At 63.6% G+C, this 56,245-nt stretch carries 59 protein-coding genes and 1 pseudogene (1 of these 60 cut by a window edge); 32 read left to right on the forward strand and 28 right to left on the reverse strand.

From position 1 onward, the window contains the following. Window positions 1-154: 154 nt before the first annotated feature. Entirely contained in the window at window positions 155-385 is a 231-nt protein-coding gene (locus CH285_RS28675) for a heavy-metal-associated domain-containing protein (protein WP_032371915.1), read from the reverse strand. Window positions 386-600: 215 nt separating this feature from the next. Further along, a complete protein-coding gene (locus tag CH285_RS09850; RefSeq protein WP_032371916.1) occupies window positions 601-1,443 on the reverse strand; it encodes an NmrA family NAD(P)-binding protein in 843 nt (280 codons plus the stop codon). Window positions 1,444-1,506: 63 nt separating this feature from the next. Between CH285_RS09850 and CH285_RS09855 the strand changes: the two genes are divergently transcribed. After that, complete coding sequence (locus tag CH285_RS09855; RefSeq protein WP_094643454.1) at window positions 1,507-1,848, forward strand: winged helix-turn-helix transcriptional regulator; 342 nt, start codon at window positions 1,507-1,509, stop codon at window positions 1,846-1,848. A gap of 17 nt (window positions 1,849-1,865) precedes the next feature. Here CH285_RS09855 and CH285_RS09860 read toward each other — a convergent pair whose 3' ends face one another. Further along, complete coding sequence (locus tag CH285_RS09860; RefSeq protein ID WP_032389148.1) at window positions 1,866-2,441, reverse strand: sigma-70 family RNA polymerase sigma factor; 576 nt, start codon at window positions 2,439-2,441, stop codon at window positions 1,866-1,868. 74 nt (window positions 2,442-2,515) lie between these two features. On the opposite strand from CH285_RS09860, the gene CH285_RS09865 reads away from it, so the two are divergent. Together CH285_RS09865 and CH285_RS09870 are read left to right on the forward strand one after the other, a co-directional pair. Next, window positions 2,516-3,259 carry a zf-HC2 domain-containing protein gene (locus CH285_RS09865; protein ID WP_179271312.1) on the forward strand — a complete coding sequence of 248 codons (744 nt, stop codon included), beginning with the start codon at window positions 2,516-2,518 and terminating at the stop codon, window positions 3,257-3,259. A gap of 156 nt (window positions 3,260-3,415) precedes the next feature. Next, entirely contained in the window at window positions 3,416-5,605 is a 2,190-nt protein-coding gene (locus tag CH285_RS09870; RefSeq protein WP_255032516.1) for a heavy metal translocating P-type ATPase, read from the forward strand. 313 nt (window positions 5,606-5,918) lie between these two features. Here CH285_RS09870 and CH285_RS09875 read toward each other — a convergent pair whose 3' ends face one another. The 7 genes from CH285_RS09875 to CH285_RS09905 all read right to left on the reverse strand — a co-directional run bounded on the left by CH285_RS09875 (window position 5,919) and on the right by CH285_RS09905 (window position 13,315). Then, window positions 5,919-7,766 carry a cytochrome c oxidase assembly protein gene (locus CH285_RS09875; RefSeq protein ID WP_094643457.1) on the reverse strand — a complete coding sequence of 616 codons (1,848 nt, stop codon included), beginning with the start codon at window positions 7,764-7,766 and terminating at the stop codon, window positions 5,919-5,921. A 208-nt stretch (window positions 7,767-7,974) separates the two neighbouring features. Continuing rightward, the gene (locus tag CH285_RS09880) at window positions 7,975-8,670 is read right to left on the reverse strand and encodes a DUF5134 domain-containing protein (protein ID WP_052053225.1); all 696 of its coding nucleotides are present in this window, start codon (window positions 8,668-8,670) and stop codon (window positions 7,975-7,977) included. After that, on the reverse strand, window positions 8,667-10,034 hold the full coding sequence (locus CH285_RS09885) for a PepSY-associated TM helix domain-containing protein (RefSeq protein WP_094643532.1): 1,368 nt from the start codon (window positions 10,032-10,034) through the stop codon (window positions 8,667-8,669). The genes CH285_RS09880 and CH285_RS09885 overlap by 4 nt, the downstream gene beginning before the upstream one ends. Before the next feature lie 194 nt (window positions 10,035-10,228). Further along, window positions 10,229-10,759, reverse strand: a complete 531-nt coding sequence (locus CH285_RS09890) for a vitamin K epoxide reductase family protein (protein ID WP_080729424.1) — start codon at window positions 10,757-10,759, stop codon at window positions 10,229-10,231. Window positions 10,760-10,824: 65 nt separating this feature from the next. Then, on the reverse strand, window positions 10,825-11,586 hold the full coding sequence (locus tag CH285_RS09895; protein ID WP_080729425.1) for a DsbA family protein: 762 nt from the start codon (window positions 11,584-11,586) through the stop codon (window positions 10,825-10,827). Then, window positions 11,561-12,067: an Rv2732c family membrane protein gene (locus CH285_RS28800; RefSeq protein ID WP_441347012.1), complete on the reverse strand. Its 507-nt coding sequence runs from the start codon at window positions 12,065-12,067 to the stop codon at window positions 11,561-11,563. The genes CH285_RS09895 and CH285_RS28800 overlap by 26 nt, the downstream gene beginning before the upstream one ends. Before the next feature lie 324 nt (window positions 12,068-12,391). Beyond that, complete coding sequence (locus tag CH285_RS09905) at window positions 12,392-13,315, reverse strand: AEC family transporter (protein ID WP_032371922.1); 924 nt, start codon at window positions 13,313-13,315, stop codon at window positions 12,392-12,394. Between the two features lie 362 nt (window positions 13,316-13,677). On the opposite strand from CH285_RS09905, the gene CH285_RS28350 reads away from it, so the two are divergent. Both CH285_RS28350 and CH285_RS09915 read left to right on the forward strand, forming a co-directional pair. After that, window positions 13,678-13,869, forward strand: coding sequence for a CGNR zinc finger domain-containing protein (locus CH285_RS28350; RefSeq protein WP_255032522.1), 192 nt, complete (start codon window positions 13,678-13,680; stop codon window positions 13,867-13,869). A gap of 678 nt (window positions 13,870-14,547) precedes the next feature. After that, window positions 14,548-15,072 carry a YqhA family protein gene (locus CH285_RS09915; RefSeq protein ID WP_032371923.1) on the forward strand — a complete coding sequence of 175 codons (525 nt, stop codon included), beginning with the start codon at window positions 14,548-14,550 and terminating at the stop codon, window positions 15,070-15,072. A gap of 122 nt (window positions 15,073-15,194) precedes the next feature. Here CH285_RS09915 and CH285_RS09920 read toward each other — a convergent pair whose 3' ends face one another. From CH285_RS09920 to CH285_RS09930, 3 genes are read right to left on the reverse strand one after another with little or no spacing between them, the layout of a single operon-like run. After that, window positions 15,195-16,613, reverse strand: coding sequence for a HAMP domain-containing sensor histidine kinase (locus tag CH285_RS09920; RefSeq protein ID WP_052066545.1), 1,419 nt, complete (start codon window positions 16,611-16,613; stop codon window positions 15,195-15,197). Beyond that, window positions 16,613-17,278: a response regulator transcription factor gene (locus CH285_RS09925; protein ID WP_032389153.1), complete on the reverse strand. Its 666-nt coding sequence runs from the start codon at window positions 17,276-17,278 to the stop codon at window positions 16,613-16,615. The genes CH285_RS09920 and CH285_RS09925 overlap by 1 nt, the downstream gene beginning before the upstream one ends. 43 nt (window positions 17,279-17,321) lie before the next feature. Continuing rightward, a complete protein-coding gene (locus CH285_RS09930; RefSeq protein WP_080729427.1) occupies window positions 17,322-17,855 on the reverse strand; it encodes a DUF4440 domain-containing protein in 534 nt (177 codons plus the stop codon). Between the two features lie 891 nt (window positions 17,856-18,746). Here CH285_RS09930 and CH285_RS09940 point away from each other — a divergent pair. Then, window positions 18,747-18,947 carry a hypothetical protein gene (locus CH285_RS09940; protein ID WP_141214490.1) on the forward strand — a complete coding sequence of 67 codons (201 nt, stop codon included), beginning with the start codon at window positions 18,747-18,749 and terminating at the stop codon, window positions 18,945-18,947. On the opposite strand, the gene CH285_RS09945 is transcribed toward CH285_RS09940, so the two are convergent. Continuing rightward, complete coding sequence (locus tag CH285_RS09945; protein ID WP_176458453.1) at window positions 18,928-21,576, reverse strand: excinuclease ABC subunit UvrA; 2,649 nt, start codon at window positions 21,574-21,576, stop codon at window positions 18,928-18,930. The genes CH285_RS09940 and CH285_RS09945 overlap by 20 nt on opposite strands. Window positions 21,577-21,745: 169 nt before the next feature. Between CH285_RS09945 and CH285_RS09950 the strand changes: the two genes are divergently transcribed. The 6 genes from CH285_RS09950 (at window position 21,746) to CH285_RS09975 (ending at window position 25,186) form a co-directional block, all read left to right on the forward strand. Further along, window positions 21,746-22,132, forward strand: coding sequence for a VOC family protein (locus CH285_RS09950; RefSeq protein WP_032371927.1), 387 nt, complete (start codon window positions 21,746-21,748; stop codon window positions 22,130-22,132). Window positions 22,133-22,184: 52 nt separating this feature from the next. After that, the gene (locus CH285_RS09955) at window positions 22,185-22,577 is read left to right on the forward strand and encodes a nuclear transport factor 2 family protein (RefSeq protein WP_032371928.1); all 393 of its coding nucleotides are present in this window, start codon (window positions 22,185-22,187) and stop codon (window positions 22,575-22,577) included. 66 nt (window positions 22,578-22,643) lie between these two features. Further along, window positions 22,644-23,060, forward strand: coding sequence for a PPOX class F420-dependent oxidoreductase (locus CH285_RS09960; protein WP_217900713.1), 417 nt, complete (start codon window positions 22,644-22,646; stop codon window positions 23,058-23,060). 58 nt (window positions 23,061-23,118) lie between these two features. Then, entirely contained in the window at window positions 23,119-23,568 is a 450-nt protein-coding gene (locus CH285_RS09965) for a MarR family winged helix-turn-helix transcriptional regulator (protein WP_032389154.1), read from the forward strand. Between the two features lie 70 nt (window positions 23,569-23,638). Next, a complete protein-coding gene (locus CH285_RS09970; protein ID WP_222081602.1) occupies window positions 23,639-23,965 on the forward strand; it encodes a carboxymuconolactone decarboxylase family protein in 327 nt (108 codons plus the stop codon). A 345-nt stretch (window positions 23,966-24,310) separates the two neighbouring features. Further along, a complete protein-coding gene (locus CH285_RS09975; protein ID WP_032369218.1) occupies window positions 24,311-25,186 on the forward strand; it encodes an arginase family protein in 876 nt (291 codons plus the stop codon). 223 nt (window positions 25,187-25,409) lie between these two features. Here the strand turns inward: CH285_RS09975 and CH285_RS09980 are convergent, their stop codons facing one another. Beyond that, window positions 25,410-26,156, reverse strand: a complete 747-nt coding sequence (locus tag CH285_RS09980) for a helix-turn-helix domain-containing protein (protein ID WP_052066553.1) — start codon at window positions 26,154-26,156, stop codon at window positions 25,410-25,412. A 203-nt stretch (window positions 26,157-26,359) separates the two neighbouring features. Here CH285_RS09980 and CH285_RS09985 point away from each other — a divergent pair, with 203 nt between their 5' ends. The 5 genes and pseudogenes from CH285_RS09985 (at window position 26,360) to CH285_RS27500 (ending at window position 28,981) form a co-directional block, all read left to right on the forward strand. Then, complete coding sequence (locus CH285_RS09985) at window positions 26,360-26,731, forward strand: hypothetical protein (RefSeq protein WP_032369219.1); 372 nt, start codon at window positions 26,360-26,362, stop codon at window positions 26,729-26,731. Then, complete coding sequence (gene cynS, locus CH285_RS09990; protein WP_052066555.1) at window positions 26,728-27,171, forward strand: cyanase; 444 nt, start codon at window positions 26,728-26,730, stop codon at window positions 27,169-27,171. The genes CH285_RS09985 and cynS overlap by 4 nt, the downstream gene beginning before the upstream one ends. 352 nt (window positions 27,172-27,523) lie before the next feature. Continuing rightward, complete coding sequence (locus CH285_RS28355; protein WP_052066558.1) at window positions 27,524-27,703, forward strand: hypothetical protein; 180 nt, start codon at window positions 27,524-27,526, stop codon at window positions 27,701-27,703. Between the two features lie 51 nt (window positions 27,704-27,754). After that, window positions 27,755-28,474: pseudogene (locus tag CH285_RS09995) on the forward strand (amidase family protein); the annotation flags it as partial. Window positions 28,475-28,603: 129 nt separating this feature from the next. Beyond that, window positions 28,604-28,981, forward strand: a complete 378-nt coding sequence (locus tag CH285_RS27500) for a rhodanese-like domain-containing protein (protein ID WP_255032523.1) — start codon at window positions 28,604-28,606, stop codon at window positions 28,979-28,981. Between the two features lie 132 nt (window positions 28,982-29,113). Here the strand turns inward: CH285_RS27500 and CH285_RS10000 are convergent, their stop codons facing one another. After that, entirely contained in the window at window positions 29,114-29,380 is a 267-nt protein-coding gene (locus tag CH285_RS10000) for a carboxymuconolactone decarboxylase family protein (protein WP_052066551.1), read from the reverse strand. Between the two features lie 963 nt (window positions 29,381-30,343). On the opposite strand from CH285_RS10000, the gene CH285_RS10015 reads away from it, so the two are divergent. The 3 genes from CH285_RS10015 (at window position 30,344) to CH285_RS28680 (ending at window position 31,835) form a co-directional block, all read left to right on the forward strand. Continuing rightward, complete coding sequence (locus CH285_RS10015) at window positions 30,344-30,862, forward strand: hypothetical protein (protein ID WP_032369216.1); 519 nt, start codon at window positions 30,344-30,346, stop codon at window positions 30,860-30,862. 27 nt (window positions 30,863-30,889) lie between these two features. Continuing rightward, window positions 30,890-31,252 carry a hypothetical protein gene (locus tag CH285_RS10020; RefSeq protein ID WP_032389161.1) on the forward strand — a complete coding sequence of 121 codons (363 nt, stop codon included), beginning with the start codon at window positions 30,890-30,892 and terminating at the stop codon, window positions 31,250-31,252. 109 nt (window positions 31,253-31,361) lie between these two features. After that, window positions 31,362-31,835 carry a class I SAM-dependent methyltransferase gene (locus tag CH285_RS28680; protein ID WP_369597616.1) on the forward strand — a complete coding sequence of 158 codons (474 nt, stop codon included), beginning with the start codon at window positions 31,362-31,364 and terminating at the stop codon, window positions 31,833-31,835. Between the two features lie 605 nt (window positions 31,836-32,440). On the opposite strand, the gene CH285_RS10030 is transcribed toward CH285_RS28680, so the two are convergent. Next, on the reverse strand, window positions 32,441-32,791 hold the full coding sequence (locus CH285_RS10030) for a hypothetical protein (protein ID WP_141214931.1): 351 nt from the start codon (window positions 32,789-32,791) through the stop codon (window positions 32,441-32,443). 205 nt (window positions 32,792-32,996) lie between these two features. Here CH285_RS10030 and CH285_RS10035 point away from each other — a divergent pair, with 205 nt between their 5' ends. The 3 genes from CH285_RS10035 to CH285_RS10045 all read left to right on the forward strand — a co-directional run bounded on the left by CH285_RS10035 (window position 32,997) and on the right by CH285_RS10045 (window position 35,033). Next, window positions 32,997-33,293: a PLD nuclease N-terminal domain-containing protein gene (locus tag CH285_RS10035; protein ID WP_052066548.1), complete on the forward strand. Its 297-nt coding sequence runs from the start codon at window positions 32,997-32,999 to the stop codon at window positions 33,291-33,293. A 33-nt stretch (window positions 33,294-33,326) separates the two neighbouring features. Beyond that, complete coding sequence (locus CH285_RS10040; protein ID WP_032369214.1) at window positions 33,327-33,782, forward strand: hypothetical protein; 456 nt, start codon at window positions 33,327-33,329, stop codon at window positions 33,780-33,782. 201 nt (window positions 33,783-33,983) lie between these two features. Continuing rightward, window positions 33,984-35,033, forward strand: a complete 1,050-nt coding sequence (locus CH285_RS10045) for an alcohol dehydrogenase catalytic domain-containing protein (RefSeq protein ID WP_032369262.1) — start codon at window positions 33,984-33,986, stop codon at window positions 35,031-35,033. Between the two features lie 44 nt (window positions 35,034-35,077). Here CH285_RS10045 and CH285_RS10050 read toward each other — a convergent pair whose 3' ends face one another. Beyond that, on the reverse strand, window positions 35,078-36,514 hold the full coding sequence (locus tag CH285_RS10050; protein WP_032389157.1) for a helix-turn-helix domain-containing protein: 1,437 nt from the start codon (window positions 36,512-36,514) through the stop codon (window positions 35,078-35,080). Between the two features lie 1,110 nt (window positions 36,515-37,624). Further along, a complete protein-coding gene (locus tag CH285_RS10060) occupies window positions 37,625-38,566 on the reverse strand; it encodes a GlxA family transcriptional regulator (RefSeq protein WP_027504856.1) in 942 nt (313 codons plus the stop codon). Window positions 38,567-38,673: 107 nt separating this feature from the next. Here CH285_RS10060 and CH285_RS10065 point away from each other — a divergent pair, with 107 nt between their 5' ends. Both CH285_RS10065 and CH285_RS10070 read left to right on the forward strand, forming a co-directional pair. Continuing rightward, window positions 38,674-38,985: a putative quinol monooxygenase gene (locus tag CH285_RS10065; protein WP_006247389.1), complete on the forward strand. Its 312-nt coding sequence runs from the start codon at window positions 38,674-38,676 to the stop codon at window positions 38,983-38,985. Between the two features lie 938 nt (window positions 38,986-39,923). Continuing rightward, window positions 39,924-41,249, forward strand: a complete 1,326-nt coding sequence (locus CH285_RS10070) for an ISL3-like element ISPfr2 family transposase (RefSeq protein WP_032389135.1) — start codon at window positions 39,924-39,926, stop codon at window positions 41,247-41,249. A 1,069-nt stretch (window positions 41,250-42,318) separates the two neighbouring features. Here the strand turns inward: CH285_RS10070 and CH285_RS10075 are convergent. The 4 genes from CH285_RS10075 to CH285_RS10090 all read right to left on the reverse strand — a co-directional run bounded on the left by CH285_RS10075 (window position 42,319) and on the right by CH285_RS10090 (window position 45,703). Further along, window positions 42,319-43,701 (reverse strand): aromatic ring-hydroxylating oxygenase subunit alpha, encoded by a 1,383-nt coding sequence (locus CH285_RS10075; protein WP_032369207.1) that lies wholly within the window; start codon window positions 43,699-43,701, stop codon window positions 42,319-42,321. Next, a complete protein-coding gene (locus CH285_RS10080) occupies window positions 43,698-44,003 on the reverse strand; it encodes a hypothetical protein (protein ID WP_032369260.1) in 306 nt (101 codons plus the stop codon). Before CH285_RS10080 ends, CH285_RS10075 begins: the two co-directional genes overlap by 4 nt. A 113-nt stretch (window positions 44,004-44,116) precedes the next feature. Beyond that, window positions 44,117-44,875: a ThuA domain-containing protein gene (locus CH285_RS10085; RefSeq protein ID WP_230597377.1), complete on the reverse strand. Its 759-nt coding sequence runs from the start codon at window positions 44,873-44,875 to the stop codon at window positions 44,117-44,119. Between the two features lie 51 nt (window positions 44,876-44,926). Then, window positions 44,927-45,703 carry a TetR/AcrR family transcriptional regulator gene (locus tag CH285_RS10090; RefSeq protein ID WP_052053439.1) on the reverse strand — a complete coding sequence of 259 codons (777 nt, stop codon included), beginning with the start codon at window positions 45,701-45,703 and terminating at the stop codon, window positions 44,927-44,929. A gap of 69 nt (window positions 45,704-45,772) precedes the next feature. Here CH285_RS10090 and CH285_RS10095 point away from each other — a divergent pair, with 69 nt between their 5' ends. From CH285_RS10095 to CH285_RS10115, 5 genes are all read left to right on the forward strand, one after another. Further along, window positions 45,773-46,414, forward strand: a complete 642-nt coding sequence (locus CH285_RS10095; RefSeq protein ID WP_080729102.1) for a TetR/AcrR family transcriptional regulator — start codon at window positions 45,773-45,775, stop codon at window positions 46,412-46,414. A gap of 108 nt (window positions 46,415-46,522) precedes the next feature. Then, window positions 46,523-47,230 (forward strand): histidine phosphatase family protein, encoded by a 708-nt coding sequence (locus CH285_RS10100; RefSeq protein ID WP_032369205.1) that lies wholly within the window; start codon window positions 46,523-46,525, stop codon window positions 47,228-47,230. A gap of 35 nt (window positions 47,231-47,265) precedes the next feature. Next, the gene (locus tag CH285_RS10105) at window positions 47,266-48,027 is read left to right on the forward strand and encodes an SDR family NAD(P)-dependent oxidoreductase (RefSeq protein WP_032369204.1); all 762 of its coding nucleotides are present in this window, start codon (window positions 47,266-47,268) and stop codon (window positions 48,025-48,027) included. Window positions 48,028-48,035: 8 nt separating this feature from the next. Beyond that, window positions 48,036-49,436, forward strand: coding sequence for a dihydrolipoyl dehydrogenase (lpdA, locus tag CH285_RS10110; RefSeq protein WP_176458455.1), 1,401 nt, complete (start codon window positions 48,036-48,038; stop codon window positions 49,434-49,436). Window positions 49,437-49,473: 37 nt separating this feature from the next. Further along, window positions 49,474-50,253, forward strand: coding sequence for a ThuA domain-containing protein (locus tag CH285_RS10115; RefSeq protein ID WP_032369202.1), 780 nt, complete (start codon window positions 49,474-49,476; stop codon window positions 50,251-50,253). Window positions 50,254-50,259: 6 nt separating this feature from the next. On the opposite strand, the gene CH285_RS10120 is transcribed toward CH285_RS10115, so the two are convergent. Beyond that, entirely contained in the window at window positions 50,260-51,054 is a 795-nt protein-coding gene (locus tag CH285_RS10120; protein ID WP_032369201.1) for a maleylpyruvate isomerase family mycothiol-dependent enzyme, read from the reverse strand. 94 nt (window positions 51,055-51,148) lie between these two features. After that, window positions 51,149-51,925 carry an SDR family NAD(P)-dependent oxidoreductase gene (locus tag CH285_RS10125; protein WP_032369200.1) on the reverse strand — a complete coding sequence of 259 codons (777 nt, stop codon included), beginning with the start codon at window positions 51,923-51,925 and terminating at the stop codon, window positions 51,149-51,151. Window positions 51,926-52,064: 139 nt separating this feature from the next. Between CH285_RS10125 and CH285_RS10130 the strand changes: the two genes are divergently transcribed. Both CH285_RS10130 and CH285_RS10135 read left to right on the forward strand, forming a co-directional pair. Then, window positions 52,065-53,810, forward strand: coding sequence for a PEP-utilizing enzyme (locus tag CH285_RS10130; RefSeq protein WP_230592889.1), 1,746 nt, complete (start codon window positions 52,065-52,067; stop codon window positions 53,808-53,810). Then, window positions 53,807-54,820 carry an NADP-dependent oxidoreductase gene (locus CH285_RS10135; RefSeq protein WP_230591694.1) on the forward strand — a complete coding sequence of 338 codons (1,014 nt, stop codon included), beginning with the start codon at window positions 53,807-53,809 and terminating at the stop codon, window positions 54,818-54,820. The genes CH285_RS10130 and CH285_RS10135 overlap by 4 nt, the downstream gene beginning before the upstream one ends. A 4-nt stretch (window positions 54,821-54,824) precedes the next feature. Here CH285_RS10135 and CH285_RS10140 read toward each other — a convergent pair whose 3' ends face one another. The 3 genes in view from CH285_RS10140 to CH285_RS10150 are tightly spaced (at most 39 nt apart) and all read right to left on the reverse strand, a layout consistent with a single transcriptional unit that may run on beyond the window. Then, window positions 54,825-55,424: a histidine phosphatase family protein gene (locus tag CH285_RS10140; protein ID WP_032369198.1), complete on the reverse strand. Its 600-nt coding sequence runs from the start codon at window positions 55,422-55,424 to the stop codon at window positions 54,825-54,827. Then, window positions 55,421-56,020, reverse strand: a complete 600-nt coding sequence (locus CH285_RS10145) for a histidine phosphatase family protein (RefSeq protein ID WP_032369197.1) — start codon at window positions 56,018-56,020, stop codon at window positions 55,421-55,423. The genes CH285_RS10140 and CH285_RS10145 overlap by 4 nt, the downstream gene beginning before the upstream one ends. A 39-nt stretch (window positions 56,021-56,059) precedes the next feature. Continuing rightward, window positions 56,060-56,245 carry the 3' portion of an AMP-binding protein gene (locus CH285_RS10150; RefSeq protein ID WP_052066530.1) on the reverse strand. It continues 1,359 nt past the right edge of the window, so only the last 186 of its 1,545 coding nucleotides appear in the window; the start codon falls outside the window, past its right edge — the gene reads right to left on this strand; it ends in the stop codon at window positions 56,060-56,062.

Consider the following 56,245-nt stretch of genomic DNA (forward strand, 5'->3'; position numbering starts at 1 on the left):
ATACGACGGCCGCGAGTGCGGTCCATCCGAGTGAGCGATTGTATGAGCGCAAAGCAAACTTCTTTCATCGGGCGACCTGTTCTATATGCATCCAGGTAGTCGGGTCGGCCGGTCAAAAAGTTCCGTGACATGGCTCATTCTTGTGAGTGATTCTTTATGCCGGCGGACCGCCGACGATGTCGAATGTGCCTCCCTCGTGCAACGCTGCTTGTACCACTGCGTCTGCGATGTGTTCGGTTGCGTCCACTACAACAACGGAGGATTCTCCGGATTTGAGTTCCACAGTGACCGAACGGACCCCGGGGATCTCGGAAATCTCGTCGATGACAGTGTCGACACAACTTCGACAGTGCAGACCATCGACTCGAAGCGACCATGAGGGCATAGGGGAGTGTTCCAATTCTTCGGCGGAGAGGTATCGCAGCAGTGACCGACTGAACTCACACGCCCGCTGCGGCGATCGACAGATGACTTCGAGTTCGGATGTTCGGTACTCGGTTCTTCGTCACAGGTCGTTGCGAGTGACGGTCGAGTTCCCGGTGGCTGCCGACTCCTTGTCAGCTGCGCTCCCCAGCGTCTTTCTGTGCTGCCCGCGACTGCTCATACCCCGAGGTCAGACAACCATTGCTGCACACTGCGCGGACTGATGCCGAGCAGTTTCTGGGCGGACCTGTCGTGCGATATAACCTCGTCGGGCTGGGCCGCGCGGTGACGGTAGGACTCGATGACCGGGCCCGCTGCGCCTTCGCCGAAAAGCGGAGTGATCATGTCGCCGTAGTGATCGGGTGTGATGGCGTCGAAGGCCACCGGGCGGGCAAAGTATGCGGCGAACCCCTTTGCCAGATCGTCACCCACTAGACCTGGTAGCGCGCCGACCGACACGATGCCCGAGACTGAGTGATCCGACAGGAGGCGAACCGCCACATCAGCGATATCGAGATGAGAACTCCAAGACGCGGCGTAGTCGTCGCGGATCGGGTACATCAGTCGGCCGTCCTCACGCACCGGCCCCAGCGAGACCGGTAGTAGCAAGTTTTCGAGAAAGAGTCTTGGCTCGATCACGGCATACGAAACTCCGCTCTCGGCCAGCTGGTGTGCAAAGATTTCGGCTGCCGAAGACGGAGAGGCCGATTCATCGATGGTGGCCCCACTGGTAGAGAACACTACACGCTCCGGCCGAGCACGGCGCACGGCATCGGCGATCGCGTGTGCGAACGCCATTTGATCCTCGACTGGGCCGATGGGGATGTGTACGAAGATGCCGTCGGTCCCGGTGTAGGCGTTCACAAGAGAGTCGACGGAGGTGTAGTCCACTGCTACTGAGGAGCCCCCGATCGCCGACGTGTTGCGCACTGCGGCGGTGGCGTGGTGGCCGGCGGCGGCCAGGGCGGACAGTACGGGTGAGCCTTGGGCACCGGAAGCGCCATGCACTATGTAGGTCATGTCCCCATTAATGCATATGATGCATCGGTTACATCAAGTGCACCAACAGTAGAGTGGTGCACTATGCGACCTATCAAGTTCGAGGACTGCACTGCGGAAACCTGCGGTATCACCCGCTTCCTCACGCTGCTGGACGGCCCATGGGCTACGCTGGTAGTCCGCGAATTACTCACCGGCCCTAAACGTTTCGGTGAGCTCCTCACGGCGCTCGATGGCATCAGTGCGCATACACTGACCAACCGATTGCGAAAGTTCGAGACGCATGGCCTCGTGACTCGCACGGCGTACCCCGAGATTCCGCCGAGAGTGATCTACGAACTCACCCCGCTCGGTCACGAACTCAGCCCTGTCCTCGATGCCATGAACGCGTGGGCTTTGACAGTCCCCACGGGAGTATCGGACTGACCTTGAAGAGAGGGGTGCTACCCGGTGTTTTCTCCGTCTGCCCGGGCGGCTGCGACCAATTGCTCGCGTGCCCGCGCGACTCTGGATCGGACGGTGCCTATCGGGCATCCGAGAACGTGCGCCGCTTCGTCGTAAGACAGGCCGAGAACTTGCGTCAGAATCAGCGCCTCGCGCCTTTCTGTAGGAAGTCCGGCGAGCAACATACGGACCTCTACGAGATCCTCGGAATGATTGGTCGACGTCGAGGACTCCGAATGGGCGGTGTCGGCTGCTGCGATCCAGTCATCGCTGCCGACAAGTCGCGGTCGTGACATCGCGGATCTCACTTGGTCGACCACCACGCGTCGGGCAATCGACAAGAGCCAAGTACGCGCTGAGGACTGCGCGGCAAAGCGCGGCAACGACTTCATCGCACGCAGATACGTCTCTTGGGTGAGATCGTCCGCCGCCGCAACAGAACTCAAATGAGCGATGAATCGCCATACATCGCGCTGAGTTTCGCGGATGAACGACTCCAGAGCGCGGTGGTCCCCCCGGCCGGCAGCAAGAGCCAGCTCAGTGGTGCGCGCATCCCTGTCGGCCCTCGAGTTCACGTTCGTCAGAGTAGGGGACGGGCAGCGGGAACTTTACGGCAGCCCTGCGCGACAATGTAGATGTGGATTGCACATTGGCCAGGGAAGCACTGTCGGCTCGTATCGACGGGGAGCGAGAGCCGGTGCCCTCCGTACGTACGGACGAACACCTCGATAGCTGTGTGCAATGCCAAGCGTGGTACGCAGCGGCGTCGGAGGCCACCCGCGGTCTGCGGATCGGTTCGGCAGTCCGTACCCCGGATCTGACGTCCGAAATTCTCGCCGCGGTAGGCGTACCGATACCGCGCGGCCGCCCACAACGTGCCGTGCGGTGGGTCGTCACAGATCATCCATGGCGGGCAGTGCTGGCCGTCGTTGCCATAGCCCAGCTCGCGCTCGGTGCCACCCAAATCTTCGGTATCGGCCACGACCACAGCGGTGAGGCAATGGTCATGGGCCCAGATGCGATGGCGGGCCACCTGTTCAACGAGAGCACAGCATGGAACGTCGCTATCGGTGTCGGGTTCCTGGTAGCAGCCTGGCGGCCGAGAACCACTGCTGGGCTGATGCCGGTACTCGCTACCTTCACCGTCTTGCTGGCCGCATTCGTGATCACCGACACGATTTCGGGAGCTGTCACCGCCGAACGGGTTGCATCGCACGCCACTATTGCTATCGGTGTCTTGGTTACCGCGATGGTTCGTCGTAGCGAGGTCGACGACGGTTCACCGTCGCCGCATCGCCGGGTGGAAGACACCGACGACTTCGAGCTTCCCGAGGGCGCAAGGTATGGGCGTCGACGCGGTCATTTACGTGATTCGAACGATCCCGCGGCCTAGTACGCAGGGTGCAAATTTCACTTGCGCATTTTCGATACCGAGGAAAGAACCGATCGCATGTCAGTCACAACACCCCCCAGCGATGTAGTCGACGATGGACGAGTTTCGGAACCCGTTGACTCCGATACACCGCGAATCGCACTTGCCGTGTCCGGAATGACTTGTGGTGCTTGCGCCAACCGAATCGAACGCAAACTCAACAAGATCGACGGAGTCCGGGCCTCGGTCAACTACGCGACTGCGGTGGCCACCATCGAGGCACCGCCCTCGATGACGCCCCAGCAACTCTGCGACGTAGTCGACGCCGCGGGTTTTGGGGCGGAGGAATTCGTCGACCATGCCAGCACTGATACTTCGGCAGGCGACGAACATACTCGAAGCATCTTTCGACGTCTCGTGGTTGCGCTCGTGTTGTTCATTCCGTTGGCAGATCTGTCGATCATGTTTGCAGTCGTCCCCAGCACCCGTATCGCCGGTTGGCAGTTCATCCTCCTCGGTCTCGCACTTCCGGTAGTCGGATGGGCAGCGCTCCCGTTCCATCGAGCCGCGATTGCAGGGCTACGGCACCGTACGACCACCATGGACACGTTGGTGTCATCGGGGATCACCGCAGCGACCGGATGGTCGATCTACTCGATGTTCGTCCGAGACTCGACAGCTGACGAAACACGCGGCGTATGGGCCGCCATCGTCTCGAGCGACTCGATCTACCTGGAGGTGGCTGTCGGAGTTACTGTCTTCGTCCTAGCAGGCCGCTATTTCGAGGCCAAAGCGAAACGCCGGGCCGGCGGAGCCCTACGGGCACTGGCCCAGTTGGGCGCTCGCGACGTGTCGGTTCTCTTGCGCAGCGGGGAAGAACTCAGAATCCCTGTCGCGGAGCTGAAAGAGGGCCAGAAGTTCGTCGTGCGCCCCGGCGAAGTCATCGCTGCCGACGGCCTCGTCGTGGACGGCGCGTGCAGCGTCGACACCAGCGCAATGACCGGCGAATCGCTCCCCGTCGACAAGTACGCTGGAGGCGCCGTGACCGGCGGAACCGTGGTCCTGGACGGCCGTCTGATTGTCGAAGCTGCAGCAGTCGGTTCCGATACTGCGCTCGCAGGAATGATCAGGCTCGTCGACGCTGCACAGTCGGGGAAGGCCGATCTTCAGCGTCTCGCCGACCGCATCTCGGGTGTGTTCGTCCCTGTCGTATTCGCCCTGGCCATTTGCACTTTCGTTGCCTGGGCCGTCAGCAGCGAAGATGTCGATGCGGCAGTGAGCGCCGCCCTCGCCGTCCTGATCATCGCGTGTCCCTGCGCACTCGGATTGGCGACGCCGACTGCCCTGATGGTTGCCTCTGGACGTGGAGCACAACTCGGAATCTTCATCAAAGGTCACCAGGCCCTGGAAGCCACGCGGACTGTGGACACCGTTGTATTCGACAAGACCGGAACCATCACGACCGGCGCACTGACTTTCGAGTCGATCGTGGCACTGCCCGACGAAAACGAGGATGAGCTGTTGCTCCTTGCTGGAGCGGTAGAGCACGCGTCCGAACACGCCATCGCGGCGGCCATCGTCGGCGCAGCCCGCGCGCGCGCCGACGTGCTGCCAGTGGTTGATGATTTCGCCGCGATGCCAGGAATGGGTGCACGAGGTTTCGTGGCCGGGCGTTCCGTCGAAATCGGTCGGCGCCGGTTGTTCGAGAACCGCGGTTGGGTCATTGCCGACACACTGCGTCACGCGCAGAACAACAGTGAAAGAATCGGGGCCACAGCGGTATACCTCGCGGTGGACGAGACGGTGCGTGCAGTTCTGATCGTCTCCGATACGGTCAAAGCTTCCGCTGCGGACGCGATCGCGCAACTGCGAGCTCTCGGGCTGCGGACCCTGATGGTGACCGGGGACAACGCATTTGCCGCACAGGTCGTCGCCGACGCCGTCGGGATCGATGAGGTGATAGCAGAGGTTCTGCCGGCAGGAAAGGTCGAGATCGTCGTATCGCTTCAGGAAGCCGGGCGAACGGTGGCAATGGTCGGCGATGGCATCAACGACGGACCAGCCTTGGCCACCGCCGATCTCGGATTGGCAATCGGTGCAGGAACCGACGTCGCCATCGGTGCTGCAGACATCATCGTTGTGCGCGATGATCTCGGTGCGGTTGTCGACTCGTTGGGTTTGGCCAAGGCCACCCTCGCTACCATCAAGGGCAACATGGTGTGGGCTTTCGGCTACAACATCGCTGCCATTCCCATAGCTGCTGCGGGTCTGCTGAACCCACTTCTTGCCGGTGCTGCCATGGCCTTCTCCTCATTCTTCGTTGTCTCCAACAGTCTCCGCCTCCGCCGTTACCGCCGAGCGCAGTAGCAATCGACGAACAAGGCAACACGGGGTCTGCACTGAGCCGCGGATCCCCGTGTCGCATTGGGTACATTCCGCATCCAGGCTCGATCGGAGCTTTCCGAGAAGAATTCTGAGAAAGTGGAATACTCTTATCCGAATTCAGTTTGTTGTCCAGCGTCCCATTTCGTATGCGAAAAAAGCCGTAACCGTGATTATCCCGAGAACTCCAACCCAGTGTGGATCGCGCCAGCTGGTGGCGCGAGAGGCCAGTAGTGCTGCGGCCCCGATCAGAGTGATGAGGACGAGGAGGTAGATTGCTCGAGCCATTGCTTGCCCCTTATTTCCGGGTTCTAGCCAATTCGGCCAACATGGCGTTGTAGGCGGTGAGTTCGTCGTCGTTGTTGTTGTCGGCAGCTCGATCTTCGCGAGTCTCCGTTTTTCTGTCCTGGCGTCCCCATTGAGTGACCAGCGCGACTACAACGAGTACCAGTGGCACCTCACTCGACGCCCAGGCCAGTCCACCTCCGAAACGTTGGTCACTTGCCAAATCCTGCACCCACGGTAGGTCCAGGTAGCGATAGAAGGCTCCGCCGATCAGTCGATCCATGGTCATCACGGCTATGCCGAAGAATGCGTGAAACGGCATGACCGCGAAGAGTAGTGCCAGGCGAACGAGGTGGGGCAATCGTTTCGGGCCCGGATCGATTCCGATGATGACCCAATAATAGAGATAACCGGTGATGATGAAATGGATGTTCATCAGTTCATGACCCCAGTGATAGCGCACCAGTTCATCGAAGATCGGACTGAAATAGACCGCGTAGAGCGAGAGAACGAACAATCCGACAGCAACGCCGGGATTGGCGAGAACACGTGTGAGCGCCGAATGTACGAACAGAACGATCCATTCTCGCGGCCCAGGCATGCCACCGTCATGCACTGGCGACAGAGCCCTTAGTGCGAGAGTGATCGGTCCGCCGAGGACGAGCAGCACCGGAACGAACATGTTCAACGTCATGTGCACCCCCATGTGCACGCTGAACATCGCCGATCCGTATGCGCCCACACCCGAACTGGTCGCTATCAACAGCGCTAGGCACCCTGCCATCCAGGCGACGACGCGCCCAACCGGCCACTTGTCTCCGCGTCTCTTCAAGCACATCACTGCCCACGCGTAGAGCCCCGCAAATACCAACGCCGCCCCGCCGGTGAGGAAATCGAAACGCCAGAAAGAAAGGAACTGACCAACGGACGGGGGACCTTCCGGTTCGAATCCGAGAAAGATGTCATAGACCGTGGACGGAGCCGACAAAAATGCCGGGGCCGGCTGTACAGCCATCAAGACGATCACGGCCCAGGCGACGACGAGGGACACAGAGACCATGTCAGACAGCAGATAAGGTGGCCCGCTCTCTTTCGACCGGCGTCTGCGACGGCCTGAGAGAGTGACCGAGATGAATGCACCGAGGAGCAACACCGCGACGCTGATGGCAAGCCGTCCGTACGAAGACGTGAGAACTGAATCGAGTGGCAGCACAATGATCATCACCACTAAGAGAAGGCTCAGCGTAAGAATCGCAGCACTGATCGCGATCGCGCCGTATCGGGTGACGGCCACTACGGAATCGGTTGCTTGCTCGCCGACATTGCGGTGAAGCCGAGACCTCAGGCTGATCGTCGAACCAGTCCATACCGACAATGCCAGAATCGCGACAATGATTGCGCTGGTGGCGATGTCATGATTTGGGCCCTGACCAGCATTGCCGATGACCCATGCAGGGAGAACTCCGATTGCCGTTATGGCAGCAGCGACAGCCATCGGCACCCAGTTCAAAGTAAAACGGGTCACGATCGAGACGATCGCCGCAGCGATCGCCGTGACCATCCACGCCTTGGGAGCCTCGTTCGGAGGGATCAGATCGGCAATGACACCACGCTGCACAGCCTCTCCGATTCCGATTCCGGTTGCGTCGGCAGCAGACAAGGGAATCAGTGCAACAGCGGAAACCAGCCAGACCACCCCTGCGCGGCCCGCCGTCGACAGGGCCGCGTACCCATCCGGTCCGACCCGACCAGCGCGGGTGAAACGTGTGCACGTCAGGGCAAAGAACAGCGACCCCAGCGCCCACGCACCGGAGAGCGCAGCGACGAAGCGCAGCAGGACATATGCCACGGACGTGAACATTCCGGGATACGAGTCCCCGGTTGCCGTATATCTGCTCTCGCCCGATATAGCGGTGACCGATACGACCAGCGCAACGGCGACCGCTAAGACAACGCCAGTCGCCCATCTCGACCGAGTTGCGTGCTGGTGAGTGCGGAATGCAGTTGTCACAGATCCTCGTTCGACGTCGGCACGAATTCTGCCGGGCGGGCGTGTGTTGGTCTGGCGTTCACATCACACCGAACATGATGGCCATGCCGGCAGCCATCGCCACCTCGCTCGACGCCGAGACCGTCTCCAGACGTGAACCGGGTAGCGTCGTGGCTCCCGTGCGTCTTCCAGCCGGAGCCATCGCTACTTGTTGATCGACGACGAACATTCGATGCAACCATATGATTGCAGCAGCCCCGAAGGCCAAAGCCGCTGCGAGCGAGACGGCCGAAACCCAGGCAGGTTCGGGCGCAGCATTCGCATGCGCGCCCGCGCTCATTCCTGTTGTATGCGAATGGAGTTCGGTCTGCACTGAGTCCACTGTGTGATGATGGGCAACGGTGCCCGGTACCCCTCCCGCCATAACGGCAAGCATCCATACCATTGCGGCCATCATGACCGCGTGATAAATATTCGTCATCGATCCATGAGCGGATGCACCGGCAATCGAATTCTTGGTGGCACTGCGTATACCGAACGCGCTCACTGTGAACCACACAGTCGCTGCACTGAAGAACACACCCTGCGGTAGTAGTGGCACGCTATCTCCCCACGGCCATGCCATCGCAATCATTGCAGTACACATCGACAGATGTAGCCCGTGACCGATGCGAACACTCGACGCGCTGGCGGAGACGACGCGAAACAGGCACCATCCTGCGGCGAACGTGAACAGTGCAGTGCAGATCCATCGCAGCGAAGCATCGGCGATCATGCGCGCAGCCGACTTTCAAGCATGCGGTTACGCATACCGAGCACGGTGTCCACGCCCACAAAAACCGCTAGAGGCAGTCCGAACAAGGGTAGATACCACCCGATAGCGACCGCAACAACGACAAGAACGGTCGCCGCGAGCGGAGGCATTCGCCGCAGACTCCCGCGCGGCACAGGTGTCCCGAAGCGCACCCCCACTGCGCGGGCCGGGCGACGCATCCACCACATGCGGTAGCCGCGAAGAATGACGGCGATCAGCCCGATGGCAGTAAGCGCCAACGCAATCTGATTCACGACGCCGAACAGAATGCCCATATGGGCGTCGATCGTCCAATTCGTCATCTTGGCCATCAGTGGCCAGTCGGCGAAATAGACTTTGTCGGTCACATGACCCGACACGGCATCGACCGCTACCGAGTCGTAGCGTGTCGGCCAATCACGCTTTGCCTCTTGCACTTTCCATGCCTGACCAGCGACTGTCGGAGGAACGAACTCCATCGGACTACGCAAGCCTGCAGCTCGGGCGGCGACGTCGACTCCATCGATACCGATACCGCTGTCGATGACCGAGTCGGATCCCTGCGTTGCCTCGGACGCGTGGTGCACGCTGTCACCGGCCGAGCTGTCGGGTGCAGTCGCGACAGAGGGGGTCGTCCAGGACAACGCAGCTCGCACATCCCCGATCGTCTCTCCCGCATACCGAGACCACGTCAGCCCCGTGACAGACAACAACAGCAGAGCCGCGATGATCCACACCCCTACAGTTCCGTGCCACGACAGTGCACGTGCCCGGCCCTTCTTCTTCAACTCAGGAATGAGCGCGGCCTTTGCGGCAGCTGCAGTGGAGTTCGAGCGTCGTCGCACCCTGTCCACCCAGAGCACGAGTCCCCCGAGCGCTACCACCCACAGCCAACTTGCGGCCAGTTCACTGTAGTTGCGACCGAGCTCTCCCAGATGCAGATTTCGGTGCAGTTCGTCGATCCACGCACGCACAGGCAACCACTCACCATAAGTAGTGAGCTCTCCGCGCACCTCCGCTGTGTAAGGGTCGACGAACACCGTCCGGCCGTATCCGGCGGGCACATCATCGACGGCCAACACGACGCGCGTCGTCCCCTCGGCATCGACCGGCGGCCGAATTTGTGCGATCGAGCCTTCCGGATACGCGGCGCGTGCCGCGTCGACTTGCTCCCCGAGTGGCACAGTTTTCGCCCCGACTCGATCTACTGTCAGTTCATGACGGTGCACATAGTCCGAGAGTTGAGGGGCGATGGTGTACAACAGGCCTGTAACTGCCGCGAGCAGCAAGAATGGTCCGACCAGAATTCCGGCGTAGAAGTGGAGTCTGAGTACTACCGGACGCATCTGCGACAGCACAGAAGGTTTCGGTGTCGCAGACGACTCAGTGCCGAAACCCGACGTTCGCAAGGTCTCTCCGGTAGGCATCGGGTAACTGCCCCTTCTGTGCGCATCGAGATCCGGTGTTTCGCTCAGTAGTCGGATGCGCCTGGGTGAAAGTTCCCGTCGCATGTTGGCGCACACGCGGCGTGCGACGCTGATCAGACCAGCGTGCTCCAATAGCTCCAGAATCGCTCGGCGCAGAGTAGAACGACCACGGTGAACCACAGCACGACGAAAGTCCACTTCCACCGCCTCAGAAACACCGGTTCAGTGCTGAACGAATGCGAAGCGGCAACGACCCACAACGGAACACTCACTGCCCAGACCGTCATGCAGTACGGGCACAAGGCGCCGATGCGATAAAGGCTTTGAAAGATGAGCCAATGGACGAAGACCACACCCGCAGTCATGCCGATCGCAAGGCCTTGCCAAAACCACTGGGGTAGCGGCACTTCTGCAACCAGAAGAATGCCGGCTACCAGCACCACAGTAAACGACGGTATGCCCAGTACCGGGTTCGGAAACCCGAACACGGCTGCTTGCGTCGATGTCATGACTGATCCACACGACAGGACGGGATTGAGGCTGCACGACGGAACGTAGGTTGGATCCATCAGCAACTCGAAGCGTTCGATTACCAGTATCAGCGACGCAACCAGCCCAATCGCTCCGCCCAAGACGAGAGCCATACTCGATGCGCGCCCAGCAGATCTCCGCCTTTGACGGGCGATCTCCGCAATACCCTCTCCGATACTCACGGGATGGCGCGTACCGCTGCAGACAGCGCCTCGGGAGTGGTCAAATCGAGTGCTTCGCCGTTGAGTAGGACAGTCGGTGTCGCGTTGATGTCCCGATCGAGAACTGATTGCGTCGAAGACGTCACCCAGTCTTCGTGCTGGCCATCCTCGATGCACCCACGGACCGAGTCGGGCGCACCTGCTGCTGTAGCTATGTCACCGAGAGCTTCGTCGGAGAGACCCTCCCCACCCTCGGCAGGTTGTTGCGCGTACGCCGAGGAATGAAACGTCAGCCAGGTATCGACCGATGAATCAGCCACGCAGACTGAGGCATTGGCGGCTCTCGTCGAGTAGTTGGTCGAGGACATACGATCGAGGATCGCGATCGGATGGTAGTCGATTGCCGCCACGCCCGATGTACGAAGCTCATCGAGTGTGCCTCCAAAAGCAGCTTCGAAGCTCTTGCAGACCGGGCATTGAAAGTCCTCGAAGATAGTCAGGACCCTCTTCGGCGTTTCGCTTCCTTCTGTGAGTTCGACGTCCGGCGAAACTGCGCGAATAGCGCCGCTGTCCGTGACGGATCTAGGTGCCGCGGCGTCAGCTGAGCCGTCTCGTCCCTGGATTACAAAAAACCCGACTGCAAGAGCGAAGATGACCAGGACTGCAGTGAGAATAATTCTCACCTGGACATCTCGCTTGTGCTCTGCAGCGGCCATCTGGTTCTTGTACTGTTTGTTTGCTTTCGACACGCTGTTACATCTTTCTTTCGTGGTGAGCATTCTGCGAGCGGAGCCATTTTCGAAGGAACTGAAACTGGGAATGTGCTGCTGCGCGCATCCACAGTCCGGCCAGAACGGCGGCACCGATGGTTGCGGCAATCAGGCCTGGACCCGGACCGGATAGGCCCGACGGCTCCGTGTGTGACATGTGAGAGGACACGGTCGCCGACAACAGGCACGTCGCCCCTGCGCAACCGGTAGCTGTGAGGACGGTAATTGGGAGTGCGCAGCAGTACAGGGCTGCGGCCGAACACAGCACGCAGAATACGACCGATGCGTGCACCGCCAGCGACGCTATGATATTTGGCGATTCTTCCTGCGCAGCCGACGAATTGACCAAAATGGACCACCCTCGGGTAGTCCCGACATACGGCAGAAACAGTCCGACGATGGAGACGCAGACTCCGAGCGTGAGTCCGATACGCTCGAGAGCGGTCACGCTTTCCCCGCGAAGTACGCGCCGTTCTATCGACTCGAACATCGTGTGGTAGTCACGGAGATCGTCATACACAGATGTGTCCCTCCTCCGTCGCGCCAATGCTGAGTCTGGATCCGGCCCAGCACTCACTTGTCGTTCAACGGCGCAAAAAGTTCCCAGTTACTCACCGGTTAGACGAGGAGACCTTCGATTCGGGTGGCCGGGAACTACTGTGCGGTCGAGAACGACTGTTTGGTTGCAGGTTGCGGAACAGTAGCGATGTGCATCCGCCCGATTGGCTGACCGGGCGCGAACGACTGCGGGGTCGATCCGGTCGTGCGGCTCGACCCCGCAGTCGGCGACGAACTAGATGCAAGGCCGTCATTGTCACAAAGCTGAGGTGGCATTCAGGATCAAGGGCAGCGTCGCCATCGACAGCACCGTTTGAATACTTGCGATGGACGCCATCAATCGAGTGTCTCCACCCATGAGTGCGGCCAGGACATAGGCCGACGGTGCCGTAGGAACAGCGCAGATGAGCACGACGGCGACCAGTCCAATCGGCGACACACCGACCGCAGTGGCCAGTGCACCGGCCGCGAGCGGAAGCACGATCAATTTGATGGTGGACGAGAGAGCTATGTCGACGCTGTCTCGTATCGACAATCGCAGTGTCACGGCAGCACCGGCTACCAGGGTTCCGGCGACCAAAGCGGGTTGAGCAAGCATCGTCAGCGGTCCCGCGATCGATTCCGGTAGACCCACGCCGCTGATGTTGAGCATCAAACCGAGCGCACATGCCTGGATCAGCGGGTTTCCGGCGATGTGTCGCCACAGGCGTGAGCGGGGTCGGTCGCCGGCCCTGCGTCCGTGCACCGACAGGACGGTGACAGAAATGACATTGACCAGCGGAACCATCACGGCGGCCGCGAGGGCGAAGGTGGCGACGCCCTCGGTACCGTTCAACGCCGATGCGAAAATAAGGCCGATGTAAGTGTTGATGCGGATGCTGCCTTGTACTAGCGACGTCAGCTGTGGTCCGTTCGCGCGCAGGAGTCGCCGGCTCGCGACGAGAGCGATTGATACCACGACCACAGGGATCGCAATGCTGAAAACCAGCGGCCCTGTAGAGATTTCTTCGAGCGACGTTGTTGCTATGGACACCACGAAGAGAGAGGGTGTGAATACGCGATAGCTGAGCCACTCGAGTCCACGCCACAGCCCGTCATCGGTCAGTACACGATGTCTGAGCACCGCGCCGAGCGCGAGGATGGCAATAATCGGGACAACTGCGGTGAGAACTAGATGCACTCCTGGAACTGTGGTGCAATGCCGTTGTGCAGTTCAACCATGACAACATGACCGGTGTTCAACTTGCGTCCGAGCTCGTGAATCTTCTTGCCGATGGCGACTGGAAGGCCTCCCGCGTCGAAGAGGTCATGAACAAGCACGCGATCCGCTGGTCTGCTGTGGACGACGGAACCACTGGGGCGCTGCGGCGTTGGACGATTCGATTGCGAGCAGTGTTTGTTGCCGAGAATGCTGAGATCCGTTGCGGTGCAGTCAATTCATTGCTCGTTGACGGAGTGAACGGCGTGTACTTGACCACCCACGACGGATTGAGGCCGCATCTGCATTTCGCGCCGGACGAGAACGACATCGTAGGACGGGTGATGGCGGTGACGGCGGGAGGACTTGCACTGTTCACCGTAGAAGCGGGTGGACTACGCCTGGGGGAATGTTCGGCGCACCGGTGCAATCGAGTTTTCGTGGACACAAGCCGAAACGGTCGACGGGCCTATTGCCGCACCCGATGCGCAAACGGAGACGCAGTTGCAAGACATAGACGGCGACCGCGCATCTGAACCGACGTTCTCGCGGTTGTTCCCTTCGGGTTCCACTGAAAGGTACGGGTCAACAGACACGAGACGCCGCTGCCCTTGCTGACTCAACTCGAACAGTGGATCGCTATGCCACGGCCTCCGTGCCCGGCAACTCGATTGCCTGTCGTGGACGAGCGTACGGAACTAGTGATCACGCGGGCCGGCCATGAGCTTGTAGTGATGTCGGCACTTGGCGACGAACGTTGAAGGGGACTGATGTCCGTGCTCAAGAGTCCGGAGAAGGCATGCCGACTGCTCAATTCGATCGATCGGCTCGAGCACGGTTATCGGTGTGAACTCACACTGCTCGAATGAAGGTGGTGTGGGAAGGACGCAGTGGTGGGGCTTCCCTTTTGATCTGTTGTCACCGAACCGCTACTCACCACACGAGGTCACACTTCACGGCCGATCCGGTTCCGCTGGTCGATGACGTGACCATTCCCGCACAGATTGTGCGACCGCGTTAATAGTTGTCCGGATCGGTAGCGCGGACGGCCCGCCCCGCATCCGATCGTCGTTCCGGCCGTCGTGGTTGCACCGAGGCAGCCTGGTACGGTCGTGCCCCTGTTCGCCGAGTTCATCACTGCTAGCTGTTCGGTCGTTGACATTCGAGTATCGACCGACCGGAAGGCATGTCAGTTACGTTCGAGAGGATCGGTCATGTCGGCACCGACCAGCGGCGGATACCAACCGCAGGCTCCGAAACCAGAGTCACCGAAACCGTTGCAGTCACCTAGGTTCGACGTTGCGCGGCTCAGATTCATCAGCATCATCGGTGCCACCACTGCGCTGCTGCTTTCCGCCGTGACGTACGTGTGGGCCTTTGCCAAAGGTGTCGACTTCGTGCGGTTGTTGTTCGTCGAAGGGTTGTCGTCCGATCCAGCGTTGGTCAAGTTGTTCGAGAGCATCGACTCGATTCTCATCGCAACCGTGTTGTTGATCGTGGGGTTCGGACTGTGGGAATTGTTCGTTCACGATCTCGATCTGCCACAGTCGTTGACGACGACGTCCTTCGGGCAGTTGAAGAGGCAAACTGCGGGGACGTTGTTTCTCGTGCTTGTCGTGCGATTTCTCGAAGTTTCCATCACCAGGCCACAGCCGGACGAGCTCATTGCTCAGAGCATCTCCACCGCGCTGGTCGGAGGTTTGCTGATCGTCTTCTCGACTTGGCCTCGCACGCCCTGACGCGTGCAATGCGTATGTCCATGCGCAGGTGAAGAGGCGAGCAGCCTGAGCGAATCGCACGAGTTAGGACTGTCCATCGGCACGGAATCCTCGTTATCGGCACTGCCGACCGCTGGCCTGAATCATGATGTGTTCCCGCTCGATCCGAACAGTCGTGAGCGATTTCGGAGCGGGGCCGCTGCCGGCAGAGTGATCACCACGATCAGTCCTCCGCTCGGGTTTGGTTCGAGCACAATATATCCCCGGTTCTCGCGGGCGAGCTGATCGACGATCGACAGCCCCAGTCCGGATCCGCCGGGGCGTCGGGTCCAGAAGCGGTCGAGCGCACGGCGCCGGTCCTCTGCAGTAAGTCCTGGCCCTGAATCAGCGATCGTCAGGCGAACCGTCTCGCCGATCACGGCCGCGTCGACGACGATGTCGGTACCCGGCGGGGCGACGTCGACGGCGTTGGCGAGAACGTTGTCGAGAATCTGTTCGAGGTGACCGTCGGCTGCGATCAGCTGCGCGCCCGGTGCAATGCGAGAGGTCAAGGTGACGTTCTGAGACCGCGCTGCGGCGGACCAAGTGGCGAATCGAGTGTCCACGACTGCTGCGGTATCGACCTGTATCGAGTTGTCGATGGGCTTTTGCGCGCGGGCGAGGGTCAACAGGTCGTGCACCAGACGGGTCATACGTACCGTGTCCGCGATCGACCGGTCGACGGCCGCACGTGCGTGGGGGTCGCTCATCTCGTCGTGGAGATTGTCGAGACTCAGGCGCAGCGCGGTCAGGGGCGTGCGGAGTTGGTGGGAGGCGTCGGCGACGAACCGCCTCTTGACGGCGATGAGCTCGCTGATTTGTTCCGCGGCGTCGTTCATCGACTCGGCGACCCGACGTGTCTCGGCCGGCCCGGCTTCGAGCGGATTCGTGCGGGCGGTGAAGTCGCCCTGTGACAAGGACCGGGCCATGGAGTCGAGGAGCCGCAACGGTCGCGTCATTGATCGGGCCAGCCACCACGCTGCGGCCGCGGCGATGCCCAGCGTCGCCAGCGCCACGACCAGCTGCAGTCCGAACAACTCGCGGATCTGAGCGGTGACGGGAGCAGACGGATAGGTCAAACGCACCGCTCCGACCGTCGTACCATCCGGAGCCTTCGAGGGCACGGTGACCTGCAGTCCCGGCTCGCCGAGCACAGATTGCTCGGCGCGCGTGACGGCTTCCCGCCCCTGCAGCGCCGCGCTGATATCGGTTCCGAGGGGGTCGGATACCGGACGGCCCAGTGCAGGTTGCCCGTCCGCGGAGAGCAACTCCACTCGGCCGCCCGTCTGCTCCTCCAGGTTACTGCGCAGAGTGAGCAGCGCCAGTTCCGCTCCCGCCGCAGAGTCGGGATCGGCGGCATCGGCGGTCGCGAGAAGGATCGCGACGGTGCGCGCCTCACGCAGTCCCACCTCCGCCTGGTTGTTTCGCAAGGCGCTCACCAGTCCGATGCCCTCGGGAACGGTGAACAGCGCCAACGCGAGTGCCACCAACGCGAGGTACGACGCGACGAGACGGCGGACCATCAGACCTCCAACCGGAAACCGACGCCGCGCACCGTCGTCAGGACGAGCGCGTTACCGAACTTTTGTCGCAAGGCGGCAACGTGCACGTCCAGCGTTCTTGTGGGGCCGAACCAGTGTTCGTCCCACACCGCCTCCATCAATTGCTCACGGGTGAACACCGCGCCGGGTGACTCGGCAAGGTGAGCGAGGAGGTCGAACTCTTTCGGCGCGAGTGCGACCTCGACGCCGTGTGCACTCACCCGTCGAGCAACCCGGTCGAGCGTGATCGGGCCGAGCTGCTGCGGAGGCGGAGTCGATGCCTCCGCCCCCGTACTCGAACCCGCCCGCCGCATCACTGCTCGGATCCGGGCGATGATTTCACGCACCCCGAACGGCTTGCTGACGTAGTCGTCCGCACCCACCTCCAGACCAGCCACGGTGTCGATCTCGTCGTCTCGGGCTGTGATGACGACGATGGGCACCGACGAGCTCCTGCGGATTTCACGGCAGACGTCTAGCCCATCCATGTCGGGCAAGCCGAGATCGAGCAGGACCACGTCGGGCAGCGGAGCCGCGAGTGCGTCAGCCCCCGTCGTCACCAACTGCACCTCGTAGCCGTACCGCCGCAGACCCGCGGTCAGTGGGTCGGAGATCGACGGGTCGTCTTCGACCAGGAGTACTCGCACGGGTCATGGTCCCATCCCGGCGGTGTGCGCCGTGTTCGGTGGATCAGTCGGGCAACTTCGAGGAGTGGTGGTCGACGATCACGACGTCCCCGTCGTCCTCGAGCTCGAAGACGAAGGTGAAGCGCGCCGGCACCTTGTCCCCGGACTCACCCATGGTGAACGTGTACAGACCGGACAGCGACCCCGACGTCGGACTGAGCAATTGTGGAACCGACTCGTCTATCGCTCCCGTCGGATTCTTGCTGACGAAGTCGGTGAAGTAGGCCAGACGTTCGTCCGGGCTGTCGAACACACCGGCCCACAACGTCGGAAGAAGCACTGCGTCCTCTCGGTAAAGAGCGTTGATCGCCTGCGGGTCGCCCTGCGCGACGGTGTCGAGCCAGGTGTCGAATTGCTTCTCGATGCGGTCGAGGGTGAGTTCGCCGCCCGCGTCGACGGAGGCGTTGGCACCTGCGGCGGTGTCGGTGTCGGCTGCAACGGGCGTGGATGCCTGTCCGGTGCTGCATGCCGACAGTGCGACAGCGGCTGCGGCGACGGCAGCGACGGAGGTGGCGCGGACGACGGTCTTGGTGCGCATGGTCTTACCTCTCGATCTATTGTCACCGAACCACTTTCGGTGACAGATCAAGCATCGCGATTCGATTGCCAGTGCAGTGCCAGGGAATTGTCAACGGACGGACAACTTTCCGCTCGTAACGGTGTGGGCTGTGCACTCGATCCGATTCTGTGTGACCGTCCCCACCTCGCACGTACCGTGCCGGGTGGTCGCGACCGTCCCTGCCCTCACCCGGCACGGTGCGTGCGAGGTGGATGAAGCGCGACGACCAATGACCGGATGGCCGGCAGGGTTAGTATTATTCGAGGTATCAGGTGTGGTGCGAAGATGAGCGCCCGCCTCGGGCTAAGCGGAGCGCGGTCGAGGAAAGGCTATCGCTGTGGCGATCATGTCGATGGATCATGTGCGGGCTGCGGTGGACGGAGTTGTGCCGCTGGTGAACCGGACCCGCTCGCTGAACGCCCGCCCGTTCGACGCCGAGACGCCGGTGCGTCCCCTCCCTCGGGTCGCGGGCGGAGTTGGGTGCACTGCGGGGTGATGGTTCCCGACCTCCCTGATCCGAATCGCTCGTTCGGTGTGATGTCGATCGTCGGCACGCCGGGCGTGACGATGTTCGCCAACGACCAGGCCATCGCGACCACACCGTGCGACACCGTGTACACCGCCTCGGCCACGGCGGCGATGACCTCCCGGCAGTTCTTCGTCCAGTCCTCAACATCGACGACACGACCCAGGTTCTGTTGGTGAAGGTGCTCGGACCGGCCGACGTCGTCGAGGAAGCTGTTACATCCGGTCCGTCGACGGACACGGCTCGGCCCACACAGTCAGCGTCGACTTCAAGGTCACCGCACACGAACCCGAGCCGCGGCGCGCCCCCACGTGACGAATCATGCGTCTGCCTGCGACGATGACGTGAGTCTGACCGATCCTGCCACCGGCGAGCGAATCATCTCCATCGACACCGCCACCGTCACCGACCTCACCTACGGCCTCGGAGCAGGCTACGTCGGCAACCACCGCTACCGCGGCACGTTTCGTGGTGAACCCATCACCGGCAATGCCTATCTCGAGTACATCGACTGCCGAGACCACCTCACCGCCGCCGGCACCTGACGGGGTCGGCCGGGTCCGCACCATGGGGGTCGGTGTTCGCGACTCCGACTCGTAGGTGCTCGTGGAGGTAGCGGCCGGTGATGCTGGCGGGGTCGGCGGCGATGTTGTCGGGTGTGCCGGTGGCGACGATGCGTCCGCCGGCGTCACCGCCGCCGGGGCCCATGTCGATGATGTGGTCGGCGTTGGCGATCATGTCGAGGTCATGTTCGATGACGACGACGGTGGCGCCGTTGTCGTTGAGGCGGTCGATGACGGTCAGCAGTGTGCGGACGTCGAGTGGGTGCAGCCCGACGCTGGGTTCGTCGAAGACGAAGAGGGTGTCGGCTTGGTCGCGACGTAGTTCGGTCGCCAATTTGAGGCGCTGTGCCTCGCCGCCGGAGAGGGCGGGTGTGGCCTCGCCGAGGGTGAGGTAACCCAACCCGAGGTCGACGAGGGTCTGCAGGCGGGTGTGGACGCGCCGAAGATCGGTGGTGAGCTCGAGCGCCTCGGTCACCGTGCAGGAGAGCAGATCCGGAAGTGAGATGTCCGGTGGACCGGAGGCCTTCTGGACAGGTCGGCGGATCTCGTGGGCGGCCGGGGAGTAGCGCGTGCCGGAGCAGTCGGGGCAGTCGATATCGACGTCCGGCAGGAACTGCACGTCGAGTGAGATCTGGCCTGTTCCTTCGCACCGCGGGCAGCGCAGGGACCCTGTGTTGTACGAGAAGTCGGCGGCCGTGAGACCGAACTCCGCGGCCACCGGCGTGGACGCGAAGGCGCGGCGTAGGTCGTCGAGGACCCCGCTGTACGTGGCGACGGTGGAGCGCACGTTGACTCCGATGGGGGTCGCGTCGACCACGTTGACGCGCGTGATGCCCGGTGCGTCGAACGCTGAGACGTGTGCGGGTGGGCGACCGCCGGCGCCGCGAGCGATCAGTGCGGGCACCAGGCTGTCGAGAACCATCGTGGTCTTGCCGGACCCGGAGACGCCGGTCACCGCGGTGATGCGTCCCGACGGAATGTCCACTGTAAGCGCGCGAACGGTGTGCAGGGGATGGGTGGTCAGGTGAATCTGTCCGCGGGCGAACATCTGATCGGACGGGGCGCGATCGCGCACGACGATGCCTTCTCGACCGACGAGGAAGCCGCCGAGCCGGGAGGCCGGATCGTCTCCCAGGTCGGCGGGGGTGCCGGTCGCCACCACGTGTCCGCCGTCTCTGCCCGCGCCGGGACCCATCTCGACGATCCAGTCGGCGTCGCGTAGGACCTGGACGTCGTGGTCGACACACACCACGGAGTTCCCGTCCAGTAGGAGGTCTCGCATGATGTCGAGAAGGGCGTCGACGTTGGACGGGTGGAGTCCGATGGACGGTTCGTCCAACACGTAGAGCACTCCGGTGGTTCTGTTTCGCACCGCGCGCGCAAGTTGGACGCGTTGACGTTCGCCTGTGGAGAGGGTGGCACTGCCGCGGTCGAGTGTCAGATAGCCCAGGCCGAGTCCGACGAGGCGCCGGGCCATCTCGAGCAGAGTGTCGACGAGGTTGCGCGCCATCTGCGTCATGTCCGCGGGCAGGGACGTCTCGATGGTGGTGACCCAGCCGGTGAGGTCGTCGAGCGTCTTGGCGGTGGCCTGGCCGAGATCGATGCCGCCGATGTGCGATCGGAGGGCCGAGTCGCTGAGACGGACGCCGTGGCAACTGGGGCAGGGGTGGGTGCTGATGTAACGGTCGACACGGCTCAGCCCCTTCTCGCTCGTCGCCTTGTTCATCGCTTCCTCCACCGCGCGTACGGCGTTGCGGTAGGTGAAGTCCATCTCGAACAGCTTGCCGTTCTTGGTGGGGACGGTGATGTGCCGCTTCTCCTCCGGGCCGTGCATGACGATGTCGCGCTCCTCGGCGCGCAGTTCCTCGTAGGGCACATCGGTGCGTACGCCCATCTCGGCGACGACGCGAGGCATCACCGTGAGACCGAACATCGACCAGGGAGCCACCGCACCGGCGTCGATGCTCAGGCTCGGATCGGGCACCAGCATGCGCTCGTCCACCTCGCGCACCACGCCGTTACCCGAACACCGAGGGCAGGCGCCGTCGGAGTTGAAGGCGAGCGACTCGGCGCCCGGAGGGTAAAACGTGGCTCCGCAGACCGGGCACGTCAGGTCGTGGTCGAGCGCGACCTCGACCGTGGGATCGAGTCGGTGACCGTTCGGACAACAATGAGAACCCAACCGCGAGAACATCAATCGCAGGACGTTGAGTAACTCGGTCGACGTGCCGAAGGTGCTGCGCACGCCGGGCACTCCGGGTCGCTGGCGCAGGGCCAGTGCGGCCGGCACGTGCTCGACGCTGTCGACGGCGGCGCGAGCGGACTGCGACATGCGGCGGCGCGTGTAGGTCGAGAGCGCCTCGATGTAGCGGCGTGAGCCCTCCGCGTACAGAACCCCCATCGCCAACGACGACTTTCCCGACCCCGACACCCCCGCCACTGCCACCAGCGTGTGCAGGGGTATCGATACATCGACGTCGGCGAGATTGTGTACCTTCGCGCCGCGCACCTCGATCGCCGCGGGCTGCTCGTGCGCCGCGGCGGGATCCCGCCGAGCGAGCACTCCGTCGCTCGGGCGCACGGTGGTCGTGGGGATCTCGTCGTGCGTCATCGGTTCTCCTCGATCGGGTGATGCAGTGCGGTGGCGGACCGGCTGGGGCAACCGACTCGAAACCAGATTACACATACATGGAAGTTGCTTCCATGGAAGCTATATGTCACGATGGTTGCACGGCCCCACCGCGGGGCCATCCACCCCGACGACGCGAAGGTCGCCCATCATGACTGCTCCCGCCCTGAACTCCGTGGCCTGGTTCGAATTCGGCTCCGACAAGCCCGAGGAGATCCAGAGCTTCTACAGCCAGCTCTTCGACTGGAACTTCACCCCCAACCACGATCTCCCCGGCGTGAACTACCAAGCCGCGATCACCCCGGGCGCTCCTCGACCCGGCGGCGGCATCTTCGAATCCGACGGCACCTTCGCCGACTACGCGATCTTCTACGTGCTCGTCGCCGACGTCTCCGACACCATCGCCCGCGCGACCGCACTCGGTGCGGAGGTCCTGATGGAGCCGCTGACGGACGCCTCCGGCGTCACGTTCGCCCGACTGCGCGACAGCACCGGCAACCACTTCGGAATCTTCTCCGCACCCGCACCGACGAACTGACCGCACGCGCACCACTTCACCCTCCGACCCCCCAAATGAAGGACACCCACTCATGAGCGCCACCACCGATCTCGCCCGCACCTACTTCACCGCCGTCCAGACCGGCGACATGAACACACTCGGCGAGTTGCTGGCCGAGGACATCGTCTGGCACCAGCCGGGCTCGCACCGCTTCTCCGGCGACCACACCGGCCGTGACGCCGTCTTTGCGCTCCTTGGATCGATGATGGAAACCAGCGTCGGCACCTTCGCAATCGACACAGTCCACTCGTACATGGACAACGGTGATCTGGTCGCCGCGTCGATCCACTTCTCCGGCCGCCGCGATGAGCAGAGCATGGCCATGGACGGGGTCGATTTGCTGCGCGTGACCGACGGAAAGATCGTCGAGATGTGGTTGTTCTCCGCCGACGCCGCCGCCGAGGACGCATTCTGGGGGCGCTGAGCACCCCAGCCGGGCAGAACACAACCATCCTCCGCGCGACGACAGGATCACCGCACCATGCCCATCATGACCGAGGACCAGTGGCGCGCGTTCGTCTCGGCTGGAACGCGCACCGGGAAACTGGCCACCGTCCGAATAGACGGCAGCCCACATGTGGCACCACTGTGGTTCCTCCTCGACGGAGACGAGCTGGTGTTTCAGACCGAGATGACCTCCGTGAAGGGCCGCAATCTAACCCGCGACCCCCGGTTCGCGCTCGTCGTCGACGACGACCGACCGCCGTACTCGTTCGTCATGTTCGAGGGCACCGCACGCATCGACCACGACCCAGCTGAAGCTCGACGCTGGGCGGGCAGGCTCGGTGCCCGGTACATGGGCGACGATCGCGCCGACGAGTACGCCGTGCGGAACGGCGGACCCGGCATCGTCACCGTGCACGGGCGAATCGACAAGGTCAGAGCGTTGGACGGCGTCGCCGACTGACCCGACCGCCGGGCGTCGCTCCGACTCCGCACATCCACCCACATCACACGGAACGGCCATGACGAACGACAACACAGCCCTCTTCGACAACATCGTCCGCTACGAGATCGACCTGTGGAACGCGATCGACGGCGCACTGCGGGCCGAGTGCGACCTGCACCTGACCTGGTTCGAGATCCTGCGATTTCTCTCCGTCCACGACGACGGAGCTCGGGTCCAAGGCATCGCCGCCGAGTTCGCCATCACCGTCGGGGGAACCAGCAAGGTCGTCGACCGTATCGAAGCGGCGGGCTACTGTGCCCGCCGTGCCAATCCGGACGACCGGCGCTCCTCCCTCGTCGCCCTGACACCGGCCGGCCGCGAGATCCTCGCGGCAGGAACTGTTGTCTTCGACCGCGAACTCGATCGGCGCATAGGCGCGGTTCTCGACGACGACACCATTCGCGCAGTGAGCTCCGCTCTCGAGATGCTGCGGGCGGCAGGACGAGCTATCGACCGCGGGCAGTAGCTCGCCCGGTCACACGTGCGCGATTCCGCGCACGGCGCACCACCAGCGGATCAACGGGAAGGATCGACCCTTGCATTCTCATCACGACGAAGCTCACTTCATGGCGGACCTCAAGGAAGCAGCCCCCGAGATGGTCTCGGCGTTCTTCGGCTTCGACAAGGCCGTGTTCAAGAAGGACACCGGCAATCTCGATCTCGCCACCCGCGAGCTGATTGCTGTCGGGGTCGCGGTGACCACGCAATGCCCGTTCTGCATCGAAGACCACGCGCAGCGAGCAGTGAAAGCAGGTGCCTCCAAAGCCGACGTCGCCGAAGCGGTCATGGTGGCTGCGGCCCTACGCGCCGGCGGCGGTGTCACGCACGGCTGGAAAGCCATGAAGAGCATCGCCGACGAATGATCTCGGGCCGTTCGGTCGTCGACCCACACGAACTTTGCGAGGGGAACAGGCAGTGTAGATCCACCGACCAGTGGATCACCGAGGTAGCCACTCCCACCGATTCCGAGCGCCACAGCGAACACCACAGCTAGTCAGACAGGCGTGGTGTTCGCCGTCGCTCGTATTCTGGCGCTGACGATGTGCGACTCCACCGGGTGGCCAGCTTTGGCAAGGTCAGTGACGCGGCAGTCCGATCTCCAGTTATGCGGTCTCGTGTCGACCGAGGAGAATCAGCGCGGGACCATCATCCGGTGCCGACATCGGGGCGCGATTTCGTGTCCGACACCGACGAGCAAGGAATGCAGAGTGACCGCCTCCACGACGCTTCGACTGATATTCCCGCAGTGGCAGGGCGGGGACAATCCCGTCTATCAACTCGGCGCTCAGCTCTCCGCGTGGCTCGCACCTCCCAGCGACGCCATCAGCATCGAGGTACCAGTGGAGAGCCCGGATGGCGATCCCCTCCTTCTCGAAGATGGTGTCGTCGCCAAGAGCGCTGTTCTGCGTCAGAACGCTGCCGCGGCGGCGATCATCCGCTCGGCGGACCCGGACCGCATCGTCACCTTCGGTGGCGACTGCTCTGTCTCTCTCGCACCATTTTCTTTTCTGTCGGAGAAGTTCGCCGGTGACGTTGCCGTTCTGTGGATCGACTCGCACACCGATATGAGCACCTCCGCGACCTACAGCCGCGCCCACGGATACCCGGCACGCAATCTACTCGGCCTCGGCGATCCAGAGTTCGCAGCGTTCGCGACGACACCGGTCCCGACGAATCGACTGGCTTACGTCGGGATCAAGGCAGACCGACTCCGGCCGGACGCTCGGACAGAACTCGCAGAATGGGGTGTACCCCTGTTCGATCCCGATCTGCTCTCGTCGAGCCACGATGAGGTTCTGTCATGGGCGAGGGAGACCGGTGCGTCGCGTCTGCTGGTGCACTTCGACCTCGACTCCCTCGATCCCGTCTCGTTTCGATCGCAGCTGTTCACCGACCCGACCGGAGCGCTGGACCCGGCGTACACCGACATCCAGAGGGGCCGCCTCCATCTTCACCAGGTCGTCTCACTTCTGCAGCATCTCGGCGAGGAAATCGACATTACCGCTCTGAGCATCACCGAACACTTGCCCTGGGACGCGGAGAACCTTCGCACTGCATTCAGCAAGCTCCCGATCATGCGATAGACCCGGCGAAGACGTGGATCGCCAGGCGAGAGAGGACGATCAGATCGCCTCGTGGCGGTCCGGCATCGGTCGAGATCGTGCCTGTCGGACGCCGCAAGCCAGCATCGAACGCAACACGATCGCAGACATCACGGCCGTCGATCTGGTGACTTTCAGGTACATCCGGACGAGCGTGAGCTGCAGGACCAGGACCGGGTCGATCGCCGACCCGCCTGCTCACCGCTTAGCTGCGGGACCGAGTGAACTCGCTCGGGCTCATCCCGAAGGACCGTCGAAACGCACGTCGAAACGTCGCCGGGTCGCTGAATCCGGACCGTGCAGCGGCTTCGCTCGAAGATCGGTGCTCGGTGAGTTCCTGCGCTGCCAGTTCCAGGCGGCACCGACGTAGGTGATGTGCGGGTGTCGCACCGTTCTCGGCGAAGATCGCCTGCAGGTAGCGAAGTGACATACCGTGAGCTCGCGCGATCGACTGAGGCGTTGTCTGGGGATCGTGTGCCCGGGTGAACACGTACGAGGAGATGGCGTGGAACAGCCTTCTCCGATGCTCCGTGTCGGTGCTCGGACGGGAACGTCTCGCCGTGCCGACATCGGACCGACCTTCGGAGAGATCGGTGATGGTTAACATCGTCATCGGGAGGGAGTCGATCATCAGATGCCGGCTGGACCATCTGACTGGGATCATCGACTCGTCACTGCGTGTCATCCATTCGCGCCCCTCCTGCACCGGCTCGGGAGCTACCACTTTCGACACCATCGGACACTCGGCCTCGTCGTAGGGACGCCCGTCGACATGCCGACCATGCAGCGTTCCGTGACTGTTTCTGCCGACCAGATCATCTGCGTTCGCATAGCCGAGAGTGGACAACGCCGCAGCATTGATCAGCGCGATCGTCCCCGACATCTCGACCATCCAGGTCGGTTGCGCCACGGCGCCGATGATCTCCCGCGCCGCTTCCAGTTGCGTGCCCACGATCCTCGTCCTCACCTCGGCTCACGGCGAAGAGTAAGTCGGGTTCGTTTCCGGCAGAAGACCGCGACGTCACCCCTTCGTGACGCCGTCGACCAGTTACCCCGTCGTGCGCGTTTCGTGCACAGATCGTGCGCATCCTTCCTCTGTACGAGCCAGTCCTACTGATCGAATGGTCGTCGAGACACACGACGAAAGGTGCAGCGATGTACAACCCCCACATGCAGAACGCCGACCTGAACGCCCTGCCCGCCGAAGTCCACGGAGCGATCACGAAACGAAGTGCCGAGCTCGATGGTGTCACCGTCACTCAGGTGACCTTCGGGCCGGGAGCGAAGTGGTCGACAGACCTGAAGGACTACGCCGGAACGGACCTGTGCGAACTGCCGCACGTCGCGCTGGTGATGTCGGGAACGCTCGCCGTCGAGATGCGAGACGGGACCAGACTCGACTTCCCTGCGGGTCACGTCATGCTTCTCCCGCCCGGTCACGACGCCTGGTCGGTGGGCGATGAACCGTGCACGTTCGTGGAGTTCGATCGTGGCAACGACTACTACGCCGAGCCGGCGCACACGTGACCGGCATCGCCCGCACCACCACCGCCGTTCGACTGGCCAGAAAACGGCTCGGTCTGACCTGGAAGGATCTCGCCGAGGCGATCGAGGCTCCCGTCGCGTGGACCGTGGCTGCCGTCTACGGGCAGCACCCGCTGACCGATCACCAGGCGACGCGACTGACCGAGCGTCTGGACCTCTCGGACGGCGCCCTGGAGGACCTCACGCTCGCCCCTTACCGGGGAGCACTCGACATCTCCTCGGACCCCACCGTGTACCGCTTCCACGAAGCATTGCAGGTGTACGGGCCGGCCTTGAAAGAACTGATCCACGAAGAGTTCGGCGATGGCATCATGAGCGCCATCAACTTCACCGTGGAGGTCACACGGCGACCACACGAGGACGGCGACCGAGTGATCGTCACCTTCGACGGCAAGTTCCTCGACTATCGCTGGACAACATGATTCTGATCGGTCGTCGACGTATTCGACTGCCCCTCCTCGAGCCCTCCCCATCTCACGTGGACGCGTGAGCGAGGGGCTGCCACTGCGAACCGGTGCACAGCCCCTCGTGCGCGTGGATCCGTATCGGGCGACTCACGGAATCCGATCCGGTAGCGCTTCATTCGTCATCTCAGCCCGTTCGGCCCTGATGACCATCCGTCCGGCCCGCGATCGGGTCAGCACAGCCCGAGGCGCGTTACATAGCCGCAACCGAAGCTTAACGAATCGATCAGTGCCCATCCATTGACATGTTGCCGTGACATCACTAACTCGTGATGCGTAAAACACCAAGTGTCCGTGTCAGGAGGAACGTATGTCGATCGGAAAACCCGACGCCGCGGCGCTCGCCTGCATATCGGACAGCTACCGCCTCGGCATCGGTGCGAGTGATCTCAAGACCTACGACGCCGCTGCCGGCGGATTGCTGGAGTCCTGGAACAAGGTCGAGGACCTCTATTCGGCGATCGCGCCGACCTCGCCCGAGCTGTCCTGAGCATCGCCGGATCCGAGTAAGAACGAGAACAACGCCTGGTATGTCACCACGGAGATCGGTGGAGCAACGGAGGGACCGCTCGCCGGTCGACGCGTCGCTGTCAAGGACAACACGGCGGTAGCCGGGGTTCCGATGATGAACGGTTCGCGGACCGTGGAGGGGTTCGTGCCGGCCGTGGATGCGACCGTGGTCGCGCGACTCCTCGACGCTGGAGCAGTCGTCGCCGGCAAGTCCACGTGCGAGGACCTCTGCTTCTCCGGCGGGTAGCACACCAGCAAGCCTCACGCCGTGAGAAACCCGTGGGATCGCTCCCGGTCCGCCGGCGGATCCTCGAGCGGCAGTGCCGCGCTCGTCGCGACGGGTGAGGTGGACATGGCGGTGGGAGGCGACCAGGGCGGATCGGTCCGGATGCACGCAGCGTGGTGTGGAGTCGTCGGTCACAAACCGACGCACAGCCTGGTTCCCTACACGGGAGCATTCCCGATCGAACAGTCCATCGACCACCTCGGCCCGATCGCGCGGACCGTGTCGGACGTGGCGCTCATGTTGTCCGTCATGGCCGGTGTCGACGGCAACGACCCTCGTCAACCCAGCTCCACCAAGACGGTGGATTACGTTGCTGCACTGCAGAAATCGACAGCGAGGCTGCACGTCGGCGTCGTGATGGAAGGCTTCGGCCGGCCTGAGTCGGACGCAGGGTCCGACGTGGTGGTCCGGCAGGCAGTCGAGCAGCTGACCACTGCCGGTCTGCACAGCGAGGACATCTACATTCCCTGGCACCTCGACGGCAGCGCCCTGTGGGACGTCATCGCGCCCGAGGGCGGCGATCTCGAGACGATCGCAGTGCCACGTAGTTTCACCGGCATGAGAAGGCAGGCACTGGTGCGCTCCACTGCCGAGATGCAGGCGGCGATGAAGGATCCGTCTACGGTCCTGGTCAATGTCCTCGACCCGGCCACCTATCGCGGTGACACCAACAACTACGGTCGGCGTGGAAGCCCACCCGGCAGCACTAAACTCCCCGTCACCCAGATCCGCAATCGAGAGACCGGTGAACTCCGCCCCGTCGAGGAATTGCGCGCCCTGTTCGAGGACGCGGGTCTTCTGGACGATTCGAAGACCGTCGTCACCTACGGTGGCGGTGGGGTCGCCGCCATCGGGGTCGCCCACGCCCTCGCCGTGACCGGTCGCGGAGACGTCGCGGTGTACGACGGGTCGATGGCGGCACGGGCCGGCGATCCGGAGCTGCCGCTCGTCACCGGACCGAACCCACGCTGACACTGGTGCCGGAGAAGTCATCGTCCCAGTCGTCGGCCACGGTCCGATCCATCGACAAGATTGCATTCTTCGCCTCGCGAATACGGAAGACTCGACCGTTCGCTCGGAGTACCTGTCACCGCCGCACGACAGTCATTCGTCGGCGATGCTCTTCATGGCTTTCCAGCCGTGCGTGACACCGCCGCCGGCGCGTAGGGCCGCAGCCACCATGACCGCTTCGGCGACGTCGGCTTTGGAGGCACCTGCTTTCACTGCTCGCTGCGCGTGGTCTTCGATGCAGAACGGGCATTGCGTGGTCACCGCGACCCCGACAGCAATCAGCTCGCGGGTGGCGAGATCGAGGTTGCCGGTGTCCTTCTTGAACACGGCCTTGTCGAAGCCGAAGAACGCCGAGACCATCTCGGGGGCTGGTCATCGCCCACCCGGCGCCGCAGCAGAGCGCCAGCAGCAGAGCGGCGGAGCCGAACCGCACCCACGATCGGGGGTGCGCGGCGAAGAAGTAGATCAACCCGACGTAGCCGACCCACGTCAACGGTGCGCCAGCACCGAAGCCGCTCTGCACAGCCGCCGACGCCACCGCCGCGATGACCGCGGCGGTGGGGAGGTGGGTGCGCAGCGCCGCGGCGACCGCGACGAGCAGACCCGCGATCAGCCCGGCCACCCCAGCGGTGCTGAGCACCGCCGCGACCACGCACACAACGGCGACGGCGAGATCGGTGTACGTCGATCGCCGCGAGATGCGGGTACGTCGGAGCGGGTCGCGGATCATGAGTCCCACTGTGCACCGGGCGGGCGGACGGTGGGTGTTCCGGCACGCAAGATGGGCCCAGCGAACGAGCCGCCCGACCGACCAGTCGTCCCCGAGGATGGTGCCCCTCTCATCCGTCAGCCCGATTCCAGAGCCGTTGCGCGTCACTAGCGTCGACACACGATACGAACCACCCCTTCGCTCGAGGAGACATCATCGTGAAGATTCGCACCATCGCCACCGCCGGAGCCCTCACCGTGGGAGTGGCCGGGGTGCTCCTGACGAACGCCGAGACCGCAGCGCTGGCGGCGCCCCATCCCCGACGCCCTCGCTTCCCTGGTTCCGAACAACCAGCGCATCGCCTACCTGGAGGAGGGCTCAGTCCTCCTCGGCCCGCACGGGAAACTCACCGTCCCCGACAAGGTCATGGTCGGGGAGGCCGCCGCACGGGGAGGCCACGTCAACGTCTACCTGACGGACCCGAACAACCCCCGCAACGAGGGCTTCATCGTGCAGTACTTCCAGCACTGGAACTGACACCCCACCCGGCCCCGCCACCAGAAAGCGATCGATGACCGAACCTCGCCGCCGTCCACGCTTGTTGCGCCGCCGCGGTGGAACAGTTGCGTGCGGCGATCACCGAGGTGAACGGGTCGCGCTGGGACGATCAGATGTACGCAGGCCGGGGATACGTGGTCACCGAGACTCTCTCGAGGACAGGGTATTTCGTCGGCTATCGAGGGGTCCGGCGAACCGTCCACGGGTCCGCGGCGATCGCCGCGGACGAACGGTTCCAGGAGACCGGGCGAGCGACGTTCGGTCGGTTCGAGGACGCGGTCAAGGCGTACCTCGCGGCGGTGGTCGAGTCGTTGCTGCTGCCCTCTCGCGGCAGGACTGATTCTGCGGCGGCGTGGATGTGGGACGGATCCCCCGGTCCCGGTGTCGTCGTCGCGGCAGCGGGGGCCCGCACCGCGCGCTTCCGCTACCACCTCCGCAGTGACCCCGCCGTGTGGATCGACGGCGACAAGGTCGACGCCCCCCTCTCGCACGGACTGTCGATGTCCACCGCGGACTTCCTCACCGCCCTCGTCCGCCCGGCACCTGGACAGGAGCCCGGCGGGGGCCGACCGTGACCGTCCCCCCCGGCCTGGGGCGGGCGTGTGCACCTGGTGCTCGCGGGAACGACCGACACCACCAGCCGGCCGGTGGAGTTCACCGTCGCCGGCGGGGAGTGCTTCGTCTTCGACGCAGGGCCGCCCGAAGGGGAGGAACTGGTGTGCACGCCCGGCCCGTGGATCAACCCGTTCACCCCACCGGGTGAGGCCGGGGATCCCGAGTTCGACGCCGTGAACGACGAATTCGTGAGGATCAGTGGCGAGTGGCGAGCGTTCGACGTCGACGACTCGGCTAAACTGTTCGACGTCGAGGGCAGACGGATCGAGTCGGTCGAATACGAGAGCACCGACCAGGGCAGGCCGGTCACGACGATCTTCCCCCCTTCCATTTCGGTGACCGGGTACTGACCCTAGTGATCATATGAGGGACGATGTGCCGATGGACGACATGTTCGTGATCCCCGCGGGTGACGCGGGTGAGCGAGGCGCTGACCTCATGGTGCAATCGGGCGGGAAGATGGCCAGGCGGGTGGTCGAGGTGCTGGCACCGCGCCGGGGTGACCGTGTCCTCGAGATCGGTTTCGGGCCCGGTCTGGCGCTGGAGCTGCTGTCGCTGGCGGTACTGGACGGCCATGTCACCGGTGTGGACCCCTCTGCGCTGATGCACCGGCGGGCCACCGAGCGCAATGCCGCCGCGATCGACGACGGGCGGATGACTCTCGTATCGGGAACCGTCGCTCACCTGCCGTTCGACGACGATTCCTTCGACGAGGCGCTGACGGTGGACAATCTGCACTTCTGGCCGGACGCGGGTGCCGGTCTGGCGCAGCTGCGGCGCGTACTGCGCGACGGCGCTGTGGTGGTGGCGGCGTTCACGCCGCCCTCCGGAGGGCCACCGTCCGGATTCGAGCACCTGTTCCATCGCGCCGGCTTCTCCGACGTCGTGGTCCGGCGGTACCCGGAAGGCGTCGTCCTCTCGGCTGTGAACTAGTCGACGGGAGCCTTCCCGGCCGCCTGCGTCCTCGACGCGTGACCGCACGCGGTCCCGGTAGCTGCGGCCGGCGGCACGTTCGGCGGCGATGAACGCGTCGATGTCGAGAGCGCCGTCGGGTATGCGGTGGGGGAAGGTCTGCGGGATGTAGCCGCACCCGGGGAGCGGTGTGACGGCGAAGGCCTGATCGTAGATCGGTTCGAGGTCCGTGTCGTCGAAGCACTCGGTCGGCAGAGTCGACACGAGAGCCGGAACCGTGTCGGTCAGACCCATACGCCGCGCCTGCTCGGTGGCGGCCGCGGTCCATGCGCGAAGGTAATGGTCGGTGTCGGCGTCGTAGAGCTCGTCGATGGCGTTCAGTTCCCGCCCGAGTGTGTAGCGTTCGATGTTCATGAGCGCCGGCGGGCTCATCAGGTGCCGAAGCTTGGTGCGCTCGCGCATCCACATCTCGCGGATCCCGTAGTCGGCGAGCTGCTGATCGAGGGTCCGCAGGTGCAGCGCCACCGGCGCCGTCCGCGCCGCCAACGGCAACTGTGCGCTCGCCTCACCCTGCGGGGCCGTAGTCTCGTTGTGCGGCAACGACTCCGGCGCATCGTCGTCGGCAGTCAGGGCCGCCCCCGCGGGGTCGACGTAGAGGGAGCGAGCACCGACGCAGCGGTACCGACCAGTTCCCGGTGCGGCGCCGCCGTCCCTGCTGCGCCTGCGAGTCGGACCACGACCTGGTCGACACCGCGGGCGGGAAGGGTGAACATCTGCTGGCGTAGGAACTCGTACGCGTCGGCATCGTCGACGAACATCCCGCACGCGAGCGGCGTGGGCTCGCCGCCCTCGGTCCCGGTTCGCGGCCACACGGTCGCCTTCACACCCGCTGCGACGGTGATCTCGGCAGCTGCTGCGGTGTCGGTGTCCGGGGTGCGTCGTGAGGGGCGGGGACGTCGTCGCGGGTCGCGGGTCATGGGGTCCACTGTGACACCGCGGCAGCGATCTGTGAGCACTCCCGGCCACAAGATCGGTCGCGCGGATGAGCCATCGACCGTCCGGTCCTCCCTGAGGATGACGCTGCACTCGTGCGGCAGCCCGATTCCATTCCGGGTTCGCCTCAATAGCGTTGATACACGACAGGAACACCGACGAACACCCACACGATCGAGGACCGCCATCATGCACCAGCACCTGACCACCACCGCACTGCTCGCCTCCGAAGCCACGGACCGCGGCATCGCTCTCGGCCTGACCATCGTCCTGCTCGTCGTCGCCGCTGCTGTGGCGCTGCTGTGGATCGCAGCCGTGGTGTCCATCGTGCGCTCCCTCCGCTACACAACGGCCGGAAAAGCACTGTGGGTTCTCGTCATCATCGCGCTGCCGATCCTCGGTGCCCTGGGCTGGTTCATCTGGGGCCGCCACGCACAGTCGTCGATCTTCGACGGACTGACCGTTGACCGCCCGGCCCAGCGATGACGACGACACGCACCGCAGTCTTTCGGTGCGACAGTGACGTGGGGTGACTGCGAACCCGCGTTCGCCGCCACGATGCCGGACGTGGCAGCGATCGACCGACTCGAATGCGCCACCGTGCCGGTGCCACTGAACCACGACGTCGCCGACAGCCCGAACATCGACATCGCGATCAGCCGGCTGCCCGCCTCATCCGGCCACAACCGCGGAACGTTGATCGTCAACCCCGGCGGACCCCTCGAGGGCAGGTCGCTCCCGGCCACCGTCGGCAACATCGACGGACTCGCCAACTGGGACATCGTCGGTGTCGACGTCCGCGGAACCGGTGCCAGCACCCGCCCCGCGTGCGCCGCCCTGCAGTTCCTGGAGCCACCGCAGCCCGACGCGAGCAGGCCGGTGTCGGAGGACTCTCTTGCCACCGACGCCCACTCCTACGTTGAAACGATCACGGAGGCGCACCAGACGTGTGTGGAGCGTGACGGCTCTCGCTGAAGCCTGCATCGAGCGCATCGGGAATCCGCATGTGCTGAACGTACGGCGCGGGAGATTTGTCGCAAGTCTGCGACGAGCCGGGGATTGATCGGCTCTTCGGTGGATTCATCCGTCCCACATATGCGAACGTCGAAGATTTGGTACATCCTCCGTCGTACCGTTCCGAAGGATGCTGAGCGATACGCGACGAAGGGACCCGAAATGAAAGCACTCGTTTACCATGGAGCTGGCAACAAGTCATGGGAGGAAGTAGCGGATGCCGTGGTTGAAAGCTCGACCGATGCGGTAGTCCGCGTCGATACCACGACGATATGCGGAACGGATCTGCACATTCTCAGTGGAGACGTTCCTGCTGTCACAAAGGGGCGAATTCTCGGCCATGAAGCCGTCGGAACCGTCGTGCAGGTGGGCGAGTCGGTAAGCACGTTCTCGGTCGGTGATCGAGTGCTGGTCCCTGCTGTGACGAAGTGCGGTCGATGTGTTTACTGTCAGAAAAATATGCCCTCACACTGCCAGACCGTCGGTGGTGTCGGCTGGATCCTTGGCCACCTGATCGACGGCACTCAGGCAGAGCTAGTGCGAGTGCCGTATGCCGATACGTCCTTGTACGCGATACCTGACAACATCACCAACGAACAAGCCCTCTTTTTGGCCGACTCTTTACCCACAGGATATGAGGTGGGAGTCCTCGCCGGCAAAGTTCGGCCCGGTGATACCGTAGCCGTCGTTGGCGCAGGTGCCGTCGGGCTCGCCTCTATTCTGACGACAGGGCTCTGGGGTGCGGCTCGGACCATAGCTATCGACTCGAACAAGTTCCGCCTGCAGAAGGCCCTGGAGTTCGGTGCTACTGACATCGTCGAGGTGGGCCCGGGGACGGTGTCCGACGTTCTCGCGCTCACCGATGGTCTCGGCGTCGATGTAGCTATCGAAGCGGTCGGATTTCCGGAGACGCTATTGACCGCTATGTCGTTGGTTCGCCCAGGTGGAACCGTAGCCAATGTGGGCGTTCACGGCACGCCGGTCGAGTTGCCGATGCAGGATCTATGGATTCAAAACCTAACTCTTACAATGGGTTTGGTTGATACTACGTCCATTCCGACGCTACTGACAATGGTCGGCACCGGACGAATCCGTTCCGAACTGATGAGCACGCATTCCTTCACGTTCGATGAATTCGATGCGGCATACGATACGTTTGCGCATGCGGCAGACAACTCGGCGTTGAAGGTGACGTTGTCACCGGCGATATGACCAACACGCTAGTCGGATGAGGCCTGCTGGATCCTTTCAGTGGATCATCCGATGTAGCTGATGCCGAAAGCATCAATTTTTCGATACAGCGAGGACCTGCTGATTCCGAGCAACACGGCAGCCTCATACCTGTTCCCCTCGGCTTCGTACAACGCTTGAATAATCGTGTCGCACTGCGCTGTATCGAGCGGCGATAGCTTCCTGGAGACTGTGTGGAACTGCAATGTCGGAAGGTCAGCTGGCTGGATCATGCCAAACGGCTTGGTTTCGACAACGTGCTTGAGCACATCTCTCAGTTCACTGATATTCCCTGGCCACGAATACCCTTCGAAAATGCGAACTACCTGCATGCTCAGTCGGAAAGAGTGGCGGACGGCAATATCGTCGAGAATGGAACGCGCAATGTCGCCGATATCGTCCACTCGATAACGTAGCGCGGGTACACGTACAACGTCACTGAAGTGTTTGTTGAGCACCGCGAAGGGGCGGCCCGGATCTAATGCGGTTACGTCGACACAGCCCACTATTGTGGGCGGTATAGGATTTACTGCGCTCGACGACATGAGTTCGTCGAGTCTTCGTGCCATGACTGAGTCGAGTCGGTTCAGTGATCTGAGAACTATGAGTCGACGCCCGAGAGTGTGGTCGGTCATCAGCGCTGATAGACCAACTGAGTTCGTAAGTTTCGAACAGTCGACGACATTGATTTGCGCGCCTGGATGCTCTGCGGAAAACAATGTCGCAGCTAGGGTTCCCTTGCCTGTACCAGATTCTCCGGTCAGAAGGAGGTTACGGCTTCGCGCGAGTCCGGTGCTGAGCATTTCCCGTGCTGCGGCAAAAGGGTTGAGCAGCTGTTGATTCCGTAACCGGTCGGCCTCGCTTCGCGGAATCCGGGAGCCTTCCGAGTAGTCTCGCGGTCCAGCGATGCCAGCGTGCGCACCCTGACGACGGGCCGGCTGTGAGTCGAGGGTCCTGACGTCTGTGCGAGTAAGGATACAGCCTGCGATATCTGCTTGGAAGGTGACCGGCGAGACCTGAACGGTGGCGTAAGTTCCAGTAGGTAGCATTACCTGAGCCGATGTGAATCGGCAGTCCAACAAGGCAGATTTGGCGTGGGAGGCGAACGCGTTCAGCTGTATCTCCGTCATATGAACTCCGTGTGTAAACAAGTGTGTGCCGTCCGTGGCAAGAACTGTTTCGTCCTCATCGCGAACCTTCGCTGCGAACGCTTGTGCGAGTGCGCCAACACGGCGTTCCCGGGCAGTCGACATTCCTATCTCGATTCTGCCCGCAAGCACGCGCGCCAATGTATGGCTGATCGGCGAGTGGTCGACGACATGATGAACGAGCACAAGCACCCCCGCAGTCGCACCGTTGCCGTCTCGGATCAAGACTGCCGTCTCTGCAAGGGCACTAAGCTCAGTTTTCCAATGCTCCGGACCAATTACTTCTAACGATCGCTTGTGTATCAAGGCAAGCATTCCCGCGTTGGTACCCACACAAGCCTCTCGAACCGATGACCCACACTTTAGGTTGGCGGCATTCAAGATGGCAGATATCGATGGGCTTCCATCGACGCGCAAGCACACCGCATCTCCAGCGTCGATCACGAGAATAGAAGCCGGGCATTCGGAATGAGTATCAAAAACCTCGGATACGACAGACCGAGCTGTCTCGACCAAAAGCCGACGCTCGACGTCGCCGACCATCTCCGGTTTGCAGGCACTCGGCGTACCCGGGCCAGAGCACCGATGCCAGGATGCCAGGATCTCGTCGCGGACGCAGCGAGACAGATCGCCCAGGGGACGGTCCATCTCAAGTAAGGATCGAGCAGCACCGACTTCCGGCGCGACCAGACATGTTCCGGACATTCGGGCTCGTTTCGGATCGCTGTTCGTGTGAGTGACTTAAGTACAGTAGCCCGATCGCTGTTCGGTCACGTGCGTTGTGTTCTAACGCTGCGGCAAGTCCACCTGATTCGACCACCGGCAGTTGGTTAGGCTGTGGACGATGGAGATTGAGATGCCGAGGACAAGGGATTCACGGCGGTAGTACGCCTCTTTGAGCACGTGTTCGACACTATTAGCTGCTCGGTTTGTTCATAATCAACAGGCATTTTTACGCTGTAGCGAAGGTAGCCGTTTTTGGCTTAACAGTCCGCTGTGGATAAGCCAAGCTGCAGCTCGGACCGATTCCGGGCTCTTCCCAGATGAGGGTGTAGGTCGGCCGGGCGCGTCGGTCCGCAGATAGACGTCGAGGTCTCCCGACGATGGAGGTTCCTACGCCATCCATCCGTAAGACCTCGACGTGTCCGACGCTACCCCGCCGGCCGGCCTCGGCCGCCCTGACCTGACCGCCTTCGCGGCTCATCCCAATCGACCCTGATCGGGTCTGCTGACCCCCTCGACGAGAACGCAGCGACATCACAGCCACCCAACCCCGACCGCCCGGGAAGCCGGGGCACGTCACATGGCCTGTGCTGCGGGCGTGTCGAGTGGGTCGTCCAGGGGCGACGCAGGAGCGTCGACGCGACGTGCTGAGAGGTGGTTCCAACCGAGCGCTAGGACACCGGCTACAGGCATGGCGATAGGTCAGGAACGGCGTCGCTCCCTGCGCAGGAGGGAGCGCAGAGTCTCGGCGTTCGCATAGCCGACCCGTAGCGCGATCTCGGCGGAGGTGAGGTCCGTGGTTGCTGAGAGGTGCCGAGCACGTTCGATGCGAAGCCGTTGGACGAAGCCGAGCGGAGTGAGGTTGAGCGCCGCACGGACTCGTCGTTCGAGGGTGCGCCGGCTGGTACCGAGCGACTGCGCGACGAAGGCGACGTTGAACGGTTCGTCCAGGCGGGCGCGCACGAAGCGTTCGAACTCGACGACGATCGGGTCCTCGTGCCGGAGATGTTCGTAGGCGACGAAGGCCGCCTGCGACGGACGCTCGTCGATGATGAGGAGCTTGGCGACATGTTGGGCCAGGTCGGGGCTGATCGATCGCACGAGTGAGAGCGCGAGGTCGATGTGGGCGAACGCGGCGCCGGCGGTGACGAGGTTCCCGTCGACCACGACCATGGTGTCGAGATCGAGGGCGACGGTCGGATAGCGCTTCAGGAACTCCGGCCCCAGGAACCAGCTGGTCGTCGCCCGCCGATGATGCATCCGTCCAGTCTCGGCGACGGCGAACACGCCGGTGCACGCCGCGGCGATCCGGGTGGTCGCGTCGTCGAGGCGCCCGAGTGAGGCGATGACCGAACGTGCATCTCGGCTCTGGAGGGCGTCGTTGGTAGCGGCGGCCGTGAGGGTTCCAAGCGCAGGGACGACGACCACGTCGAACTCTCCGGACTCCGACAGCGGGTGGTCTACCGACAGGGTCATCGATGCCGTCGTGGTCACTCGCCGTTTCGGTCCGAGGATGGCGAGTTCGATCGGGTCGATCCGCGGGTCGACATCGCCGCGGGCTCCGTCGGCCACCCGCACGATGTCGATGACCGACGCGACAGCCGAACCGAAGCAGCCGTCGATCGCGATCAGTCCGATACGCATGGCGCGAACAATAGCAATACTGTCGTATACGCCACTCCCCACCGGCCCTCGCTCGTCATACGCTGAACTCGCCCCACGAAGAACCCCGACTTCAAGGAGAACCCCTCATGTCCACACCCGCATCACTTCCGTATGCCTTCGTCGCCAAGATCGTCGCGGCCGATGGACAGCACGACGCGCTCGCCGATCTGCTCGCCGGCGCTGTCGCACTCGCCAACGAAGAAGTAGGAACGATTGTCTGGTTCGCGGCTAGGACCCACGCCGACACCTTCTGGATCTTCGATGCATTCCCCGACGAGGCCGCTCGCGACGCCCACGCCAACGGCGCCATCGTCGCAGCCCTGATGGCCAACCAGCACCTCCTCGGCGCAGCACCCGAGATCCTGGCGGCCGACGTCCTCGCGTCCAAGCTCCCGTAGTCCGCCAACGCACGAGACGATCGCGCCCCGCCGAGCCGTCGGACCCGACCGCCTCGACACCCGCACCACGTTGACGATCCCCGACGGGCCGATCACGAGGAGGCCAGGCAACACCAGGCGCAAGCCTGGAGCGGCACTGTTTCACCGGTGGTCATCGAGAGAGCCAGCGCGGCTCCATGGCAGCGCAACTGTGTCAACTTGCCCTCCGTCCCGCGAGGCGCCGTGGGCGGGGTCGTGGTTGCGATCCGTTGCCGTGACGGGAGACGCGTTGCGCGTCGCAGCGATGACGGGTCGTTGGCGTTCCGGGGCGTTGCGTTCGTGCGCGCCGCGCGTGCGGCATGGAGCATCTCGCTGCGCACACAACGATCGTTGCGCCGACGCACCGTTGACACCTCGCACGTCCAGGTCGCGACACAACGCCACGCTGCGTTGCCGAGCGGAGCGAGGCCTTTCGGCACACGGACAGGATGCCGGCCGCGAGCGCTCAGCCGGCGAGGGGTCCGTCGCAGAGGAGAGCGACGTCGGTGTCGGGCAGAGCCGTGAGGCCAGCGCATCGCGCGACCACCAGAACCGAACCGACGACCTAATCACGTCGGCTCTGCGTCTATCGCTTGATGCGCCCACTGGGTGAACGAGCCGCTGACCTGCACAAACGCCGAGCGTGGGGGACGCTGCCATCCGGTGGTGACCGACGACGACCGACCAGTACCGACCGTTTTACCGGAGTTTCACCGGAGCTCGCGGCGGCGTCGAAGCCGAGCAAGCTCCATTCTTTAGCTCACCGCGCCTTGCTCCTCGCCGGTCCCGTCGTCGTCGAAGACGTTTCAGGGCTCTTCCCAGATGAGGGTGTGGGTCGGCCGGGCGCGTCGGTCCGCAGATAGACGTCGAGGTCTCCCGACGATGGAGGTTCCTACGCCATCCATCCGAAAGACCTCGACGTGTCCGACGCTACCCCGCCGGCCGGCTTCGGCCGCCCTGACCTGACCGCCTTCGCTCGACTCGACGGCCTCGGTCTGAGCGTGACCGGGCAACGACTTGAACCGGATCGTGCGGTCCTCGCGTGCCGCGTGGTGGAACCAGATCAGTGGTGCCGACGGTGCGGCAGCGAAGGCGCTGCTCGTGACACCGTGATCCGGCGGTTGGCCCACGAGCCGCTGGGCTGGCGACCGACCGTGCTGGAAGTTGTAGTGCGCCGCTACCGCTGTGCCGACTGCGGACACGTGTGGCGCCAAGACACCAGCGCCGCGGCGGAGCCACGCGCGAAGCTCTCGCGCACCGGGTTGCGGTGGGCGCTGGAAGGGATCGTGGTCGCACACCTCACCGTCGCCCGTGTCGCCGAGGGACTCGGGGTCGCGTGGGACACCGCCAACAACGCGGTCCTGGCCGAAGGCAATCGGCTGCTGATCAACGACCCCACGCGGTTCGAGGGCGTGAAGGTCATTGGCGTCGATGAGCACGTCTGGCGCCACACCAGGCGTGGCGACAAGTACGTCACCGTGATCATCGACCTCACCCCGGTCCGCGATGGTGCCGGCCCAGCAAGGCTGCTGGACATGGTCGAGGGCCGGTCGAAGGCGGCGTTCAAGACCTGGCTCGCCGACCGCGACGACGCCTTCCGTGACGCGGTCGAGGTGGTCGCGATGGACGGCTTCACCGGGTTCAAGACCGCCGCTGCGGAGGAGATCCCGGACGCGGTCACGGTGATGGATCCCTTCCACGTCGTGCGCCTGGCCGGTGACGCCCTCGACAGGTGTCGGCGCCGGGTCCAACTCGCGATCCACGGGCACCGTGGGTTCAGGGACGACCCGCTCTACAAGTCGCGGCGCACGCTGCACACCGGCGCGGACCTGCTTACCGACAAGCAGAGCGACAGGCTACGCGCGCTGTTCGTTGATGACGCTCACGTCGAGGTCGAGGCGACCTGGGGTGTCTACCAGCGCATGATCGCCGCCTATCGCCACGAGGACCGGCAACGTGGCCGCGAGCTCATGGAGAAGCTGATCACCGACCTCAGCGCCGGCGTCCCCAAGGTGCTCACCGAGCTCACCATCCTGGGCCGGACCCTGAAGAAGCGAGCCGCCGACGTGCTCGCCTACTTCGAACGACCCGGCACCAGCAACGGGCCGACCGAGGCGCTCAACGGACGGCTCGAACACCTGCGCGGCTCCGCACTCGGGTTCCGCAACCTGACCAACTACATCGCCCGAAGCCTGCTCGAGACCGGCGGATTCAGACCCCAACTCCTACACCCCCGATTGGGATGAGCCGCTTTCCCGTCGGGGCCGCGAGTCAACCGTTCGCCCTCACGCCAGGCAAGACCGAAACCAACCACAACGGGACTGCGCGAACGACCGGGTGTTTGTCGGTCCAAAGAATACTGATGTTCGTTCGAGCCAGTGGGCCGAGGTGTCGGATGTGTTGTACAACGTCGGTTTACAACTACCGTATTTGGGTGGAGTTGGGTCTCGGTGTCACGAGCGTGTCACATGTTGGTACCTACGAGAGTGGATTCGGATGGTCCCGCTTGGACGGTCGATGCAGGTCAGCAGCTCCATGGTGGTTCCATGCGGACGTATCTGGTTGTCTCGCAACATACTTGTAAGCGAGCGGTCAACGGTTCAATCCCGTTAGGAGGCTCTCTTGGCTCCGATTCCGTCCCTGGGATCGGAGTTTTTGCGTTTTCGACGCGGATCGATTCCTCGGTTTCGGATACCCGACGCCGATGGGAGTCGGGTATCCGAAACGGGGGAGCTGATCGAGCGGACGGGCCGCATCGACGCCCTTCGTTGGAATCTACGCCCGGTGTGCGGGGTGTAGATTCCGACGAGGGGCGTCGATGCGAGGCTCCAGCGTCACAGCCACGGCCGATATCGGGGCAGCGGCACGGCGGCGTTGACGTCGTGGCGACGGGTGTCATCGAGTACCGGCCGCACTGGTGCTACCGCGGGCCTCGGTGTCGGCTGTGCCGAAGCGGCACGATCCACTTCGGTCGGCAGATCGTCAGCCGGTCATTCGAGCGCAAGGTGGCACCTCTTAGATCGGAGCGCGTATACGCCCAAGGGGGTCCGGTGTTGATCGGAACCGTGGCGCAGACGGTCGAGCGTCCGGTCGTCGGTGACGCCGCCGACGGTCCGCCCCGCAGTGCTCGGTCTTCGAGCCGATCACGGCACCGAATGGCGGGGGGGCGAAACCAGCGTCACCGGGCGTTCGTTTCCCGGGTGAACGTGGTCCTACGACCAACCCGTGACTGGACAGCGGTTCGCGATCCGTCGAGGTAGTGCCGCAGATACCTGACCCGCGTACAGCGGTCAGGTATCAGTGCGGTTGGGTAGTTCAGTCCGCTTCTTCGCCGATCCACTTCGCCAACAAGTGGTGGATGTGACGAATTTTCACTTCTTGATAGCGAGCCAACGGCAACGTCTTCGACTGCGCAGACTTGAGGCCCTTGTGCACCTTGGGCATGTTGTAAGCGTCTTGGTCGAACACCCGCGCCGAGCTACCGAGAACCGTTGCTTCCAACCAGGATTGCTCGGGACGGAGCCACTGGGTCTTGGCCGGTTTCGGCCGTTCGCCCTTGAACGGCGCGAGCAGGTAGACGTCCATGATCGAGGTTTCGTGGTTGTCACCGTTCGGGCGGAACCGGTAGACGATGCGCTGGTATGCACCCCACGGATGGAAATTCGGGAAAACGGTGTAGTACACGCTGTCGAGCGACTCAGCGTCGGACATGTTGTCGGCCTTGACATCTCCGATGATGTCGCGCAGTCCTTCACGAGCCAGCATGCCCGACATCTCCCGGGCGGACACGCCTTCGGGCAGCGTCACCATCGGGTCCTCGTCGATACGGGCGTCGACCATGGAGTCGAACATCTCCTGCTCGGTCGGTACGAAGTTGATGTGCGGGCTGGGTACGCCGTTGGCGGTGATGCCGCGGTTGAAGTTGCCCCAACTGTCGTATTGGCTGTTGGAGTCACCGGTGCCGACGACGCGTTGCGGATGCGTGGTGATGACGTGGAACGCCTCGGAGAACGCTTCCTGCGCGATCTTCCAGTTCGCCTGGATCACCTGTGCGACGTGGGCCTGGATGTAGCGATCCTCCAGCGGCCATGCCTCGAAGTGCTTTCCGAGGTCACCGAGGAAGCTGTCCAGCGACTCGGACGCGGGATCCATGTTGATGAAGACGAAGCCGCCCCAGGTGTCCACCTTGACCTGCGGAAGGTCCATCTTGCCCTTGTCCACCTGCGGGAAATCCCAGGCACACGTCATCGACTTCAGTGATCCATCGAAGTTCCACGCGAAACCGTGGAAGGGGCAACGTAATTCGTTGCCCGCCGGGCCGTCCTCCTCACGGAGGGTGCGTCCGCGGTGCAGGCAGGAGTTGTAGAAGGCACGAATTCCCATGTCCTTGCCGCGCACGAGAAGAATGGACTTCTCGCAGATCTCGTAGACCAGTGTGTCGCCCGGCTCGGGGATCTCCTCCTCGCGGCACGCCATCTGCCATACCTTGTACCAGACTCGGTCCCGCTCGAGTTCGTGATACTTGCGGCTGATGTAGCGCGAGATCGGGATGAAGTTCTGGTCCTCGTACATCTCGTGCGACTCGATGCGCAGAATGTCGGGTACGGGATGGGTGTCGGTGTCCAGGAGTCGTTGGTAGCCAACGCCGTTCTCGATGAACCCCGCGTCCTCGGCGGGCCGTTCTTCGGTGTTGGTCACAGTTTGCCTCCCTGTTCGAGCGTGATGGCGCGGGCCTCTTCAGCCACTCTGTCGGACTGCATCTTCTCGAGCAGTTTCGCCGCACCCATGAATCGCCGGTTCTGTGTGATCGGCACTGGCTCGCGGGGGCCGAGTCCGACCCACCGGGCCAGCTCGGGGTCGACCGCTTTCACCTCGCCGTGGAGGTAGCGGCCCTCGGGGTCGAAAGTTCCGGTCTTGCCGTGGCGGTCCGTGACCAGAACGTTGAAGTCGTCATCGAATTCGTAGATAGCGTGGCTCATCGGATGCTTGATCTGTCGCATCGCAATCTCCTTGGAACGGGGCAACGCCCTTACTTGGTGCCGAATGCACTAACTGTAACAGCGAAGAGTGATAGCGGGCACACTTTTCTTTAGGCTGACTCCAAAAACTCCGGTCATGAGCGCGCTGCCCACCGTAGAGCCCCCGAAACGAGTCGGCGGTAGACGGGATCGGAAAGGGTGGGCGACTTGTCGCCGGGCTGCAAATACGCCAGCCGACTGCGGCCGTTGGTTTTCGTCCACCCGACCAGCTGCGAGCCCGGTCGGTGGCTCCAGCCCTCGCGTTCGTCGCGGCGGCCCGCCATGGCCAGTGCCGTCGACCAGTGCACGGCGTCGGTCATCTCCGCGTCGGTGCGCAGCAGGGGAGTGACGTCGTCCTCGAAGACTTGGCACAGGTAGGTCTCGTCGACGAGGTCGAACGAGTCGGGGATGCCGAGGGTGATGGGGTGCGAACGATCGGTGACGGTGATGGTCTGCGGAACTGCATGTCGGTAGCCGGAGTCCGGGCAGTCGACGCCGCGCACGACGCTCGGCCGGTAAAGGTATCGGCCACCCACGAACTCGGCCCACTCGTCCCAGTTCGCCCACGAGGCGATGGCGTGATGCAGCACTACGTACCCGTGTCCGCTGATCGGAGCCGCGGCTACTGCTGCGCGCACGGCCTCCGGTGGATCGGCCGGTGTGGGCAGTGTGCCGGGCATGTCGTAGTGCAACGAGACGTCGAACCGGGCCAGGTCGTCCGGGCCGAGATCCGCGTCAGGGTGCTCGTGCCACGAGACGTCACCGGGCAACGAGTCCAGGAAGTCGGCGAAGGCATCGCGATCGAACGAATGCCCACCGGTGAATGCCGCAATACGCATGAGCGGGTGTCCCATCGATGAAATTCAACTGGTGATGCAGTCAAGTTACTCGACGAGAGTGCTAGTTCAGCGCCCTTCGATCATCTTCGAGCAGACCTCGGTGGTCGCCGCCCGCAGTCGAGGTACCGAAATGCCGGCCAGCGGCCCTCCCTCGATGCGCAGCGGCTGGATGGCGATGGTCGTGGCGATCATCGTCCGGACCCGCAACGACCGTGCGGCCTGTTGCGCCGCCGCGGACCGCTTGTTGGCCGGTGTCTCCGCAACCGGGAAGTAATCGAATGCACGCCGGATGTGCCGGTCCTCGTACTCCTTCGTCAGGAGGCGAGTTCCGGGTGTCGCGCCGCCGGCCATTTGCAGAAACAGCATCCGCGCCGCGTTCGGGTGCTCGGCCGTCCAGTCCCATACTGCGTCGATCACGCTCTTGAACGTGTCTGCGTCGGCCTCGGCGTCGTCCGGTCGGGCATGTTGAGCGGCGGCGGAACTGGCGTCCATCGCATATCCGAGGGCGCTCTCGAACAGTTCTTCCTTACTGGCGAAGTGGTAGTAGACCGCGGTGGGCACCATGCCCGCGGCCTCTGCGATCTCCTGTATCGACGTTTCTGCGAAGCCTTTTCGGGAGAAGACGCGAACTGCTGCTTTGACGATGAGGTGTCGGCGCGACGGCCGGTGAGCAGAACCCTTCGACGCAGCGGGCGTGTCGACGGTGTTCTCGTCGTCTGCGTCGGCAGGACCGGACGAGCCGGCGACTACGGGATCGTCGTCGGCGGCGGGCGATGAATCCCAGCCGGTCGGCGTCTCATCTGCGTGACCGTCTTCGTGGTCGATGCTTCGTCGTCGTGGCACCGGCCCCAATTTACTCGCTGGTGTACGTCGCGACACCCCGATCGGGTCGTGGGTGCCATGATCTACTGCATGGCAGGCAAGGGAGTGGCACCGAAGCGGACTGCGGCGGCTCCGACGAGCAAGGGCGCGAAGCGGGCGGCGCATCGGCCGTCGCGGCGTGAGGTTGTTGTCGACGCCGCGATGCACCTGTACTCGGTTCGGTCCATCGAGGACGTGACGGTCGCCGATATTGCCGCGGAGGCTCAGATGACTTCCGCCGCCGTCTACTACCACTACCCGTCGAAAGACGAGGTTCTGCTCGGCGGGCTGCGGCTCTATGCGGACGGTTTGCTCGACCAACTTCGTGCCGAGGTCGAGAACGACCCGGACGCCTCTCTGGGCGACATCATCGTTGGCTTGCTGGAATGGACGGACCAGCATCGGGCCGCGTCGCTCGTGTACTTCGTGCGCTCGCCGGGATGGAGCCTGTCGATCGAGTCGCTTCGCCGGGAAGTGCGTCTGACGATGCTGAACATCTTCACCGCCGAGTTGCGCAGCCGCAGCGGAGTCACGACGCGAGCGAAACAGGCAGCCGCCGCGACGGCGCTGTCGAGTTTGCTCGAAGTCTCGGTGTCGTCCTGGCTTACCGAGGACACGGTTCTTGCCAACCTCGGACGTCGGAGATTTTCCGACGAGGTTCGTGAACTGGCCGCCGACATCTCCAGTCTGTGACGTTACTGCTGGAGTCGAACACAACTAAGTCCCCATGCGAAGGTCATCGACCCGCGACTTTCCGGAAGTATCTTTAGACCGACGACAGTTTATGGTTGACTTGGCACCATGCTCAGTCAGTCACGTGCCCGATCCATCGATCTCGACAACCCATTCGCGCCGCTGACCGGATTGTGCGAACTGGTCCTGGTACGTCACGGCGAGCAGGTGCTGAGCAAAGAACTCAGCGCCGGTGAGACGGTCGATCCGCCGCTGTCCGACCTCGGCGAACGCCAGGTGCGGGCCGTGGCGCAGAGGCTGGCCACGGCTCGGGTCGATGCCGTCTACAGCTCTCCGCTTCGAAGAGCATTTCGTACCGGAACCGAGATCGCCGATCGACACGGACTCGTCCCCGTGGTGCGGGACGACCTCACCGAGTACGAGCCCTGGCAAAAGTTTCCTGCCGACCGCAGTCCCTTCGACACCCTGCCGCACGACGAGATCGCCACGATCTTTCGTGAGCACATCAGAACGCGTCGCTACGACGCGTTCCCCTACGCCGAGGATGGGGCAGAGTTCCGCGCCCGTGTACTCGGCCAGATCTCCACTATCGTCGACTCCCATCCCGGTGAGCGGGTGGTGGTGACCTGCCACGGCGGTGTCATCAACGCGGTCCTTGCCGATGCTCTGGGAAGCGGTCTGGACATGCCGGTTCGAGTCCACCACACCTCGATCAGCGTGGTTCGAGGTGCTGACACGCGCCGAGCGGTCCAGTCGGTCAACGATTTCTCTCATGTACTCGACTTTCAGACATCCGTCGGAGCCATGAATCTCTAAGGCCTGCAGTTGAACACCGATCAAGGAGTCATCAGATGGATCTCGATCTCAAAGGCAAGCGCGCCATCGTCAGCGGTGCCAGTCGCGGCATCGGCCTCGCTATAGCCCGCACGCTGCTAGCCGAAGGCGCATCGGTCGGTGTGTGCGCGCGCGGCGAAGAACACCTGAACGAGGTGTCCGCCGAATTATCTGAGCTCGGAACGGTTTTCCACAAAGCAGTCGACGTGGGTGACGCCGACGCCGTGAAATCGTTCGTCGACGATGCGGCCGAGGCGCTCGGTGGCATCGACATCGTTGTGGTCAACGCCTCCGCTGCCACCGGCAAGGGCCCGCAGGCGTGGGTCGACAGTTTCAACGTCGACCTCATGAGCCTGGTCAATTTCATCGAATCGGCCGCGCCCCATCTCGAAGCCAGCACCTCGGCGTCGGTGGTCACCATCAGCACCACGTCGGCGCTCGAAGCCGGTCCGATCACCACCGCCAACAGCTACGGTGCGCTGAAAGCTGCCGTACTGCAGCACTCGTCGGCACAGGCGCGTGCCCTAGGACCCAAAGGTATTCGCGTGAACGCAGTGTCGCCGGGACCCATCTTCTTCGAGGGGGGTGCCTGGGAGACCATCCAGACGAGTCGTCCCGCTCTGTACGAGGCTGCACTCGAGTCGGCGTCGCTGGGCAAACTGGGTGCAGCACAGGACGTCGCGAACGCCGTGACTTTTTTGGCGTCACCCGCCGCGGGACACGTCACCGGAATCAACATGGTGGTCGACGGCGGCTTCACCAACCGCTTCGATTTCTGAGTCCCGACATGTCATCTGATGTGACCAGCACAGCCGACTTGGTGATCCTCGGCGGCGGGTCCGGTGGGTACGCCTGCGCGTTGCGGGCTGCCCAACTGGGCATGTCGGTGATCTTGATCGAAGCCGACAAACTCGGTGGTACCTGTCTGCACAACGGATGCATTCCGACCAAGGCACTACTGCATGCGGCCGAGGTCGCCGATTCCGTCCGTGAGGCCTCGAGCTTCGGCATCAAGGCGACCCTTGAGGGTATCGACATGAGTGCGGTGAACAGTTACAAGGACGACGTGATCGCCGGCCTGTACCGCGGGTTGCAAGGCCTCGTCGCTTCCCGCGACATCGAGTTTGTCGCCGGACGGGGCCGTCTCGTCGGTGACCGCACTGTCGAGGTCGAACTCGCCGACGGTGGCGTCGCCACCTATCGCGGCGAAGCGCTGATCCTCGCGACCGGCTCGCATTCGAAGTCGTTGCCGGGCTTGGACATCGGTGGTTCGGTCGTGACCAGCGACCGTGCTCTGGAACTCGACACCGTCCCGGACAGTGTCGTCGTCCTCGGCGGCGGAGTGATCGGGTGCGAGTTCGCCAGCGTCTGGTCGTCGCTCGGTACGCAGGTGACGATCGTCGAGGCGGCGCCCACTCTGCTGCCGACCGAAGACCCGTGGACGTCGAAACAGGTCGAGCGGGCGTTCCGCAAACGCGGGATGGTGTTGAAGACGAACACGTCGTTCAGCGCCGTCTCCGCTCGAACAGACGGAGGCGTGCACGTCGAGCTCGCCGACGGATCCACCATCGATGCCGACCTCGTGCTCGTGGCCGTCGGTCGCGGTCCACGCACCGCGGACATGGGCTTCGCCGAAGCGGGTGTCGATCTCGATCGCGGGTTCGTGGTCACCGACGAGTGGTTGCAAACGTCGGTACCTGGAGTGTTCGCCATCGGCGACATCGTGGCGGGGCCACAGCTGGCCCACCGCGGTTTCGCACAGGGCATCCTGGTGGCCGAGCAACTGGCCGGTCTGGACTGCATGCCCGTCGCGGACAGGGGAATTCCGCGAGTCACGTACTCCAACCCCGAGGTCGCATCGGTCGGCTTGACCGAAAGCGAAGCGGCCGCGGAGTACGGAGAGGTCGAGACCGTCGTCTACGACCTCGGTGGCAACGGCAAGAGCCGCATCCTCCGTACGGCAGGCGGCGTGAAGCTGGTGCAGGCCGGCCCGGGCGGACCGGTGGTGGGCATCCACCTCGTCGGCGCACGCGTCGGAGAGCTCATCGGGGAAGCGCAGCTCATCTACAACTGGGAAGCGACCGCGGGGGACGTGGCCCAACACGTGCACGCGCACCCTACTCAGGCGGAAGCATTGGGCGAGGCGCATCTTGCCCTGGCCGGCAAAGCGCTGCACGCGCACGGCTGATCAACCGAAAGAGACCGATCGCTGAAAAGAGGATTGGATGGCGGGACCTGCAGGCCGGCTCGACGCGGTCTTGGTGTGCGGTGGGCAGTGGCACGACTTCGATTATGCGAGGCTGCAACTGCTGTCGGCGCTGAGCCAGTACGAGCAGGTCCGCACCCGGGTCTTCGAGGACTACGACTGCCTCGATGCTCTGGCTTCGGCCGATCTGCTGGTCACCTACACGTGCAATCGGGTCCCGACCGAGGTGCAGCAGAAAGCGTTGGAGGCGTTCGTCTCTCGCGGTGGCCGCTGGTTGGCCCTGCATGGCACGAACTCCGCGATCGACCGGACGCCGAACGGATCGCCGAGCAAGTACGTGACACCGCGGACCCTGGGTGACCTGGCGAATGTGCTGGGGAGTCAATTCCTTGGGCACCCGCCGATCGCGCCGTACACGGTGGAGTTCACCGAACCCGCGCACCCGTTCGTCGCTGGAATCAACCCGTTCGAGGTCACCGACGAGCTCTACGTCAGTGAGCTTCATCCACCGATTCGCGTCCTCGCCCACACTCGATTCGTCGGTGAGTCGACGGGATTCGCCGAGGGGCACACCACCGAGGACGAGCCCCGGCCCGTCCTGTACCTGAAGGACCACGGCGACGGGACGGTCTGTTACTTCACGTTGGGGCACTGCCGGGGACGGTTCGACGTCCAGGACCTCGGAATCGACGACCTGGGCCGGGTCGACCGAGGGAGTTGGACAGTCCCCGAGTTCCGAACGGTCTTCCAGCGGTGCCTGTCGTGGGCCGTCACCGGAGAGGCGACGGCCCACCACTGAGCTCGGTCAGATGATGTCCACCGTGTCGAGAACCCTTTCGGCGTATGCCGAGTCGCCGTCGACCGTCACATGGTTGCGCCACGGGCTGCGGGTGGTGCCCCACAGGACGAAATCGGTAGCGGCCGAGATGATCATGGTGTCGGCGGCCGTTGCGCCGGGTTCGACGGTGAGCAGCTTCGAACCCGGCCGCATAGTCCACTCGCCACCGCCGGGACCGGTGAGTCGCACCCCCAGCGGGCGGTTGAGTACCCCACTCACCGGAGTGCACATCTGCGGCAGCCCGGTCCACATCCACTCGACGGCGGTGCGCACCAGATCGTCTTCCGGGTCGGGTACCTCGCGGGTGACCGGTCCCTCGGATCCGAGTAGATCGACGTACATGTGACACCACATGTCGAAGGCGAACGCATCCGAAAGCTGATGCGTGCGATAGGTTCCCAGATCGGTCAGTGTCATCGGGGCGGACGCCGTCTCGGTCTGCTGCATTGCTTCGAGAACCGCCATCGCGCCGTCGATGTTGTCCAGGAACTCGTCGGCGACCTGCGAGTTGGACCACTCCCGGCGTGCGTCGACCAACTGGTTCTGCAGTTCTTCGGCGGTGTTGGGCGTAGGCGCGTCCGGATCGGCCGGCGGTGGATCGGCCATGACCGCAAAATTCGAACCGGTATGCGCCACAAGATCTTTCACCGACCAACCCGCGCATCGGCTGGGAGCCGACCACTCGTCGGCGGTGAGGCTGCGGACCACGGACCCGTATCGGTCGGCAAGTACTCGACTGGCCGATAGTCCTGCCTGGCTCATGATCTGCTCACCCTACCGGCGTCGATGAAGTATTCGGAAGCGGTGACGTCCATCGAGATTCTCTCCTTGTAGTGGTCGACCGTGGAGCTTTGAGTCAGTAGTTCGCGGTGCCGCCGTCAACGCTGAGAATGGCACCGGTGATGCCGGCTCCGGCGTCGGAGGCGAGGAGCATCGCCATGGCGGCAACCTCCTCGATCGTGTTGGGACGCTTGAGCGCCGACTCCTCGGCGAACAGCGCGACCATCTCGTCGAAGGACATTCCCATGGCCTTGGCGGTGGCAGGGCCGTTGTCCTTGATGATGTCGGTGATCACCAGGCCGGGGCAGATGGAGTTGACTGTGATGCCTTCGGTGCCGACCTCACGGGCGATGGACTTGGTCATGCCGTTGATGGCGTGCTTCGCGGCCACGTAGGCGGTGAACACGGGCTTGCCGTGCTTGCCTTCCACCGACGAAATGTTGATGATGCGGCCGGACTTGTTGGGCAGCATGTGTTGGAGGGCTCGGCGGGTGGCCCAGAAGTTCGAGTTCAGATTCCAGTTCATCACCAGAGTCCATTCCTCGTCGCTGAGGTTGGCCGTGGGTTGGAGGTCCTTGGCCCCGCCGGCGTTGTTGACCAGAACGTCGATGCGTCCGAACGTGGCGACCGTCTGCTCGATGAAGTCCTCCACATCGGACTGCACGGTGACGTCTCCGGGGAAGAAGGCAGCGCTGTCACCGGCCCCGAACTGTGCAAGAGCTTTCTCGCCCTTGTCCTTCGAGCGTCCGTTGAGAGACACCTTCGCCCCTTCGGCCAGCGCCGCTGCAGCGATACCACGACCGATGCCCTGTGTTCCGCCCGTGACGGCAACAACCCTGTCTTGCAGTTTCATCGATTTTCTCCCATGCCTGTTCGAGCAAGATTCAGAGACAAGTAACTTGTCATCGTCTACAGTCTGGCATGTAGAGTGGCTCACGTCACAGTATTTCTGCAGACGGAATCAAAAAACTACCCGCGAGGTGCAGTCGCCGATGTCAGAGACGAGAAGTGAAATGTCCGATCAGCGGTGGTTGGTCGACACCGACCCGAGCCCCCGTCTGCCCGTGTACACGCGTCTGAACGCGAGCGACGTGCTGTCGGACCCGATCACGCCCCTCGGCGCGGATCTGGGCTGGATCCAGAACATTTTGCCGGGGTGGAACTTCGGGTACGCCAGCCTCGGTAGCTATTCGCTCGCGGAGAGGCCCGATGTGGCGGCCTCGTCCGGCATCTTCTACGGGCACCTCTACATCAACCTGTCGATGTCTCGCCTCGTCGGCATCCGCGGCGGTCTTCCGGTGGAACTCGTAGATCAGCTCTTCTACGGTGGAGATCCGAACATCCCGGCGTACGTCGGCCATCCCGACGACGAGAACGCAGAGGCCGGCCGGCGTTTGGAGGCCCGCAACGCGTGGGCGCTGTCGACCGAGACTTTCCCGGAACTCGAAGAAGACCGAACTCTCGCCGACCGCTTGAGGACCGAACGTCCCGACCTGTCCGCACTGACACCGGCGGCGCTCGTCGCGCGAGCCCGGTCGGTGATGCCACTCGAGCGCGTCGCGTGGCGCGGGGAAGTGATCGCCACGAACTGCGCCGCGGTGGGTCCCGCCGTGCTGGGCCAATTGCTGGGTGCGGAGAACCAAGACCTCATCGTCACCCTGGTCGGTGCGGCCGGTGACGTGGACTCGGCGATGCCGTCGTACGCGTTGTGGGAGCTCGGCCGCCTGGTGCGAGCCGACGACAGACTGATGGCGGCATTCGATTCCGGCGTTGCCGGTGTCGGTGATCGTATTGTCGGAATCGACCCGAAGTTCGACGCCACCCTCGACCAATTCCTTCTCGATTACGGATACCGCGGGCCCAACGAATGGGATCTGGGGTCCGTGTCGTGGGAGACCCGGCCCGAGCTCGTTCTCGGCCTCATCGACCGGCTGCGGCTCCAAGACGACTCGGCCGCGCCGGACGCACGTCTGTCCGACCACGCGTCGGCCGGAGCCGACGCGTGGACCCGAGCGAGAGAGATCGTCGGTGACGACGAGGCGGGACAAGCGACGCTCGCGGCGGCGTTGGCGTCCGCCCGCAGATTCGCTGCATGGCGTGAGCGCGCCAAGACCAACTGCATCAAGGTGCTGCACGAGGCCCGCGTGCCGCTCGTGGAACTCGGTCGCCGGCTGTATGCCGACGGTCACCTCGACTCGGCCGACCACGTGTTCATGGCGGTCGACGACGAACTCGACGCGCTGGCAAGTGCCCCCGAATCGATGAGAACTACTCTGGCGCAGCGACACCGCGACTGGCGGGAGCTGTTCGGCCTGGAGTTGCCCACCTTCCTCGACACCCGTGAACCGATCCCCGCCCTGTCGACACTGGGCCGCACGGGTCAGTCGGCCGTCGCCCCTGTGAAGGTCGGCGACGTTCTCCAGGGTTCCGGAGCCTCGCCTGGGATCACGCAGGGCCGCACCCGCGTGATCACGTCGATGGCCGAACTGGACACGTTCGAGGTCGGCGACATTCTCGTCGCACCGCAGACCGATCCGTCCTGGACACCGTTGTTCATGGTCTCCGGCGGTGCCATCACCGACGTCGGTGCCATGGGGTCGCACGCGATGATCGTCAGTCGAGAACTCGGAATCGCCTGCGCAGCCGGTATTCAGGCCGCGACCCGTCGCATACCCAACCGGACGCTCGTCGAGATCGACGGTGCCAAAGGCACGGTCACGATCCTGGAACTGCCGTGACCACCGGGGTCGTGACCAGCACGCGGGCCGTCTTCCTGTCGGAGCGTCCGAGTGGTGACCCCGGACCGCAGAATTTCGAGATCCGTGACCTCCCTCTCGCCGAACGCACCGCCGACCAGGTGCTCGTGCGCAACCTGTTCATGAGTGTCGACCCATCGATGCGGGGACGGCTGGCGACGTCGGAGATGCACTACACCACCAACTTTCAGGTGGGCGCGCCGCTCGACGGGTCCGCACTCGGTGTGGTGGTCGACGGTACCGAAGACGTGCCCGCAGGTTCCTACGTGCGGCATCGCCTGGGCTGGCGCGAGCACGCGGTGGTCGACATCGCTGCGGCCACGGTGATCGAACCGCGGGGGATCGACCTGCACCACTGGCTCGGAGTGCTCGGCCAGACGGGCTTCACCGCCTACGTCGGACTCGTGCGTGCGGGCGCATTGCGCACCGGTGACACCGTGTTCGTCTCCGCAGCAGCCGGGGCAGTCGGCAGTGCAGCTGGCCAGTTCGCGAAACTTCTCGGTGCGTCGAGAGTCCTCGGTAGCGCAGGCGGGCCGGACAAGGCGGCACTGCTCACGGACCGATTCGGTTTCGACGAAGGTATCGACTACCGCGAGCGGCCGATCGGTGACGCGCTGCGCGCAGTCGCACCGGACGGCATCGACCTCTACTTCGACAACGTCGGTGGCGACCATCTGGTTGCGGCATTGGCGTCCATGAATCAGCGTGGTCGGGCAGCGCTGTGCGGCATGATATCCAACGGGGGTCCGGACAGCCCGCCCATGGATCACCTGATGAACGCCATCCTGAAACGAATTACTCTGCAGGGCTTCATCGTCCGCGACCACGAGGACCTACGGCCGGAGTTCGAGGATCAGGTCGCGGAGTGGCTGGCATCCGGACGGTTGATCGCCGAGTCCACCATCCACGACGGGCTCGACAACGCGGTCGACGCGTTCCTGTCCATGCTCGGCGGCGGGAACGTCGGCAAGATGCTGGTCCGATTGTCCTGACGGCTCAGCGGAGATGACCCGTATCGTTGACCGATTCGATGACGAAGCGCTCCGAGCGCAGCACCGCGATGCGGCTCATCGACGTGTATCCGGGGTTGAAGAAGAACGGTGACGGCGCCTGCAGGATGTCGGACAACAGCGTGTTGATGGCACCGCCGTGCGAGGCCACCACGGTCAGCTGACCCGGTGCCCGCCGCGTCGCGTCGAGGACCGCAGCGCGCATTCGCTGCGCGACTTCGGCTTTGTCGTACTTCGGAACGAAATCCTCGAACCGGCCTTCGGCGAATGCTCGACCCTGAGGTGTGTCGGCGATGGCCTCCGGGGTGGCGTAACTGGTGCGGTCGCTGTCCCATTCCCGGAACCGCTCGTCGACGAGAACGTCGAGTCCGTGTGGTTCCGCCGCCAATAACGCCGTCTGGTGGGCGCGCTTGTAGTGACTCGACACCACCTGCGCCACCGGTTCCCCGCGCAGCCAGGCACCGAGGCGCTGGGCCTGGCCGTTTCCGGCGTCCCCGAGTCCGGGATCGGCCGCGCCCTCCTCTCCAGGAAGACCGTGCCGCACCAGAATCACCCGGCTCGCCGTGGCGAGCGTGTCCTGCGTCATGCGGTCACCGTGCCGCGCAGATGTGCGGTGTCGTTGAGGGAATCGACAACGATCACGCCGGAGTCCAACTTCTGCACGCGCGCGATCGAGGTGTATGCGGGGTTGTGCCAGAACGTCTTCGGCATCTCGAGGATGTCGGCGACGACGGCATTGATGATGCCGCCGTGCGCCACCACCACGACCCGCCCGGAGGGATACCGGTCGAAGACCTGATCGAGAGCCGACCGAGCGCGGGCGCGAAATTTCGGCAGATCGAGGGCAGGAACGTACTCCTCGAACCGGCCGTCGGCTACCGCGCGCAGTCGAGCATCGTCGGGCGCCATGTCCTCGACGGCCATGTAGTCCTCGGGGCTGATGTCGTCGTCCCACTCGCGTAGGTCCTCGATCACCAGATCGAGCTCCCGATCCAGGCCTGCCGCAAGCTCTTCCGCCGTCTGCCGGGCCCGAACCAGGGGACTGGCAACGATCGCGTCGATCTTCTCGTGTCGCAGCCACGTCGCGAGCTTGCGGGCATCCGCGATGCCTTCGGGGGACAACTCGGGATTGCGCACCCGCGATACGGGTCGGCCGTGTCGGACCAGAAGAACCTCGATCATGACTACCTTTCAGCGGAGCGGACTTCGGGAGTACCGGCGTCAGCCGGCGATCGTGCGTTCGGTGCTCCAATACGGAGCTCGCATGGCTTTCTTGTCGAGCTTGCCCATGGCGTTGCGGCTCAGTTCGTCGACCACGACGTAGTTCTTCGGGCATTTGTAGGAGGCCATCGAGTTTCTCGCGAAGCGGGCGAGTTCGTCCACGTCCAGCGAGGTGCCGGGCCGCGC

Source organism: Rhodococcus sp. 05-2256-B1, assembly GCF_002258465.1.
GTDB classification, from domain to species: domain Bacteria; phylum Actinomycetota; class Actinomycetes; order Mycobacteriales; family Mycobacteriaceae; genus Rhodococcoides; species Rhodococcoides fascians.

Coding starts and splice junctions, on each gene's coding strand:
- CH285_RS28675 (WP_032371915.1), bottom strand. CDS start 385: ATGCCCTCATGGTCGCTTCGAGTCGATGGTCTGCACTGTCGAAGTTGT.
- CH285_RS09850 (WP_032371916.1), bottom strand. CDS start 1,443: ATGACCTACATAGTGCATGGCGCTTCCGGTGCCCAAGGCTCACCCGTA.
- CH285_RS09855 (WP_094643454.1), top strand. CDS start 1,507: ATGCGACCTATCAAGTTCGAGGACTGCACTGCGGAAACCTGCGGTATC.
- CH285_RS09870 (WP_255032516.1), top strand. CDS start 3,416: ATGACTTGTGGTGCTTGCGCCAACCGAATCGAACGCAAACTCAACAAG.
- CH285_RS09875 (WP_094643457.1), bottom strand. CDS start 7,766: ATGTTCACGTCCGTGGCATATGTCCTGCTGCGCTTCGTCGCTGCGCTC.
- CH285_RS09880 (WP_052053225.1), bottom strand. CDS start 8,670: ATGATCGCCGATGCTTCGCTGCGATGGATCTGCACTGCACTGTTCACG.
- CH285_RS09885 (WP_094643532.1), bottom strand. CDS start 10,034: ATGCGTCCGGTAGTACTCAGACTCCACTTCTACGCCGGAATTCTGGTC.
- CH285_RS09890 (WP_080729424.1), bottom strand. CDS start 10,759: ATGGCTCTCGTCTTGGGCGGAGCGATTGGGCTGGTTGCGTCGCTGATA.
- CH285_RS09895 (WP_080729425.1), bottom strand. CDS start 11,586: ATGCTCACCACGAAAGAAAGATGTAACAGCGTGTCGAAAGCAAACAAA.
- CH285_RS28800 (WP_441347012.1), bottom strand. CDS start 12,067: ATGTTCGAGTCGATAGAACGGCGCGTACTTCGCGGGGAAAGCGTGACC.
- CH285_RS28350 (WP_255032522.1), top strand. CDS start 13,678: ATGGCGGTGACGGCGGGAGGACTTGCACTGTTCACCGTAGAAGCGGGT.
- CH285_RS09915 (WP_032371923.1), top strand. CDS start 14,548: ATGTCGGCACCGACCAGCGGCGGATACCAACCGCAGGCTCCGAAACCA.
- CH285_RS09920 (WP_052066545.1), bottom strand. CDS start 16,613: ATGGTCCGCCGTCTCGTCGCGTCGTACCTCGCGTTGGTGGCACTCGCG.
- CH285_RS09930 (WP_080729427.1), bottom strand. CDS start 17,855: ATGCGCACCAAGACCGTCGTCCGCGCCACCTCCGTCGCTGCCGTCGCC.
- CH285_RS09945 (WP_176458453.1), bottom strand. CDS start 21,576: ATGACGCACGACGAGATCCCCACGACCACCGTGCGCCCGAGCGACGGA.
- CH285_RS09950 (WP_032371927.1), top strand. CDS start 21,746: ATGACTGCTCCCGCCCTGAACTCCGTGGCCTGGTTCGAATTCGGCTCC.
- CH285_RS09955 (WP_032371928.1), top strand. CDS start 22,185: ATGAGCGCCACCACCGATCTCGCCCGCACCTACTTCACCGCCGTCCAG.
- CH285_RS09960 (WP_217900713.1), top strand. CDS start 22,644: ATGACCGAGGACCAGTGGCGCGCGTTCGTCTCGGCTGGAACGCGCACC.
- CH285_RS09965 (WP_032389154.1), top strand. CDS start 23,119: ATGACGAACGACAACACAGCCCTCTTCGACAACATCGTCCGCTACGAG.
- CH285_RS09985 (WP_032369219.1), top strand. CDS start 26,360: ATGTACAACCCCCACATGCAGAACGCCGACCTGAACGCCCTGCCCGCC.
- CH285_RS28355 (WP_052066558.1), top strand. CDS start 27,524: ATGTCGATCGGAAAACCCGACGCCGCGGCGCTCGCCTGCATATCGGAC.
- CH285_RS27500 (WP_255032523.1), top strand. CDS start 28,604: ATGCAGGCGGCGATGAAGGATCCGTCTACGGTCCTGGTCAATGTCCTC.
- CH285_RS10000 (WP_052066551.1), bottom strand. CDS start 29,380: ATGGTCTCGGCGTTCTTCGGCTTCGACAAGGCCGTGTTCAAGAAGGAC.
- CH285_RS28680 (WP_369597616.1), top strand. CDS start 31,362: ATGGCCAGGCGGGTGGTCGAGGTGCTGGCACCGCGCCGGGGTGACCGT.
- CH285_RS10030 (WP_141214931.1), bottom strand. CDS start 32,791: ATGACCCGCGACCCGCGACGACGTCCCCGCCCCTCACGACGCACCCCG.
- CH285_RS10035 (WP_052066548.1), top strand. CDS start 32,997: ATGCACCAGCACCTGACCACCACCGCACTGCTCGCCTCCGAAGCCACG.
- CH285_RS10045 (WP_032369262.1), top strand. CDS start 33,984: ATGAAAGCACTCGTTTACCATGGAGCTGGCAACAAGTCATGGGAGGAA.
- CH285_RS10050 (WP_032389157.1), bottom strand. CDS start 36,514: ATGCTTGCCTTGATACACAAGCGATCGTTAGAAGTAATTGGTCCGGAG.
- CH285_RS10060 (WP_027504856.1), bottom strand. CDS start 38,566: ATGCGTATCGGACTGATCGCGATCGACGGCTGCTTCGGTTCGGCTGTC.
- CH285_RS10065 (WP_006247389.1), top strand. CDS start 38,674: ATGTCCACACCCGCATCACTTCCGTATGCCTTCGTCGCCAAGATCGTC.
- CH285_RS10080 (WP_032369260.1), bottom strand. CDS start 44,003: ATGCGACAGATCAAGCATCCGATGAGCCACGCTATCTACGAATTCGAT.
- CH285_RS10085 (WP_230597377.1), bottom strand. CDS start 44,875: ATGGGACACCCGCTCATGCGTATTGCGGCATTCACCGGTGGGCATTCG.
- CH285_RS10095 (WP_080729102.1), top strand. CDS start 45,773: ATGGCAGGCAAGGGAGTGGCACCGAAGCGGACTGCGGCGGCTCCGACG.
- CH285_RS10100 (WP_032369205.1), top strand. CDS start 46,523: ATGCTCAGTCAGTCACGTGCCCGATCCATCGATCTCGACAACCCATTC.
- CH285_RS10105 (WP_032369204.1), top strand. CDS start 47,266: ATGGATCTCGATCTCAAAGGCAAGCGCGCCATCGTCAGCGGTGCCAGT.
- lpdA (WP_176458455.1), top strand. CDS start 48,036: ATGTCATCTGATGTGACCAGCACAGCCGACTTGGTGATCCTCGGCGGC.
- CH285_RS10115 (WP_032369202.1), top strand. CDS start 49,474: ATGGCGGGACCTGCAGGCCGGCTCGACGCGGTCTTGGTGTGCGGTGGG.
- CH285_RS10120 (WP_032369201.1), bottom strand. CDS start 51,054: ATGAGCCAGGCAGGACTATCGGCCAGTCGAGTACTTGCCGACCGATAC.
- CH285_RS10125 (WP_032369200.1), bottom strand. CDS start 51,925: ATGAAACTGCAAGACAGGGTTGTTGCCGTCACGGGCGGAACACAGGGC.
- CH285_RS10130 (WP_230592889.1), top strand. CDS start 52,065: ATGTCAGAGACGAGAAGTGAAATGTCCGATCAGCGGTGGTTGGTCGAC.
- CH285_RS10140 (WP_032369198.1), bottom strand. CDS start 55,424: ATGACGCAGGACACGCTCGCCACGGCGAGCCGGGTGATTCTGGTGCGG.
- CH285_RS10145 (WP_032369197.1), bottom strand. CDS start 56,020: ATGATCGAGGTTCTTCTGGTCCGACACGGCCGACCCGTATCGCGGGTG.